The sequence below is a fragment of the Aquimarina sp. MMG015 genome (assembly GCF_018100855.1).
GTDB classification, from domain to species: Bacteria; Bacteroidota; Bacteroidia; order Flavobacteriales; family Flavobacteriaceae; genus Aquimarina; species Aquimarina latercula.
In genome coordinates this window covers 115,344-173,014 of record NZ_JAGJEB010000002.1, presented here as the reverse complement: position 1 = coordinate 173,014, position 57,671 = coordinate 115,344, and the positions used below count along the sequence as shown (strand labels likewise).

The 57,671-nt window shown below is 31.0% G+C and carries 51 protein-coding genes (2 of these 51 cut by a window edge); 15 read left to right on the top strand and 36 right to left on the bottom strand.

Going from position 1 to position 57,671, the window contains the following annotated elements; translation table 11 throughout:
- From J8L88_RS04060 to J8L88_RS04015, 10 genes are all read right to left on the bottom strand, one after another.
- On the bottom strand, positions 1 to 753 hold the 5' portion of the coding sequence (locus tag J8L88_RS04060; RefSeq protein ID WP_211060028.1) for a GNAT family N-acetyltransferase. Its footprint begins 339 nt before the window's first position; the window shows 753 of its 1,092 coding nt (coding positions 1-753); its start codon is at positions 751 to 753; its stop codon lies off the left edge, out of view.
- A 46-nt stretch (positions 754 to 799) separates the two neighbouring features.
- Positions 800 to 2,374 carry an FAD/NAD(P)-binding protein gene (locus tag J8L88_RS04055; RefSeq protein ID WP_211060027.1) on the bottom strand — a complete coding sequence of 525 codons (1,575 nt, stop codon included), beginning with the start codon at positions 2,372 to 2,374 and terminating at the stop codon, positions 800 to 802.
- Positions 2,375 to 2,377: 3 nt separating this feature from the next.
- Positions 2,378 to 3,022, bottom strand: coding sequence for a NeuD/PglB/VioB family sugar acetyltransferase (locus tag J8L88_RS04050; RefSeq protein WP_027391609.1), 645 nt, complete (start codon positions 3,020 to 3,022; stop codon positions 2,378 to 2,380).
- 41 nt (positions 3,023 to 3,063) lie between these two features.
- Positions 3,064 to 3,669, bottom strand: a complete 606-nt coding sequence (locus J8L88_RS04045; RefSeq protein ID WP_211060026.1) for a sugar transferase — start codon at positions 3,667 to 3,669, stop codon at positions 3,064 to 3,066.
- 6 nt (positions 3,670 to 3,675) lie between these two features.
- Entirely contained in the window at positions 3,676 to 3,921 is a 246-nt protein-coding gene (locus J8L88_RS04040) for an acyl carrier protein (RefSeq protein ID WP_027391611.1), read from the bottom strand.
- A gap of 20 nt (positions 3,922 to 3,941) precedes the next feature.
- Positions 3,942 to 5,438, bottom strand: a complete 1,497-nt coding sequence (locus J8L88_RS04035) for an AMP-binding protein (RefSeq protein WP_211060025.1) — start codon at positions 5,436 to 5,438, stop codon at positions 3,942 to 3,944.
- Positions 5,439 to 5,462: 24 nt separating this feature from the next.
- Positions 5,463 to 6,560: a hypothetical protein gene (locus J8L88_RS04030; RefSeq protein ID WP_211060024.1), complete on the bottom strand. Its 1,098-nt coding sequence runs from the start codon at positions 6,558 to 6,560 to the stop codon at positions 5,463 to 5,465.
- Positions 6,561 to 6,581: 21 nt separating this feature from the next.
- Entirely contained in the window at positions 6,582 to 7,187 is a 606-nt protein-coding gene (locus tag J8L88_RS04025; RefSeq protein ID WP_027391614.1) for a sugar transferase, read from the bottom strand.
- A 255-nt stretch (positions 7,188 to 7,442) separates the two neighbouring features.
- A complete protein-coding gene (locus J8L88_RS04020; protein ID WP_027391615.1) occupies positions 7,443 to 8,750 on the bottom strand; it encodes a phenylacetate--CoA ligase family protein in 1,308 nt (435 codons plus the stop codon).
- Positions 8,751 to 8,951: 201 nt separating this feature from the next.
- Entirely contained in the window at positions 8,952 to 10,106 is a 1,155-nt protein-coding gene (locus J8L88_RS04015) for a glycosyltransferase family 4 protein (RefSeq protein WP_371813615.1), read from the bottom strand.
- A 430-nt stretch (positions 10,107 to 10,536) separates the two neighbouring features.
- Between J8L88_RS04015 and J8L88_RS04010 the strand changes: the two genes are divergently transcribed.
- Positions 10,537 to 12,519, top strand: a complete 1,983-nt coding sequence (locus tag J8L88_RS04010) for a right-handed parallel beta-helix repeat-containing protein (RefSeq protein ID WP_211060023.1) — start codon at positions 10,537 to 10,539, stop codon at positions 12,517 to 12,519.
- Between the two features lie 60 nt (positions 12,520 to 12,579).
- On the opposite strand, the gene J8L88_RS04005 is transcribed toward J8L88_RS04010, so the two are convergent.
- The 16 genes from J8L88_RS04005 to J8L88_RS03930 all read right to left on the bottom strand — a co-directional run bounded on the left by J8L88_RS04005 (position 12,580) and on the right by J8L88_RS03930 (position 31,859).
- The gene (locus J8L88_RS04005) at positions 12,580 to 13,515 is read right to left on the bottom strand and encodes a hypothetical protein (protein WP_211060022.1); all 936 of its coding nucleotides are present in this window, start codon (positions 13,513 to 13,515) and stop codon (positions 12,580 to 12,582) included.
- A gap of 10 nt (positions 13,516 to 13,525) precedes the next feature.
- Positions 13,526 to 14,941, bottom strand: coding sequence for an MBOAT family protein (locus J8L88_RS04000; RefSeq protein WP_118386077.1), 1,416 nt, complete (start codon positions 14,939 to 14,941; stop codon positions 13,526 to 13,528).
- 17 nt (positions 14,942 to 14,958) lie between these two features.
- Positions 14,959 to 16,362 (bottom strand): phenylacetate--CoA ligase family protein, encoded by a 1,404-nt coding sequence (locus J8L88_RS03995; RefSeq protein WP_211060021.1) that lies wholly within the window; start codon positions 16,360 to 16,362, stop codon positions 14,959 to 14,961.
- Between the two features lie 2 nt (positions 16,363 to 16,364).
- Positions 16,365 to 17,507, bottom strand: a complete 1,143-nt coding sequence (locus J8L88_RS03990) for a glycosyltransferase family 1 protein (RefSeq protein ID WP_211060020.1) — start codon at positions 17,505 to 17,507, stop codon at positions 16,365 to 16,367.
- Positions 17,507 to 18,397, bottom strand: a complete 891-nt coding sequence (locus J8L88_RS03985) for a glycosyltransferase family A protein (RefSeq protein ID WP_118386071.1) — start codon at positions 18,395 to 18,397, stop codon at positions 17,507 to 17,509. Before J8L88_RS03985 ends, J8L88_RS03990 begins: the two co-directional genes overlap by 1 nt.
- A gap of 21 nt (positions 18,398 to 18,418) precedes the next feature.
- Positions 18,419 to 19,513, bottom strand: a complete 1,095-nt coding sequence (locus tag J8L88_RS03980; protein ID WP_027391623.1) for an EpsG family protein — start codon at positions 19,511 to 19,513, stop codon at positions 18,419 to 18,421.
- Between the two features lie 88 nt (positions 19,514 to 19,601).
- Entirely contained in the window at positions 19,602 to 20,174 is a 573-nt protein-coding gene (locus tag J8L88_RS23715; RefSeq protein ID WP_118386070.1) for a serine O-acetyltransferase, read from the bottom strand.
- Entirely contained in the window at positions 20,171 to 21,292 is a 1,122-nt protein-coding gene (locus tag J8L88_RS03970) for a glycosyltransferase family 4 protein (protein WP_211060019.1), read from the bottom strand. Before J8L88_RS03970 ends, J8L88_RS23715 begins: the two co-directional genes overlap by 4 nt.
- Entirely contained in the window at positions 21,289 to 22,398 is a 1,110-nt protein-coding gene (locus J8L88_RS03965; RefSeq protein WP_211060018.1) for a glycosyltransferase family 4 protein, read from the bottom strand. The genes J8L88_RS03970 and J8L88_RS03965 overlap by 4 nt, the downstream gene beginning before the upstream one ends.
- A 36-nt stretch (positions 22,399 to 22,434) precedes the next feature.
- Positions 22,435 to 23,394, bottom strand: a complete 960-nt coding sequence (locus J8L88_RS03960) for a bifunctional 2-polyprenyl-6-hydroxyphenol methylase/3-demethylubiquinol 3-O-methyltransferase UbiG (protein ID WP_211060017.1) — start codon at positions 23,392 to 23,394, stop codon at positions 22,435 to 22,437.
- Between the two features lie 15 nt (positions 23,395 to 23,409).
- On the bottom strand, positions 23,410 to 24,375 hold the full coding sequence (locus J8L88_RS03955; protein WP_211060016.1) for a polysaccharide pyruvyl transferase family protein: 966 nt from the start codon (positions 24,373 to 24,375) through the stop codon (positions 23,410 to 23,412).
- A gap of 27 nt (positions 24,376 to 24,402) precedes the next feature.
- Complete coding sequence (locus J8L88_RS03950) at positions 24,403 to 25,683, bottom strand: hypothetical protein (protein WP_211060015.1); 1,281 nt, start codon at positions 25,681 to 25,683, stop codon at positions 24,403 to 24,405.
- 8 nt (positions 25,684 to 25,691) lie between these two features.
- Entirely contained in the window at positions 25,692 to 27,233 is a 1,542-nt protein-coding gene (locus tag J8L88_RS03945; RefSeq protein ID WP_211060014.1) for an oligosaccharide flippase family protein, read from the bottom strand.
- Positions 27,234 to 27,285: 52 nt separating this feature from the next.
- Entirely contained in the window at positions 27,286 to 28,569 is a 1,284-nt protein-coding gene (locus J8L88_RS03940) for a nucleotide sugar dehydrogenase (RefSeq protein WP_211060013.1), read from the bottom strand.
- A gap of 38 nt (positions 28,570 to 28,607) precedes the next feature.
- Positions 28,608 to 29,606: an SDR family oxidoreductase gene (locus J8L88_RS03935; protein ID WP_211060012.1), complete on the bottom strand. Its 999-nt coding sequence runs from the start codon at positions 29,604 to 29,606 to the stop codon at positions 28,608 to 28,610.
- A 255-nt stretch (positions 29,607 to 29,861) separates the two neighbouring features.
- Entirely contained in the window at positions 29,862 to 31,859 is a 1,998-nt protein-coding gene (locus tag J8L88_RS03930) for a dehydrogenase E1 component subunit alpha/beta (protein ID WP_211060011.1), read from the bottom strand.
- 291 nt (positions 31,860 to 32,150) lie between these two features.
- Between J8L88_RS03930 and J8L88_RS03925 the strand changes: the two genes are divergently transcribed.
- The 5 genes from J8L88_RS03925 to ppk1 are packed head-to-tail and all read left to right on the top strand — an operon-like array spanning position 32,151 to position 37,423.
- Positions 32,151 to 33,101: an isopenicillin N synthase family oxygenase gene (locus tag J8L88_RS03925; protein WP_211060010.1), complete on the top strand. Its 951-nt coding sequence runs from the start codon at positions 32,151 to 32,153 to the stop codon at positions 33,099 to 33,101.
- 9 nt (positions 33,102 to 33,110) lie between these two features.
- Positions 33,111 to 33,440, top strand: coding sequence for a translation initiation factor (locus J8L88_RS03920; protein WP_211060009.1), 330 nt, complete (start codon positions 33,111 to 33,113; stop codon positions 33,438 to 33,440).
- A 35-nt stretch (positions 33,441 to 33,475) separates the two neighbouring features.
- Positions 33,476 to 34,414, top strand: coding sequence for a DUF1835 domain-containing protein (locus J8L88_RS03915; protein ID WP_027391636.1), 939 nt, complete (start codon positions 33,476 to 33,478; stop codon positions 34,412 to 34,414).
- A 1-nt stretch (position 34,415) separates the two neighbouring features.
- Positions 34,416 to 35,294, top strand: coding sequence for a nucleoside phosphorylase (locus tag J8L88_RS03910; RefSeq protein WP_211060008.1), 879 nt, complete (start codon positions 34,416 to 34,418; stop codon positions 35,292 to 35,294).
- Between the two features lie 50 nt (positions 35,295 to 35,344).
- Positions 35,345 to 37,423, top strand: a complete 2,079-nt coding sequence (ppk1, locus tag J8L88_RS03905) for a polyphosphate kinase 1 (protein ID WP_211060007.1) — start codon at positions 35,345 to 35,347, stop codon at positions 37,421 to 37,423.
- On the opposite strand, the gene J8L88_RS03900 is transcribed toward ppk1, so the two are convergent.
- Positions 37,403 to 37,549 carry a hypothetical protein gene (locus J8L88_RS03900; RefSeq protein ID WP_211060006.1) on the bottom strand — a complete coding sequence of 49 codons (147 nt, stop codon included), beginning with the start codon at positions 37,547 to 37,549 and terminating at the stop codon, positions 37,403 to 37,405. The two genes, ppk1 and J8L88_RS03900, sit on opposite strands and share 21 nt — an antisense overlap.
- A 156-nt stretch (positions 37,550 to 37,705) precedes the next feature.
- Here J8L88_RS03900 and J8L88_RS03895 point away from each other — a divergent pair, with 156 nt between their 5' ends.
- The 4 genes from J8L88_RS03895 to J8L88_RS03880 all read left to right on the top strand — a co-directional run bounded on the left by J8L88_RS03895 (position 37,706) and on the right by J8L88_RS03880 (position 40,395).
- A complete protein-coding gene (locus J8L88_RS03895; protein WP_211060005.1) occupies positions 37,706 to 38,557 on the top strand; it encodes a substrate-binding domain-containing protein in 852 nt (283 codons plus the stop codon).
- A gap of 55 nt (positions 38,558 to 38,612) precedes the next feature.
- Positions 38,613 to 39,200, top strand: coding sequence for a hypothetical protein (locus tag J8L88_RS03890; RefSeq protein ID WP_051335945.1), 588 nt, complete (start codon positions 38,613 to 38,615; stop codon positions 39,198 to 39,200).
- Between the two features lie 170 nt (positions 39,201 to 39,370).
- The gene (locus J8L88_RS03885) at positions 39,371 to 39,958 is read left to right on the top strand and encodes a hypothetical protein (protein WP_211060004.1); all 588 of its coding nucleotides are present in this window, start codon (positions 39,371 to 39,373) and stop codon (positions 39,956 to 39,958) included.
- A gap of 266 nt (positions 39,959 to 40,224) precedes the next feature.
- On the top strand, positions 40,225 to 40,395 hold the full coding sequence (locus J8L88_RS03880; protein WP_155839604.1) for a hypothetical protein: 171 nt from the start codon (positions 40,225 to 40,227) through the stop codon (positions 40,393 to 40,395).
- Positions 40,396 to 40,400: 5 nt separating this feature from the next.
- Here J8L88_RS03880 and J8L88_RS03875 read toward each other — a convergent pair whose 3' ends face one another.
- Entirely contained in the window at positions 40,401 to 41,066 is a 666-nt protein-coding gene (locus J8L88_RS03875) for a uracil-DNA glycosylase (RefSeq protein WP_027391642.1), read from the bottom strand.
- Between the two features lie 144 nt (positions 41,067 to 41,210).
- On the opposite strand from J8L88_RS03875, the gene J8L88_RS03870 reads away from it, so the two are divergent.
- Positions 41,211 to 43,382: a DNA mismatch repair protein MutS gene (locus tag J8L88_RS03870; RefSeq protein ID WP_211060003.1), complete on the top strand. Its 2,172-nt coding sequence runs from the start codon at positions 41,211 to 41,213 to the stop codon at positions 43,380 to 43,382.
- 89 nt (positions 43,383 to 43,471) lie between these two features.
- Here the strand turns inward: J8L88_RS03870 and J8L88_RS03865 are convergent, their stop codons facing one another.
- Positions 43,472 to 43,831 (bottom strand): hypothetical protein, encoded by a 360-nt coding sequence (locus tag J8L88_RS03865; protein WP_211060002.1) that lies wholly within the window; start codon positions 43,829 to 43,831, stop codon positions 43,472 to 43,474.
- A gap of 113 nt (positions 43,832 to 43,944) precedes the next feature.
- Between J8L88_RS03865 and J8L88_RS03860 the strand changes: the two genes are divergently transcribed.
- The 4 genes from J8L88_RS03860 to J8L88_RS03845 all read left to right on the top strand — a co-directional run bounded on the left by J8L88_RS03860 (position 43,945) and on the right by J8L88_RS03845 (position 50,037).
- Positions 43,945 to 44,157 (top strand): hypothetical protein, encoded by a 213-nt coding sequence (locus tag J8L88_RS03860; protein WP_211060001.1) that lies wholly within the window; start codon positions 43,945 to 43,947, stop codon positions 44,155 to 44,157.
- Positions 44,158 to 44,258: 101 nt separating this feature from the next.
- Positions 44,259 to 45,560: a hypothetical protein gene (locus J8L88_RS03855; RefSeq protein ID WP_211060000.1), complete on the top strand. Its 1,302-nt coding sequence runs from the start codon at positions 44,259 to 44,261 to the stop codon at positions 45,558 to 45,560.
- Between the two features lie 89 nt (positions 45,561 to 45,649).
- Entirely contained in the window at positions 45,650 to 48,148 is a 2,499-nt protein-coding gene (locus tag J8L88_RS03850; protein ID WP_118386036.1) for a PIG-L family deacetylase, read from the top strand.
- Positions 48,149 to 48,339: 191 nt separating this feature from the next.
- Positions 48,340 to 50,037, top strand: a complete 1,698-nt coding sequence (locus tag J8L88_RS03845; protein ID WP_027391648.1) for a sodium:solute symporter — start codon at positions 48,340 to 48,342, stop codon at positions 50,035 to 50,037.
- Positions 50,038 to 50,225: 188 nt separating this feature from the next.
- On the opposite strand, the gene J8L88_RS03840 is transcribed toward J8L88_RS03845, so the two are convergent.
- The 7 genes from J8L88_RS03840 to J8L88_RS03810 all read right to left on the bottom strand — a co-directional run.
- Complete coding sequence (locus J8L88_RS03840) at positions 50,226 to 53,210, bottom strand: pitrilysin family protein (RefSeq protein WP_211059999.1); 2,985 nt, start codon at positions 53,208 to 53,210, stop codon at positions 50,226 to 50,228.
- Positions 53,211 to 53,385: 175 nt separating this feature from the next.
- Positions 53,386 to 54,258 (bottom strand): succinate--CoA ligase subunit alpha, encoded by an 873-nt coding sequence (sucD, locus tag J8L88_RS03835; protein WP_211059998.1) that lies wholly within the window; start codon positions 54,256 to 54,258, stop codon positions 53,386 to 53,388.
- 166 nt (positions 54,259 to 54,424) lie between these two features.
- Positions 54,425 to 54,832: a nuclear transport factor 2 family protein gene (locus J8L88_RS03830; RefSeq protein ID WP_027391651.1), complete on the bottom strand. Its 408-nt coding sequence runs from the start codon at positions 54,830 to 54,832 to the stop codon at positions 54,425 to 54,427.
- Positions 54,825 to 55,763: a UDP-3-O-(3-hydroxymyristoyl)glucosamine N-acyltransferase gene (locus J8L88_RS03825; RefSeq protein ID WP_211059997.1), complete on the bottom strand. Its 939-nt coding sequence runs from the start codon at positions 55,761 to 55,763 to the stop codon at positions 54,825 to 54,827. Before J8L88_RS03825 ends, J8L88_RS03830 begins: the two co-directional genes overlap by 8 nt.
- Before the next feature lie 40 nt (positions 55,764 to 55,803).
- Positions 55,804 to 56,370: an elongation factor P gene (gene efp / locus J8L88_RS03820; RefSeq protein ID WP_027391653.1), complete on the bottom strand. Its 567-nt coding sequence runs from the start codon at positions 56,368 to 56,370 to the stop codon at positions 55,804 to 55,806.
- 35 nt (positions 56,371 to 56,405) lie between these two features.
- Positions 56,406 to 57,188 (bottom strand): acyl-ACP--UDP-N-acetylglucosamine O-acyltransferase, encoded by a 783-nt coding sequence (gene lpxA / locus J8L88_RS03815; RefSeq protein ID WP_027391654.1) that lies wholly within the window; start codon positions 57,186 to 57,188, stop codon positions 56,406 to 56,408.
- Between the two features lie 48 nt (positions 57,189 to 57,236).
- Positions 57,237 to 57,671, bottom strand: the 3' end of a protein-coding gene (locus tag J8L88_RS03810) for a bifunctional UDP-3-O-[3-hydroxymyristoyl] N-acetylglucosamine deacetylase/3-hydroxyacyl-ACP dehydratase (protein ID WP_211059996.1). The gene runs 969 nt beyond the window's last position; the window shows 435 of its 1,404 coding nt (coding positions 970-1,404); its start codon lies off the right edge, out of view — the gene reads right to left on this strand; its stop codon occupies positions 57,237 to 57,239.

Genomic DNA, 57,671 nt, shown 5'->3' with positions numbered 1-57,671 from the left:
ATAGTTTATTATCAATTCAACTGAAATTGGTATTCCTTCGTAATACACTACTACAATAGAAAAATTATCTAAATTAGATAATATCAAATCCTCAAAATAAGCACTAGAAAAAAAGTAAATACTGTCGGCATTATTCCGTGTCATTGTAGCTACATAAATATCATTGAAGATTGTAATTATCTCTTTAGTAATTTGATCCTTATGGAACACCTTAAAATCTAGATTATAATTTACCGCTTTTCGATAATTATTTCTCACTTTAGGTAAAAATGCATTCCATTGATCCTCAAAATCATCTAGTAATAGTCCTTTTACATTAGATAATGTCTCTATTAATGACCCTGAATAATTCTTATGATTTTCGTTTAAACTAAATCTTATAAACTCTGTTACAACCATATTATCACGATACCAGCCGTCTACTTGCTTCCAAAATTCAGCTAGATCTTCTGTAGTAACCTGATCACTATAAAGTGGACCACTATAGCCATAAGGACTAATTACATCCTTGTATGGATATTGCTTTCCTTCAATTTTTATCTTTCTTAAGACAAATGGCATCAATATAATAGGAACATCATTTTTTTCAAACAAAAAACATCTTAACTCATCAGAATCTTTCTCTGAATGACGTAAATGTTCTATAGAATAGTACACATTATTATCCCATTCATTTTTAAGAAGTGATTTGTACTTCGAAACTTCTGCGCCATCATCAAGATCTTTTATTAATATTTTGTAATTTTTATCCAATGCTAAAGTTGTTTATTAGTAATTCGTTTATTGATTGATTCTTTTGCTAACTGCTCACTACATTTTGATTAAAATAATTATACAATTTTCCAGCTAACAGGTTTGATAACCATATGATTCTGCCACAATGTTCGACATGCCATACGGCTTTTCCATCAAAAATATTACCTGCTAATAATGGACCTACAATATGTAAATTATCTGAAGCTTCTAAAGCGTCATTAACGTCAAAACCAATCTTAGATTCATTTGGAACACATAATTTATTGGCAATAACTTTGCTTAGTAACGTGGGTATGTCCGAAGCCGTTAAATTTGTACCACCAATACAATTAAAAACAATATGTACCGGATCGCTATCGATTTTATTTGTTTTTGATTTTGTATCTAAATATTCTAAAGAATATTGGTTATTATCACCTTTATTTATATTTATAAATCGTCCAGCAATATGTTCAAAACGATTTTCTTTCTTAAGAATATCAATAGTTTTAGAATAATGATATCCCGCACAACGTTGTCTTCTGCCAATATCATTACCATATAAACAAGCAAACTTTTTAAGCTCTTCTGTACTCAATTTTTGTAATAATGAACCGAAGGCACTTGAGATAATATCCACAGTAGATGCTGCTCCCAGATGAATATCGTCTGCTATATCTAAATCCTTATATGTTGCTTCTGCTATTTCTTTAGCGCTTAAATTCTGTTGATCAGCAAGAGAAAGTAAATTTTTAGGCGAATATCTTTTTTTACCCTCTTCATCAACTACAGAATCTGGTGACAATCCCTGAGTTGAAAGCAATGTAAACTTGTTGATTTTAGATTTTAGATTTTCTAAATCATTCAATTTATACAACATTTCTAATCCACTGGCATTTGCACCAACGATTAAAGCATTTATTTTTTCTGTTTCTTGATTTTCTAAAAAAGTATCAAGCTTAGTAAGTACATCCTTTAAACAAGGCTTATAAGGGTTATTGATAAAGATTAAATTATCATCTGTTATTAAGTCCTCATTTTTCCATAATTGCAGCGTAGGTAGTGAACCTACTGAAAGAATTACTTTTTCTGAAACGATTTCTTTATTATCCTGGAGGATTATAGTGTATTCATTTCCATTTTTATCTAAGTCTATTACTTCAGAATTAATATAATCTACAGATATACTATTATTTTCTTGCGCTTCCTTTATGTTACTTTTAATTTTTTGATCAATATAGCTCCCAAAAAAACGTCGAGGAATAAATAAATCTTCCCATTGATTATTTTTAAGCCTGTCTTTATGAGTAGAAAGCCATTCTGCCGATAACGCTCCTCCATCCAATCTAAACTCTTCTAACAACCATTCTTTATTATTATTAAGCCAAGCAATAAACTTAGTTCTTTCTGGTTCCGGCAAAAAATTCTTTAGAGAAGTAATTAATAAGACCGAAAATCCAGATCTTATACCATATGGTATTCCTGTATAAAATTCAGGATATTTATCTATAATTGTTAACGATATTCTCTTATCAATCGGGTTTGTTTTTAATTGATCAAGAAAATGCAAAATAGTAAATGACGATGAGATACCAGATCCTATAAAAGTGATATCCGTGTGGTTAGTTTCAAAATCCATAAACTATGGTTTTTTTGTTTTTATTACGCGAGCTGGATTACCAACTACTGTCGTATATTCTGGAACATCTTTAATTATTACTGTTCCTGCCCCTATTAATGTTTCTTTCCCTATTTCCTTAACACCAGTCATAGCAGTAACTCCCATACCTACATAAGCATTTTTTCTTACATTGATTAAAGCACCTATATTAACCCCAGAAGACATAAAAACTCCATCTTCTAATGTTACATGATGGGCAATAGTACTATCCATATTAATCATTATATAGTTACCAATAGTTGTATGTGGCATCACAATATTACCTGCTAGCATATATACAGCTTCTCCTATAGTAACATCTGGCGCTATAGATACAGTATGATGTAAAAAACCAGGTATTCCATACCCTTCTTTTTTTAAGGTAGATAAATATTCTACTCTTACCGCATTTACACCAATAGGGCAATATACATCTTGAATTTTATTTTTAAATTCATCTAAAAATAAATCCTTATATCTACCAATAACAGGTATATTAATAACATCTTTACCTACAAGATCAGGATTATCATCGATAAAACCGACAATATTAACTCCTGCTTCTTTAAGGTACGAAGCGTATACCTGACCTTGTGTACCTGCTCCTATTATTACAGCATTTTTCAATTTTTAAAATATAGTTTTTAGTGGTTTTTTAATCCTTTTGGTTAATTGTTACCTGTAAAAGTAGGCATATTTACATTTTCTCCGCTGTTTATATCTTCCTTGAACAGAACTTTCTTTGCTGTCATAAAAATAATCTTTAAATCAAGTTTAAAGCTTCTATTCTCAGTATACCAAACATCTAGCTTAAATTTCTCATCCCATGAAATCGCGTTTCGTCCATTTACTTGTGCCCATCCAGTTATACCTGGTCGTACGTCATGTCTTTTTTTCTGAAAATCGTTATATAGCGGTAAATATTTTACTAAAAGTGGTCTAGGTCCTATTAAACTCATATCACCTTTGATCACATTAAATAATTGAGGTATTTCATCTAAAGAATATTTTCTTATAAACTTACCTGTTTTTGTAATCCTATCTTGAAAAGGCAATAATTCTCCATGTTCATCCTTTTTATCATTCATACTTTTAAACTTAATAATCTTGAAAATTTTTTCATTTTTACCAGGTCTTGATTGAAAAAAAAACGGCTTACCATTATTAGCTATCATTAATAATATAATTAAAACCAATATTAACGGTGATAGCATGAGAACACCTACAAAACAAAGTGTAAAGTCTATAAAACGTTTTATAAATGAATTATACATATTAATTTACGCTTGTAATTCGGACTCGATACTATTAAGCAAATCTCCAACATTATTCATATTCATTAAGTCCATTAACTTAAATTTTATATCAAATGTTTTTTCTACTTCGGTTATGATCATCATATGTGTAATAGATTCCCATCCATCTACATCATTTGCTGTAGTTTCATTAGAAAGTTGGAAATTTTCATGTTCTAATACAGAAACAAATGCCGTTTTTACCTTAGATAAAATCTCTTCTCTACTCATCAATTAGTTGCTTTAATTGTTTAATTTATATTAAAATGTTTTTTTAATTCTTTTCTATCAATCTTTCCATTAATACTATGAGGAAATTCTTTTATAAACCTCACGTGCATAGGTATCATGTAGGATGGCATTTTTGATTTCATATAATCAAAAATATATTCAATATCGAACTCTTCGGACTCAATAGCAATTCCAAGCTCTGCATTACCAAGAGAATTGGTTATATCTAGCGCTACCATATTCACTTTTTTCTCTGATTTATACTTCGCATGAAACTCAATTTCTGCAAGTTCTACTCTATAACCTCTTATTTTTACCTGAAAATCTGCTCTTCCCACATATAAAAAGTCTCCATCCTCATCTTTTAAGCACAAGTCTCCGGTTTTATAATATCTTATACTATTTCCGTTTTCATTTCTAGTAAAAAAACTTTGTGCATTTCGTTCTTCATTTTTCCAATATCCAGGTGTAATCTGTGGTCCACCCAAACATAGTTCTCCAGTCTCACCTATCGCAACTTCTTCATTTTTTTCATCCACTACAAGATACAATGTATCTTTTTGTGGAGTACCAATGGCTATTATTCCATTATGAGACTTCGTGTCTGTTTCCTTATGGTATGGATAAAATCCACTATACACGGTAAACTCGGTAGGACCATAATAATTAAATATTTTACAATTCGGAAGACAATTACTCCATTCTTTTGCTATATCACTATGTAAAGCTCCTCCTCCAAAACTACAATACCTAACATCAGGAGCATTTATCTCTCCAAAATATGGTCGCAAATAATTAATTATAGACGGAACCATTGTAAGCACCGTAAGTTTTTGTTCATTAATTAACTTAAAAATATAGAAATATTTAATGGCACCTTTAGGAATCGTATACATGCAAGATCCAGCAAGTAGCGGAAACAGATATGTTACAACTGAAAAATCAAAAGTAAGTTCGAACATCTGTAAACATCTATCCGATGGAACTAAATTAAATGTTGGTTCTGCATCAATTGCTCCGACCAACGCCTGAACATTATTAAACGTTATTGGAACGCCTTTAGGCAAACCTGTAGTTCCGGAAGTGAATAAAATATATGCTAATTGATCACCAGAAAACTCCTTAGGCTTTAAATCAATTTCGGCATCATTTAATTGATTAGAAGCAATAACCTGATAATCATTATACACCGAACTTTCGGATGAATCTAAAACAAACTTAGTCTCTGTAAGTTCAAAAACTTTTGAATTTCTTTCAAAAGGAACTTCTGGATTTACAGGTACATAAGCTTTACCTTCTAACCACAGCGCTATTATACTTGCATATGTTTGAAGATCATCATTAGTAACTAAACCTATAAGCTTTTCTGAATCCTCAATCTCACTTGCAACAGCTAATCTTATTTTAGATATTTCTAAAGCAAAATCTCTATACGTATAGAAAACACCATTGATACATAAAACATTGTGATCTGCGTGTTTTTCTATTGATTCTTGTAATTGTTTTACGAATTCCATCTGTAGTCGGTTATGCTAATTGGTTTAATAAAAATGTCCATCTCGGTTTAACATCGAAAAATTCTCTGAGTCTATTTTTGTATCATTATGCGCTAATCCTTTTTTAGTCACTTTATGCGTAAAAATTGTATTATATCTTTTTGTAATCGTATCAGATAATTTGGTATCATCCGTGAATATGAATGTTCTTTTTTGTTTTACAAAGTTTTCCATCAATGCGTCTACGCAAGCATCATAATTATCTTCATTCTTAACAAGAAAGTACTTTATATTAAACTCATTATAATTAATTACATATGATAAAAAACCAATAATTTCTTCTCCTCTAACAATTTTTAAATTATGAAGATAAATATTATTACTAATACCTGTTTGTAACGATTTATGAGGATGTCTTTCAGGTACTGGAGACTGTAAGTATTGATTTGCATCAATCTGCCAGTTCACATATTCTTTACTCTTATAGATCAAATCATTATCCAGAAGAGGTTGTATAAAGCTCCAAGTTTCATCATCTATTTGATTTACATATTCATAAAAAAGATTCTGTACATTATTTTTGAATTTTGATGTATTTAATAATCTAATCATCCATCCAGTGAAACTATCAAACCTATTTAGTATAAATTTAAACGATTTTAAAAACTTAAATCTTCCGATTAACATAGAAGCATCTAAACTAAAAAATATAGTATGCCTTAATCTCGAAGCAATTACTTTAAAAGGTTGCTTCTCATAAAATGTAGTAACATTCTCCGCATATGATTTAATCAAAACCTGTTTACCCGTTAGGTTTACGGCTTCATTATAGATATAAGTTCCTAATACGGTATTCTTATATGACTTATGAACCCACCAGGAAATCATCCAATATACTTTTTTAGGATCTCCATTCTTTACATTCAATAAATCAGGAAACATAAATATAAAAGAAATCATCTTATCTCCTTCATACCCTATTACACCACAATAATCATCCTCCTGAATTCTATTGTTAGCAACTAACCATAATGCCTTACTTTTGGGTAATGGCGCGAGATCATTTTTCCAATAAGTATTATTATCAATAGCTTCGCTTAACATTTTTTTTGTTAAACCTATTACTTGTAAATCCTTACTCATTTTTTTATTAGTATAATATAACTAGTTAGTTCCATCAAACCATTCTGACGTTAATTCTTTTGACAAATTAACATCTTCTTTTTTCAATACTTTTTTTAAAGTTAGACCTAATATCTTTAGATCAAACAAAAAACTACAATTCTCTACATACCAAACATCATATTCGAACTTCTTTTTCCAAGTAATGGAATTTCTACCGTTAACCTGTGCCCAACCTGTTATACCAGGTCTTACATTATGTCTTTTTTTCTGTGTTTCATTATAAACTGGTAAATACTCAATAATCAAAGGTCTAGGACCAATTAATGACATGTCACCTTTTAACACATTAATCAGCTGTGGAATTTCATCCAGTGATGTTTTCCTTACAAAAGTACCTACAGTCGTCATTCTTTCATTATCTGGCAATAAATTACCTTCATTATCCTTTAGATCATTCATTGTTTTAAACTTAATGATACTAAATATTTTTTCAGATTTACCGGGACGTTTTTGTACAAAAAATGGTTTTCCATTATTTGCTATTGCAAGAAATATTATCAACACTAAAAATATAGGCCCTATACATATCAATAGCATCAAAGAAATACTAAAATCAAAAACTCTTTTAAAAAAATACCTATACACCTTTTTCTAGTTAAAAATGACTACAATAAAAATCATGGAAAAAATTCCATGTCATACTGTTATACTTAAAAAACGGGGGAAATAAAATAGATAAACGATAAATGGCTGTCAGGGGGAATGCAGTGATCATCATATCTATAATTCTATCGTTAGAATCGCTGGCAAATATACAATGTATATTTTACTTTTTTAACTTAAATTAACTACTTTTTGATAAAAAACAATTCGTGCTTATGTTTAAATTTTGCAGGCTCTTTAAGCACTGAATTCATTAACAATAGCTCTTTGTTTACCCGAATTTAATAAAGGGATTTCTGAAACATATTCTAATTTTATCAATGCATCTTCTCCTAGATATTCTTTAAACTCCTTTATAAACTCATTTTCTTTTTCAAAAACATTATTTTCAGTTTTTAATTTTATAAGATATTGATCTGCTGTCTTCTGGATAATTTGTCTTTGCTTAACTTCTTTGTACTTATTAATAACCAAAAGAATACTTGTGGATAATATCTCTCCAGATGTACTACGTATCATATCCATCTTTCTCCCTTCTACTTTAGTCAAGACCGATCTTGTAACCTTCTGATCTTCTATATAATTCATAATACCAATATCTCCGGTATCATATCGAATCATAGGGGTATCATAATTAAATAAGTCTGTAATTACAATTCTTCCTAATGTACCAGGCGTTACTCTAGTATCATTATTGAAATCTAAAATTTCTACATAATAACTTGCCCAGTTAATGATAAAATATTCTTTCTGGGAAGGTTGTTGCGCAATCATTCCATTTTCTGCATTAGAATATCTAGATACCATATCAACATCAAAATATTTTTTCATTGACTTTTTAGTTAATGGATCTAAACGTTCAGACATTCCTATTACAGATCTTAATTTACAATGAATCGGAGTAGAATTTATAGTATCTAAATACTTACATATTTTATCAAATGATGACGCATACCCTAACATTCCTTTATTTGATTTATCGTTCTTTAAAACATTAACCAAATCCTTAATAGAGTCCGATGATAAATCAAATACATCAATTGGAGTAATATTTTGAAAAAAAGATGCTAGTTTATTTTTCTTTTTAAACATATTCCAAAAACGCAAATAGAACAGTTTATATCCAATATTAAACCCACACAACTCAGAAAAATAAATGATATCAGCGGTATTTCTAGCTTTTTTATTAATATCCTGATATACCGTAAAAGAGGCTCCAGTAGACCCACTAGTAGACACCCCTATTTTCTTACTATTCTTATGTTTTTGGGATTGAATTTTCTGATAAGAAGATCTTACAATTTCTTTATTAACCACAGGAAAATTCTCAAGGTTTTCTGGAATGATATCCTTATAAAACACAGTAGATGTAACAGCATGATTTAATACATCTTGCAAAAACTTTGATTGTTTATCAATTATGGGCTTTTTTGAAGGATTCTCTATACTATCTTTGATATCAAGATAATGTCTTCTAATTTTTCCACCAGAAACAAAATCAACTATCCAAAAAGAAATATTCCTAATCTTTTCGTTAACTCTCATATTCTATACGTACTCTTTATGAATAAAGCCCCGAAATAATCAAAGTCACATATTGATATTGTGTGTACAAAAAATGAAATTAAGATAAAACATATTGTGGGTAATACTATATTTTATCAATCTAAATTATGACGATGTTATTTACTTTTCTTGTTTTGGGTAAAATAAGAAATTGTTTCTAAAAACTAAAGAAAAAACAAACTACAATTGTCGATATTCTTCTAAAATTGCGTTCCAAACATGTTTTCGTTCATATCGTTGGCATATCATGTCCCTTGCTTTCAAGGACAACTCATCAGCATATTTTTTGTCAGATGCAAACTTCTTCATGGAGCCATAAAGCGCTTCAGAACTTTTAACTGGTATAATAGTACCATTTACACCTTCTGAAACAATTTCGTTACAACCGTTGATATTGGTAACAACACTCGGTAACCCCATAGATCCCGCTTGCATGACAACATTAGGAAAACCCTCTCTATAACTGGGAAATGCTAAAGCATCAGATATCGAAAAAAACGGTCTAACATCATTTTGCCAACCAACAGAAATAATATTAGGATTATTATCTATCTCATTTTCTGTTTCTGGTAATAGTGGATCAAGATCTCTCTCATACGTTCCTACAAGCAATAATTTTGTTTGCTTATTTTCGGTATTTAACTTCATAAAAGAAGTAATCAACTCATTAATCCCTTTATCTTTTACAAATCTTCCAACAAATACAAAAACAAAATCCTTCTCATCAATACCAAGCTCTTTACGTAATTTTGCGTTATCTTGATCTGTATATTTCGAAGGATCAAAATGAGATGTATCTATACCATTAGAGCTTCCCTCTCCAATTACCTTTAATTTTTTTGCTCCGGTATATTTATTTTCTAAAATGATATCATTAAGACCAAAAGAATTAGGATATATCATTGTTGCACAGGCGTAGGTCATTTTTTCTACCGTATCTAATAACAATCTTTTAGAACCTGTTGCTTCTAACAATGGTAATCCAGCAATAGTATGTAATCTATGTTTAACTCCAGCCAATCTTGCTGCCAACATAGATAGCGTACCAGCTTTAGGAGTATGACTATGAACAATATCAGGCTTTTCTTTTCTAAAAACTTTGTACAATTTATAAACCGCTTTTAGATCCTGAATAGGAGTGATTTTACGAGTCATTTCAATAGGAATTACCTCTATTCCTTCTTGTTTCGCTACTCTATCTAAAATATTTTCATCCTTGCTAGAAACACCTATCACTTCATAATATTGTGACATAAACTTTAGTTGTCCCTGAAGTAATCCTCCTAGAGACCTAGGAACAGTGGTTACACGAATAATTTTACCCTTATTTTTCACTTGTATATTAAAAATGTATGTTTTCGGTGCAAATATATAGATATAACAGGCTATTAAAGTTTTTATTTATATTCTTTTTTAACATACATATTATATATATATTGGAAAACAATTTAGATTCAAAGATTTAATTCACAACAAAAAAGAAAGAAAAAACTTACAATCACACTCCTTTTATTGGGGAATAAACCCATTAAATTTATGACTCACACACCCTCCATCAGTAACTACATAACTTTTTCTAATTTCAAATCAGATTTTGATATTGATATCGAAATAAATTACGGTAAACCCACAACACTTTAATTGTTTAATTATCAATTATTTAAGATTTGTAAATTTTAACATTTTTTTTCGACATAATGCACAATAGTATCGATGAAACTCCGTTAAAAATGAAATTAAAAACCAGAAACACCCCCCAACCAAAATGAAAAAGTTACCCTATTTTCTATTAATTGTATTCACTATAAGCTTCTTTGCTTGTAGTACGGAAAACATCGAAGATGTAATTTCTGAAGACGAAGAAGTTATTGAGGACGAAGACGATGATCAAGAAGAAGAGGAAGATGACGAGATTATCTCGGACACTCTTTGTGATTTTGATCTATCTGGCCTAGCTGCCAACTCTACAGTAACAATTGACTGCTTGTTAGATTTAGAAGGACAAACTATTAATTTACCGCCTAATGTAACGTTTGACTTTGATGGTGGTGATATTTTTAATGGTACTCTAATTTTCTCTGGAGGAACTATTGATGGTAGACTTTTAAATTCTAAATTAGGAACTGAAGGTAATGTAAACCTTAAAGATCCAGTATTTAAGTTTACAGCAACTAGATGGGGAAATATTGTGCAAGGACAGACTACATCTGACATTGCATTAAAAAACACTGCCGAGTTCGAAAATTTAATGATCCGTATCAAGGAAATGGGTGGAACAACTTTTGAAACCAACGTTTTTGATGCATTTTTTGAAACTACTAAAGTAACTAGTACTACAGCAGATCAGAATTTTTATGCTTCTGTAGAAGCTATTAATGTACCATCTGACTTTCATTTAAAAATGTCTAACAATACAAATTTACGTCAGTTCCCTGCTGCGGGAGGTATAGAAAATGGAACTGTAATAGCTGTCAGAGATTCTGACAACGTTACAATCTCTGGAGGAAATATCATTGGTGATAGAAATGATCGTATTTATTCTCCTCAAGATGTAGGATTAGAAGGAACCCACCTTCTTCATGTTCATTCAGGAAGAAATGTAACCATAGATGGTGTTAATTTTGTAGAAGGTTCGAAAGGTGCTCTTGCAATTTATTCTTTAGGTTTTAGATTTAACCCTGATTATGTTCCAACATATGGTATCAAGGTTATCAATTGTTCTTTTACAAATATCAGAAGAATGGGTATTGCTCTTACTGATGGTAGTGATATTCTTATTGAAGGAAACACCTTTACCAATGTAGGTCAGCCAATGTCTGGATCTGATGGTGGCGAAGTTGGGTACGCTATTAATATAGAAGCTTTTAGAACTAGAGATGATAATGGTGTTCTTATGGAAAATGAAAGAGCTTTTGATATTCTTATTACAAGAAATACAGAAATCAATAGTAGAGTTGGTTTTACTGCTGCAACTATTGGCCAAGATATCACAATTGATGATAATGATATAGAAACTAGATGTATTATCTCATTAGCCTCTGGTACTAAAATTACAAATAACAGATTTAATGCCTCTGCTGCTGCTGCAGAAAGGTTTGCAATTTTTGCCGCTGGTAGTCATAGTGAAACAGTTTTTGATAACGAAATAGCTAATAATAGCATTGTAGGGTATGCGATAGGAATTGCAACAGATACCAATGACATTAATGTTCATGACAACACAATAACCAATGGTGAAATTGGAATTCAATTAAAAGATACTTCGGATTCTATGTTTAACAATAATATTATCAATGTTAATGGAACTGGAATTAGTGCTACAAATACTTTTGTAAATAACACTAGTATTAATGAAAATGAAGTTACAGCTGGTGGATTTCACTTGTTCCTTACAGGATTTAATAATACTACGGAATCTAATGGATATACAATTTCTTTTGAAGGAAATAAATTCTTGAATTCTAAAAAGATTACTATCAATAATGCCAATGGTATTACATTTAAGAATAATGAAGTAACAGGTGGTATTGAATTAGGAACTTCTGCCAATATTGATATCTCTTCAAATACTAAAATAGATCCTAACGATAGTGATGGAATAAGATTATATGGATCACATTCTGACGTTTCTATTACTAATAATAATATTTTAGAACCTTCAGGAGCTGAAAGATTCGACTGTATTAATAACAACTCGGATACTCCTAACGCGATAGTTTTAAGTGGTAATACATGTGCTACTAGATAAGAATTAACCTTTTGTATATAAATAAGTAAAAAGGGATGTCATATTTGACATCCCTTTTTTTTAATTATCCATGCTATTTTGTTGATTTATACGTTCAGAAACAAGTTTTGTAAAGTACCTTGCTCCTTTATCATTGAGGTGTGATGGATCATGAAACAAATCTAATTGATTATTAAAATTTTTATCCTCAGAGAAGTCTAATACACGTATCTCCTCTTTATCAGCAATTTTATTAATTAATGCTAAAGACTTATTATTAGAACGTATCTTTCTTAATGCTGGAGAAATTACAAAAACTAAATCGACCTTATTAGATTTTGAATTATCGATAAACTCTTTTAAAGCAAAAACAAAGTTCTCATCAATTTCTTTACTCTGATCATCAATGTTATTTAAATCGTTTTTAATCTGATTATTACGCGTTATACCATGAAGAGGTCTATACCCTTTATAATCTAATTGAGGAGATACATAGTATCGAAGTATATGAATGATTGTAGAGTTTAATAAATATGATTTAAAAAACATCTCTACATCAATAAATTTAGAATTTAATCTAAATATTGGTCTTAGTTCGTCCTTAAACTCGCTGTAATAAGGATGTAAGTCATTAAGTCGATCATAAGCAATATCAGAAGAATACAAAAAATCTTCATCTATATTAAGAATAAATAAATCAGGAGTACTACGTTTTAGAAGCATTTCTTGCATTGCTAAATGATATAACAATTGTTGTCCTTCTGCACCAGCGTTATAAGCTGTAGTATGTAATTGTTTCTCCAAAACTTCAGGCACATAATGCCTATGCGCATGCGAACTTCCAAAAATCAATACTTCTGCTTCTGTTTCATAGATTGTGTGATTAGCTCTGGCATATTTACCAGTTTCTTGCAAAAAGAATATTTGATTACTAACAATTCCTAGAAGCACATCTACAATCAAAATAATTATGACAAACTTTATGATTTTTAAAAATATAGAACTGTATTCTTTCATAAATGAATGCTTAAAATTGAAAATAAATAAATTGACTATGTCCGAAAACACCTAAATAAAGAATTAAATATATTAAGGTTGCATATATAAACATCCTACCAAATTCACTTTTTGTAATAACCGCTACGAATGTATTATTGTTCCAATATTCTCTTTTAAGTTCAATTATAACTAATAAAAAGATAGCTAATACAGCATATATAGAGGCTGCTATATCATCACCACTACCAATATATAACTTACCTGGTTTAGTAAAAATTTTATTAATAATATAAAAAGCATCACCAACACTATTAGCTCTAAAAAAAATCCAAGCAAAACTTATAAAACAAAAAGTACTTATTACATTAAAAACTCCTTTTCTCCTTTTACCATTGCAAAGTATTTCTATGATCAAGTAAATTCCATTAATTGCTCCCCAAATAACAAATGTCCACTTAGCTCCATGCCATAGACCACTTATTAAAAATGTAATGAACAAATTAAAAAACCAACGGTATCTACCAACACGATTCCCCCCTAAGGGTATATATAAATAATCACGAAACCAAGTAGATAAAGAAATGTGCCACCTATTCCAAAATTCGTGTATAGATGTAGAAAAATAAGGTCTTTTAAAATTTGTCATTAAATCAAATCCAAAAAGTTTTGCAGTTCCTATTGCTATTAAAGAATACCCTGCAAAATCTCCATAAATTTGAAACGCAAATAAAATAGTTGCAAAAACTAAACTTAAACCATCATGATACTCTACATTATTATAAACAGAGTTTACATAAATAGCGGTTCTATCGGCAACTACTAGTTTTAAGAAAAAACCCCATATAATTAGTTTTATTCCATAAGAAATTGACTCTCTTGTATATTTTCTTTTCTCTAAAAACTGCGGTAACAAATGTGTAGCTCTTTCGATTGGTCCAGCCACTAACTGTGGAAAAAACGAAACAAAAGCCGCAAAGGATATAAAGTCTCTTGTAGGTCCTAGTTTATCTCTATAAATATCAATGGTGTAGGACATTGTTTGAAAAGTATAAAAAGAAATACCAACCGGAAGAATAATGCTTAAGGTTGTAACGTCTTGTATATCATACCCTATAGAACTACATAAGTCAATCCAAGAATCAATAAAAAAGTGACAATATTTAAAAAATGATAATACACCTAAATTAAAAATAACACTTACTAAAAGCCACCTTTTTCTTAATTTTTGAGTATCACAGAGACTAATTCTGATACCAACCAAATAATCTACTAAAGTACTTAAAGCAATTAATGCTAAAAATCTATAATCCCACCAACCATAAAAAATATAACTTGAAACAAGTAATATTATATTTTGAAATTGAAGTTTGCCTTTTTGGAAGAGCCAATAAGCAACAAAAACAATTGGAAGAAATATCAAAAAATCAAAAGAATTAAAATACATGATTTAAACAAGTTCTTTTAAATCTCTATTGTAAAATTTCTTTTTACCGCATCAAATTTTCCATTTGGTCCTAGTGGAATATCATTTACAACATGTATTTGATAGTTTATAGTTTCACCTAACCTATCCTTCATATTGTATATAAGTTTTTGCTTCATTTGTTCATCAAATTTTTCATCAGCAATCAAATTAACTATAATCTCATTAGGACTTTCCTGTACAATTTGACTTTTCACTATTCCTTCTAAGCCTTTATACGCTGTATCCATTCTACCAACATATCCTTTTTCTTTTGTCCACAATATATCATCTTCTCTACCAGTCAATTTTTCTATCATAGGCATTAGACATCCACAGTTACACGTCTTACCTTCATCAGAAAGTAGCACTGTATCTTCTATATTATATCGAATCAAAGGTGTTTTAAGATTTGTAAAACTCGTAACTACTAATTGAGCAACTTCTCCAGCCTTCGCTTTTTCTCCTTTATTATTTATAAACTCAAAAATTCCCGAATCTGTATTTAAATGCAAATTACCTTGCGTACATTCTGTAATAAAAGGACTACCTTCGCTAGAAGCGTATTGATTATATACGTGGCAATTAAATGCCTTCTCGATCTCCAGTCGTTGATAATCATACAATGTTTCTGCCGTAACTGCAATAGCTTTTGGAGTGAAGTTTAATGTCAAATTATTCTTATTAATGAACCTACTAATAATATAAATAGCAGATGGATATCCATCTAACAAAATAGGTTTAAAACGATTTAGTTTTTTTACATAATGACCTAAATTATCATCTGTTAAATGATATGTAGACATTAGTAGTTGATTCTCGAAATAATTATATACCCAAAATGGCGGTTTTTTAGAATCTGGTTTTACAATTAACCTTCCAGAAAACCTAACTTGTTTCACTCTCTTTGTTTCTAGACCAATCGCTTTATGAAATCTTCTCCATAAGGCAAATGATCTATTGATTGATTCCTTATCTAAATAATTAATGGTAGGAGCGCCTGATGTTCCGCTGGTATAACCAACACCATCAGTATTTCGGCTTTTATTAACCAAAACATCTGGATTCTTTTTACGTTCTGCTTTGGTAAGAATCGGCATTTGCTTAAGAGCATTGTAAGGATTCTCCTCTATATCCTTAAGTGTTATTCCTAATTCCTTCATTTTTTCGCTATACCAATCAGAGTACTTAAAAGCTTCGGATAATAAGAGAACTAATCTATTCTTTTGATATGCATCTATTGTTTTACTATCCGCTTTCCACAAATCAACATACTCTTTTAAGAACGCATCAAACTCTTTTGTATATCGCTGTTTAGAATTTTGAAAAGCCTTAATATTGAGTAATATAAACTTAAATGGATAAGGCAAATTATTATAAATTTTCTCTTGCAACTTTCCCATAACTACCGTCTTACTTGTTCTTTATAAAATTCATGAATTTTTTTAGTATTCGAAACGATGTCATAATCTCCTTCTACTATTTTTTCTATATTGTCATTCTTTTTGGAAGCATCCGTCTCGATTATTTTTCCGGCCCAATATTCCGCAGGTTTATCAATAGACAAAAATTCTATATCATCGGTAAGGCTAACTTCTGTAGTAATACTATCCGAAGCAAAAACTTTGATTCCTGCAGCTTGTGCCTCAATCAATGTAACCGGCAATCCTTCATAAAAAGACGGAAAAACGAACACATCAAACATTTGAAATAATTCCGGAACATCTGCTCGCACTCCTAAAAAATGTACATTATTCTTAATCCCTAAATTCTCTGCTTCTTTTTCCATTACTTTTCTTAGAGGACCATCCCCTATCATAACCAAATCACAATCTGCTTTTTCATTCAATAGGGCTGAGAAAATCTTTAACAAAAAAGCATGGTTTTTTTGACTTGCAAAACGCCCTACATGACCAATTACCAAACGATTCTTTAAATTAAAATCTTCCTTATATTTATTCGCTACAGTAGAATTATGGGCAAACTTTTCTGTATCAATAGCATTATTCATGGTAATAAATGAAGTACTATCCCCAAATAACCATCTCCCAGCTTTGTCGCCACAGGAAAATAGATGAGTAGCATCTTTCTTTACCTTCTTTTTTAGCTGAAGTTTGATTAATTTCTTAAAAGTTTCTTTTTTACTTTCCTTATTGGAAAATAATGACATAAAACTAACATCATCAATTGCAATATGTGCATGGGCAATTCTGCAAGGGATATCGAATTCTTTAGCTATTTTAAGAGGAAAACAACTAAAAGTATTTAAGTGAGAATGGACAATATCATACTCTTTATGTTCTTTAAAAAACAATCTAAGCTTTTGGTAATAGTCTCCTGGGAAAAGTGGATTTATAGGATCAAATCTATAAATTTTACCTCCTAGACCCTCAATTTCTTCATCAAAAGCAGCTTTTTCTTTTCTATGTACTAAAAAATCAAACTGTATTTTATCCTTATCAATCTTTCTATAGTAATTCATGATCATGGATTCTGCTCCTCCTCTATTCATGATCGTAAAAACTTGCAAAACACGTATTGCCCCCATTAGAATTCTCCTTTTGTTTTATATCGTATATATAGGTTTAATAGTATTCCAAATGGTATTGCTAAAACGGTAGTCAATTTTTTTGGAGATTCACTAATAAAAGATCCATTTTTTGTAAAAATTGCACTCGATACATAATGAATTGCATTCTTAAATTGATCTTTAAAGTTTTCTGCTAGTTTCATTCTACTCTTTCTAGAAAAAGCAAAACCTTTAGGATGTCTTCTATATTGTTTTAAGATATTCATACTAGATCCATCTTGCATATATTCTACCTCGCATAATACCTCATTAATAGGTAGTAATTTATAATCTTGATCTATTAATTGATATAAGTACCCTAGAGGAACAAAACGTTCTCCTTCGAAAATAGGATACGGCGGATATTTCTTTACAACCTCGGTTCGATACACTAACTTCTTATCTCCAAGCACTTTGTGTACATTATATAAATCATATAGTGTAGTTTCTTTTATATGCTCAGGAATTTTAGTCCCAATTAATTTTCCTGTGTGATCAGCATCTAATCCTACCAATCCAGCAAATTCTGGTTTATCTTTTATCTTTTCCCAAGCAACAAGAATCTTTTCTATAGCTTCCTCACCTATACAATCATCACTATCAACACATACATTTAATGTAGTTTCAGTTAATCTATATGCCGCATTATGACCACCATGCATTCCTTGATTCTCTTGATAATGATATTGTATATCAATTTTTCTTTCCTTGATCCAAGAAGCTACCAAAGTTTCTGTATCGTCAGTTGAACCATCATCAATAATTAACCAAACAAAATCCTGGTTAGATTGCTTGATTAAACTCTCATAGCACTTATGTAAACAGTAAGCTCTGTTATAGGTTGGTGTAAAAACAGTTATAGTTTTCATTAGTTGATTTGTTGTTAGTGATTATCCCCAATATAAATAGTACATCATATATGTAAATGAAAAATAAGCCAGCATTACTTTCCCTATCATAAAATGCTGATCTTTAAAAAATTGTTTCTTCAAAAATGGATATATGATTATTATTGCCATCATAAACCAAGATAGATAAGCAAATCTATTAGAATAGTTTGCTTTTATAACTAAAATCCAAAAGCCATTACAAATCAAATATGTATTAAGCAACTGGAAGTAAAACTTATCTTGAAAATTCTTTTTATATATAAAGTACCATCCTGCAAATACTGCAAAAGCACTATGAAATAAGAAATCCCATCTAAATCCAGTACTAGCAAATGCATTTGCATCCACTTCTGATGTTAAATATCCAGTAAGTCGATCATCTCCAAAACCTAAACTAGCGAAGAGCGTAACCCATAAACTTCCCATTACTAATGACAATGGAATACAAGCTAACCATCCTTTAAAAAACACTTTAGGGTTGTTATAAAAATTAGTTATTATATAAGCGAAAATTGGCAAGAACAATGTTTTATGAAAAAAGGTAGCAGCGAGAAAGAATAACCCCATAACAACCTTATTTCGGTGGTAGCATAATCCCCATAAAAAAAGTGATGTAGCGGCTCCGTTACGCATACCATTTACTCCATATGTCCAAAATGAAAACGAAACAATAAACATCACAAAAGAATAGTACCAATACTGACCAAATAATGTTTTTGATATTTTATATAATGGAAAAATGTATATAAATGCACAAATCGTAAAAAAAGTATGGGCCGATACAATCTGTGCCAATGTTTTCATAAACACATGCCAACCGTAATCATTTACCTCAGGAATATCCCCTCCTAATCTGTATCTATCAAATGTGACTATATAATTGACGGTATCCCCAAAAATCCCACTAATTGGTCGTTGACCAATATATAAAATCAAAAAGATCAATAGAAAATAACCCGAAAAGTTTACAAACACGATATTTTTGTGCTCATTAATTTGTAAGAGTCGGGTATGTAGTAATGTAAAAACAACCAAAAAGAAGCATAAATTAATATACAACGGGTAGTAAAACTCTAAAGGCACAAAAGTGTTCATTCTACTAATTAATTTTAACCGTTATGTTATTACTATTTTGCTTCACTTCTTAAGGTCTTCTCTTTTGTTTTTTTATAAAAATATAAAATTATACTTTTTTACCATCTTGCTTTATGATTCTTGCTGGATTTCCAACTACAACGCAATTGTCCGGAATATCCTTAACAACCACAGAACCGGCACCTATAGAACAATTATTACCAATCTTAATATCTCCGATAATGATAGCTCCTGTATAAATAGATACATTATTACCAATTGTAGGTCTTTTTCCATTTACTTCTCCTACAGTTACCAAATGATTTACATATAGATTTTCTCCAATTGAATCTGCATTTAAGATTGTACTATAAGGGTGTCCAGTTAACACACCGCCTCCTAATTTTGTACTAATATCAATTCTAAAATACTTTTCTTTCTTACAGTAAATGTTGAGTAAAATCGATACAATACCTCTATTTCTGAAATAGAATAATGTTCTAAAATCTGGAGAGTTTGCTAAAAAATTTAAAAGTAATGATATCTTACTTCCTTTTGTTCCTTTAGCAGTTGCCCACCTATCTATATCCATATCGATAACACCTCTATTTTTACTCGTCTTGTAAACGAATACATGAGGCAACAAAAAAATTTTATATATATTTAAAATTAATGATCTCATTTCTTTGGTGTTAAATCATTAAACATTTTTTGCCAAAGAGCCATGACAGCATCTAACTGGTAGTTCTTTGCATTTTCTCTAGCATTCTTACCCATTTCCTGTATACGATCTCGATCACTCATTAATGTATTCAGTTGATCTACAAATGCATTATTATCATATGGAGGAATCAGGATACCTGTATTTTTATCAATAATATTTCTTGGTCCATATGGACAATCAAAAGATACAATTGGTAATCCACAAGCTTGCGCTTCTAATAAAACTAGAGGAAAACATTCGTTGTGTGATGTCATCACAAAAACCGATGATTGCATCATCTCTTCCTTAATCTTATCTGTTGATCCCATTAATTTAATAGAATCCTGTATACCAGCAGCATAAATCTTATCCTGAAGTTTCTTTACATAATTAGCTTCTCCACTACCAAAAATATGAAGCTGACAATCTTTTCGGATTTTCGAAAACTCTTGCCAGATATCTATCAAAATATCATACCCTTTTACAGCAGCTATTCTTCCCGCTGTAATAATTCTATTATTAGAAAGGTCTGATACATTATCTGGATAAAAAGTTAACGGATTAGAGATAACGATAGTATTGTCACTCTTATAGTAATTGGATTCGTCTTTATTTAGAATAACCAACCTATCGTATTTTGACTCTACATAATCGGCAAACTTGAAAAAGTATTTTTTAAAGAGACTCGGATTTTTACGCTTTTCCTTCTCAATAAATCTGGAATAATGAAACTCTTTTACTTTTGGAATACGCTTAACTATAAATGGCACAAAATACGTATCTACACTATGACTACAAACAACTACGATGTCAGGGTTTATATCTTTTAATGCAGCTTTTGTTTTAGAAATATGTCTAGGTAGTTTCTTAAGGTTTTTTGGATGAAAATAAGATTTCCTTCGATTATAATTAATCCCTAGATCTTTAAAAATCACCCTTTGATCAAAAGTATAACAAGATTTTTCTTCTTTTTGTTCTGTTGTAATAATATGAACCTCGTTACCTTCTTTTTCTGCTAAATAATTAGCTTTTATAGAAAGTACTCTTTCTATTCCTCCGTGTAGATATACTTGATCAATAATAAAGACTATTTTCATTTTGATCTTGGGTTCATTAAATTAGAGAATAACTGATTCCATTCTTCTGCAATAGTCTCAGGTAAATATTTCTTCACTGCTTCTTTTGCCTTAAGCCCCATAGATTTCCTTTTCTCTTCATTCTCTATTAAGGTAATTATCCCTTTTGCAAAAGCATCAACATCTCCATTTTCTATTAAAAGTCCATTCTCTGTATCTGTTATAATATCCGAGGGCCCATATGGACAATCAAATGAAATACAAGGAACACCATACGCCATAGCTTCTGTAAGTACCATACCAAAACCTTCAAATCGAGAAGACATTGTATAGATGGAAGCTTGTTCATATTTTTCTGCTATGTTTTTTACAGGAGGATAAAAATTAATTGTCTTTGTTATATCTAAGTTCTCCGCTAATACTGCTAAACCTTCTGATTCACTAATAGTGCCATATATATCTAGTGTCCAATCAGGGTATTTTGATACAACTTGTTTCCAACTCTTTAACAATCGATCATATCCCTTTTGAAAACTATGCTTACCCACCGCAAGTACTTTTTTATTTTCTAGCGTACTTTTTGATTCAGGATAAAATGATAAAGGGTTAGGTATTACTTTTAGATTTTTAAAAGACCATTCATTAAGGTTCCCTTTTGTCAATACTATAAAATGATTGTAGTAGGATCCTCCAAAATTCATCAAACCAAACTTAGTAGCGGTTGTGATTCTTTTGATAATAGATCTTTTTCCTTTTTTAATCTCTACACTTCTAGAAACATGTCTTTCATAAATCATAGGACAAGGTTTTCCTAGTATTAAAGGAACGAAAAAACCTTTTAGGCCATCATCACATACAGCAATTATATCTGGGTTTAAACTTTTAATAACACTACGCAAACCAGCAGCATATCTGTACATTCTAGATATAGGATTACCTTTCGCTTGCACATTATGATATGAGATTTTTGGGCTGAAATGGTAGAACAAGTCCTTGGTTTCTTGATTTAATGTAACTATATGTATATCGTAATTATAATCTTCGGCAAGTTTACTAGCTTTAATAGAAAGTACTCTTTCTAGTCCACCAGGACCATCTATACGATTAACAATATATACAAGTTTCATCAAGTTTTACTTTAGAAAATGTCTGATCTTTTTTTATTACTTTTTTATTACAATATCCAAATAAGGATAACAGAATCCACTGGTTAAATTTTTATTCAGTGATTTTAAAAACTTAATATATCGTAACCCCTTAAAACCTACTTTTAAAAAAGCAGACTTTTCAAATTTCATTAAACTACTAACCACGTTTATTTCTTTTAAAGGCGCAATCGCTACTTCGAACTCATGATAACTTGCTCCTCTTCCCCATCTTTTAAATTTCATCATACTTTCATCATCCAATTCTCTATAAGAATCTTTGAAATTTTTTCTACTAGAAAACTTAGAATAATAATATCCTAAATCATCCGGTAGCCAATCGTAAAAAGGCAATGCGGCAGTATGCGAATCATAATACCACAATCTATTAGGCGTTTCAATAACTGCTAGATATCCTCCTTTTGATAACATACCCCAAGCTTGTTTTAAAGATTCTAATCGTTCACTAACAGTCATATGCTCCAATACGGCATAATAGATAATAAAATCAAATTTTTGATCCTTAAAATTCTTTTCTATTTCCTCTCCATTCACATGATACAATTCTGCTTCATATCCTGCAATCTTCATTCTATCTTTAGCAACTTCCAAAGCTCCAGCATCAACATCGACGCCAACTACTTTGGCTCCCTGCTCGCTTAAAGCTAAAGTGGAAATCCCAGTCCCACATCCAATTTCTAAAATACTTGCCCCATTTAAATCCTTAACACTATGTAACCAAGGAGCTATTCTATTTCTATTATAATATAATCGTTCAAAAAGCTGTCCACTTATTGCTTGGTTATATTCTTCAGTGGATAATCTACTTTTAGTGTTTCCTCTGTCTAAATAATTTTCCTTAAGCGATTTTGTTAGTTCTTCTAATTGCTCTTTGCTAAATGCAGTATGTTTTTGTTGCATTTTTTTCGGAGCTGTAAAGAATCTATCTTTTAACAGTTTTTTGAATACCCTTTTCATCGTTTGTGCGGTTGATTAGATTTTATTAGTAACTTTTTCTTTTAATGCATTGGCAAGTTCGTGGTGTTTTTCGAGGTTTTTTACGGTTGTATTGTTGGTTATTTTTCCTTCTAATCCAAAATTAGAAGTATATGCTCCGGTTTTACTGTCAATATCAATTCTATTAAATAATTCTAGAATACCATCAAATCGACAAGAGTCTACAAAACTATCAAAGCCATTAACAAAAATTACGGGTGTTCCCATTGCTAAACAAGGCAACGCACAATGAATTCTAGAGGTAATAACAAGTTTTGCTCTTGCATATTTATTCAGTAAATCTACGGCCATATCAAACTTCTCTTCATCTGTATAAGTATTAGAAGGTGGTTCTTGGTTAATAAATGTTGCTGTATCTAATACTTCTTTACTGATAAATTTCTTAATATGTTTATTCTTCTTTCCTAATTTAAAAGCTGATCCATTAAGAATGTTTTTTATCGTAATCTTCGTGTTATAAAATACTTTTTCGGCTCTTGGATAACTGTATAAAGGATCTACGATATAAATATCATCTCCTCTTTCTGAATCATCAACTTTATAAGAATCCAATGTTAAAGTAAGGCATCCTGTAAAATGTGCATCAATCCCTTTTGCTTTTAATGTATCTGCAGTAAATTGATCTCTACATCCTATCGGTTCGTGCTTCTTTAAATAAGCAATACCTTTTTCACTTAGCATTGCAGGAGCAGCGGTATTGTTCATATGAAAAGATACAAATACCGGATCTATATCTTCTGAAGGAACCCAATTATGAATATTGTGTGTAAACCATCCATTCATAATTAACTTGATAGGATCTCCCTTGTATTCTCCTAATCGTTCTCTATTTAATAGCGTATCAACTTTTGGTAAAAATTGTTTAGCTGCTAAACTTTGAATATTATCTCCAACATTAAAGAAATTCTTATTCTCATCGTATGTAAGTAGTCCGTATTTCATGAATTCTACAATTTACCTAGTTTTTATCTATTTGAATTTTCTATATATCTTTTGCAACCAAGGGAACTTATTTCTGATAATAAATTTCAATCTGTTTGTTCCTTTATTTGCATTATTTAATTTTTCTTCTAAAAGCCTGTCCACCTTACCGTTTCTAAAATCATTCATATGTTTAGTTTCGGTTTCAAGATCATCAAAAACAAAGAAAGTATCCTCATTTTTAGCCTTTTCCATAAGTTCCCACCAGAAGTATTTTACTCCCTTGCTTCCGGAACCTATATGTAATATTTGATAAATTTTATCATAAACACTACCGTCAACTTTAAATCCATATTCATTAGGATTTTGATTATTAAGTATCAATCCTAGTATTGTTCTAAAACATTTTTCGCAATAGCTACAGTTAAACTCTGTTCTTTTTTCAGAATAGCAAACACGCAATCGAAATCTTTTATCTTTCTCTGATGCGAATTTGGCAATCAAGTCTACCTTATCTTGCCTTTTTAGTTCATACCCATCATGAAATACCTTAAAACCAGATCCCCAAGTAATCTTCTCATCAATTTCAGGTGTTGATCCCCAGTCAATATCTATATGATCCGTATAAGAAGAAGCAATATGAACTGAACCATACTTATTTACAAATGACAAAGGTGCAATCGAACCTACAAGAGCTAATCCATGTTGTACTTTTCCCCACCATCCAATATCATTTAACAACAGTTCTACTTGATAGGTATAAAAATCTCTAAGATTCGTTTCTATAAACTCCTTATTATTATCATTTAAAAGCTCTTCGTTCTCAATAAAATCCGTAAAATCATTCCATTGCTCTTTATCCTTAATTGTAATATCAGCTCCGTGAAGTGTTATTAAATCCGGTTTTTGGTCATAGATTCTAATATATGTTGCAAACGCATCTACTCCTCCACTAAAAAGCATTGATGACTTAGATTTTTCTATTGAATTTTTTATTAACTTTTTTGCAACCAATGTTCCTTCAAAACTACTAGAAGTATCTCTTTTAGCAAATTCTTGTTTTATTTTTTCCTGCGCCCTATAAAAATCTTCGTCTACTTCATCTATCTCAATAGTAAAACCAGCAAACCAAGCCATTGGTAATACATTGGACAAAAATGGAATTACTGCAATACTTAATGGAGTTTTACTAACATCTATTTGATATTTAACATAAAACAGCTCATTCTCAGTAAATAATTTTTGGATATTAGCGCCCACTGAATATTCATAGTTAATCTTATGACCATCTTCTGAATATGTAATTGCATGTAGCTTTAATGTATCCATTTTTTAATTTATTTTCGTTTCAATAATGAAACTATAGGTTTTCTAAATAATTCTCTTTCATATTCTAACATACCAACAAAATACATCATAATCGCAAAAACAATGGTATATGAAACTCCTTTAGCTATAAAATTAAACCATCCTTCACCAGGAATATAGTTAATAAAATACCCTACGGCTATTACCAGTAGAACTACCAATAAAACCTTATGAAATAACTCTTTAAAAAATCGTAGAATATTCAATCCAATTTTATTATGATAATAAAAGTTCATCACATTTTGAACAATCATCCATCCACCGACAAGCCCAACTATCATTCCTACTGCACTATACTTCATTGCTAAAAAACCACCAGCAACAACTCCAAAAATCATAAACACTAGATAAAGAATTGCCTTGAACGATAATTTATTTTTGGCTTCTAATATTGAATTCCCAAAAGCTTGTAATAAAGGTAGTGTATACCCTATCATGATAATTAGAGCAATCATATAAATTTCTCTACATTCTTCTATTCCATACCTACCATCTACAGAAGAATCTCCTCCACCAACCCATAGGTTAATAAATTGTTCTCCATATAACATAAAAGCTCCAAAAATATACATCAAAATAATAAAAGATAACCTTCCTAGTTTGATCATCATATTGGTTAACTCTTCTCCACTAGCATTGTTAACCGACATCTGTGTTGCTCTTGGTAAAAAGACACTAGAAATTGCTGTAGAAAAAGCACCATAGTACGTTCCTAAAGCGATTCCTATTCCGTAAATACCCAAAACTTTCGGTATACTAATAGCACCTAAAACCCAACTACCTGATTTCCATTGCAACATATTTACAATCGCAAATAGAAAAATCCAACTAGAATATTTGAAAATTTCTCTAATAAAATCTTTAGAAAATTGATGCAGTTTAAATCTTACTTTTAGTTTCACTAATACATAATAGGCAGACACTGAAATCGTCAGAATATTAAACACAGTATCTACAATAACTAAGGCGATAGCTCTTCCTCCAAAAAACAAGACGGCTACAATAGTTAAAGATCTTAGAATGTATCGAATTATCCCAACGGATTCTGGAAAAACAAATTTTTCGTATCCTTTGCAAATCCCAGTAAATATCATCCCCGGAAGCTGAATTGCTAAGTTAAAAACTAGAATAACAAACATCATTTTTGCTATTCTTAGTTCTTCAGGATTAAACTTCGTAAAGTATGTATCTATAAAGAAGTAAAATATAGTTCCAGAAATAACAACCAATGTAGAAACCGCGAAATAAAGTATCCTAACCGTTCCTAAGAAATTCTCTTCCCCTTTTTTATCTTTCTCCGCTCTATATTTAGCTACAAAACGAACTACTGTATTGGTCAATCCAAAATCCAGTAATGCAATTGTACCAATTAAAGCACCGATAGCATTAAATATACCGTACTCATCCTTGCCCAAATAACTAACTATCAATGGAGTTATCATAATTCCAATAACGTTAATCAAAAAGATTTTTAAGTACGTAAGTAAAGCTCCTTTTTTTAATTGGCTCAATGCAGTTGGTTTAAAGTTATTTTTGTCGCTTTATTTAGAAAGATTATTTCCATTATAATCTTCCATGCACTTCTTCTTCTTTTAATATTCCTTTTACATCATACAAGACACCATTTGGTTTTAACAATGATTTTAAATCAATGTCCAAGTATTCTTTATGTGCAACGGTTAATACAACAGCATCAAATTTCGAATCAGGTAATTCGGTGATCGTTTCAAGACCATATTCGTGAGCTACTTCTGATGGACTAGCCCAAGGGTCATAAATATCTATATTAGTACCAAAATCTTTAAGGTTTTGTATTACATCAACCGCTCTTGTATTCCTTACATCTGGACAATTTTCTTTAAAAGTAATTCCTAACACCAAAATATTAGCGCCTTTGATTTTGATATCATGATTAACCATTAACTTAATCACTTCCGAAGCGACATACTGCCCCATGCTATCATTTAATCTTCTACCCGCTAATATGATTTCTGGATGATATCCAAATTCTTGTGCTCTTTGAGCTAAATAATATGGATCAACTCCAATACAATGTCCTCCTACCAAACCGGGTTTAAAAGGAAGGAAATTCCATTTTGTCCCAGCAGCTTTTAAAACCTCATTAGTATCAATATTCATGAGGTTAAAAATTTTTGCTAGTTCATTAACAAATGCAATGTTAATGTCTCTCTGCGAATTTTCTATAACCTTAGCAGCTTCTGCTACTTTTATTGTTGGCGCTAAATGAGTTCCTGCTGTAATCACAGATGCATAAAGTGCATCCACTTTTTTACCAATTTCTGGTGTAGAACCTGCTGTAACTTTTAGAATTTTTTCTACAGTATGTAATTTATCTCCCGGATTGATTCGTTCTGGAGAATATCCTGCATAAAAATCCTCATTAAACTTTAATCCACTTATTTTCTCTAAAACAGGAATACATTCTTCTTCTGTAACACCTGGATATACTGTAGATTCATATATAACAACATCTCCTTTTTTTAATACTTTTCCAACAGTTTCGCTGGACTTATACAAAGGTGTAAGATCAGGTCTATTATTTTTATCTACGGGTGTTGGAACAGTTACAATATAATAATTACAATCTTTAATATCTTCAAGATCCGCTGAACAATATAATCCCTTATCCATTTGAGAATTATCTTTCAATACAGACTGTAATACCGTATCTTCAACTTCTAAGGTAGTATCCTTTCCGGATCTTAGTTCGCTAATTCGATTTTGATTAATATCAAAACCAATAACAGGAAATTTTGTTGCAAATAATCTAGCCAAAGGAAGTCCTACATATCCTAAACCTATTATTCCTATTTTAATATCTTTCATTTTTGTGCTTATTTCGTTCGTTAATTGGTGACCTTTAATTATTTTAAATTATCCCAATACCATTTTACAGCTTCTTTTAATCCCGACTTTATATCAAATTTAGGATCATAATTAAGAAGTGCTTTAGCTTTATCGACAGAAGCTAAAGAATGTGGAACATCTCCTTTACGTTCTGGTCCTTTGTTAACTTCAACATTACTTATTTTGGAATCAAACTCTGACAAATATTCTTTTAGCAAAGTAACTAACTCATTTAAAGTAGTTCTTTCTCCAAAAGCTGTATTATATACGTTATTTAAGGCTTTCTCATTATCGGAAACGATAGCTCTCAAATTCATTTGAATCACATTATCAATATATGTAAAATCTCTTGAAAAAGATCCATCACCATTAATTACCGGCGACTCATACTTCATAAACTGCATTACAAATTTCGGAATTACCGCAGCATACGCTCCATTAGGATCTTGTTTTCTCCCAAAAACATTAAAATATCGTAAACCAACAGTATCTAAGTCATATGTTCTTTTGAAATTATCTGCATACAGCTCATTTACATACTTAGTAATTGCATATGGTGATAAGGGTTTTCCTATTTTATCCTCTATTTTTGGTAATGCTTCTGAATCACCATAAGTGGAAGAACTCGCTGCATAAATAAATCGTTTAACTCCAGCATCTCTTGCAGCTACAAGCATATTTAGAAAACCTCCTACGTTAACATCATTACTCGTTATTGGATCATTAATAGATCTAGGCACAGAACCTAAAGCCGCTTGATGTAATATATAATCTACACCTTTACAAGCTTTATTACAATCTTCTAAATTACGAATATCGCCTTCGATAAATGTAAAATTTGGATTTTCCTTTAATGCTGTTAGGTTTTTCTTATGGCCAGTAGCAAAATTGTCTAGCCCCACAACTGTACTGTTAGCTTCTAATAATGCTTCGCATAGGTTTGACCCTATGAAACCTGCCGCTCCTGTAACTAAAACAGTAGAAGAACTAAGTAGTTCTAATTGGTTAGTGTTCATGTATTTTTATTTACCCCTTGATTTTTAATCCCCTACGCTATGTTTATTCCATAGACAGCGCGAAATTAATATTAAACAATAGAACACACAACTTAAATTCAAGGGGATTTTAACCCTTAATATTCGCTTAATGTTCCGTTATCCTATAAAAAAATCAATTCACCGAATCGAAAAAATTTAATTATCTGAAAATCAAACACATAAATTCCTACTTGATTTTATTAACAAAAACGTTTTCGAAACACAAAACAGGTATTAATACCTATAAAGTTCTATTAATTCTTTTTCGAATCTATTTTTTGCCAAATATTGAGATTCTAAGCCTGTTTCAAAAGGGATTGGAGTTTCTAAACTAGATACCCTTTTTACCGGAGCATCTAAAAATTCAAAACAATTTTCCATAATCATTGCAGAAATATCTGATGCGATACCTCCAAACATAGAATCTTCTTGTAATATAATTACTCTACCCGTTTTCTTTACAGACTCAAAGATAGTATCAATATCTAATGGTTGTAATGTCCTGAGATCAATCAAATCCGCGCTTATTTCAACATTACTTTCCAATGTATCTAGTACCCAATGTACACCTGCGCCATAACTAATAATTGTTATTTGATCACCTTCTTTCAACTTAGCAGCTTTTCCAAAAGGAATTGTATAATATCCTTCAGGCACTTGCTCCCTAACACTACGATATAGTGCTTTATGTTCAAAAAACAATACAGGATTTGGATCTTCTAGAGAAGTTAACAACAATCCTTTTGCATCTGCAGGAAATGCAGGATAAACCACCTTTAAACCCGGCGTTTTTGTAAACCAAGCCTCATTCGTTTGGCTATGAAATGGTCCAGCTCCTACTCCACCACCACAAGGCATTCGCACTACTACGTCTGCAGGTTGCCCCCATCTATAATTTGATTTAGCTAATAAATTTACAATTGGATTAAAACCAGAAGAAACAAAATCTGCAAATTGCATCTCAACAACTGCCTTTATATTGTTAACTGACAGTCCATAAGCTGTAGAAATAATTGCTGATTCGCAAATAGGTGTATTACGCACTCTATTCTTACCGAATTCTTCTAAGAAACCTTCGGTAATTTTAAAAACACCTCCATAATCCGCAACATCTTGTCCCATAATCACAAGATCATGATATTTACGCATTCCTTCTTTTAGACCATCAGAAATTGCATCTATAAGTCGTAATTCTCTAGTTGTATGATTAGGATCTACTCTCTTAAAATCAAATAATTTATAAACATCTTCTAACTCTTTATTCAAATCAACTTGAACCTTTTCTTCTTCATTTGTTCTTTGCCAATGTTCTTCAATTTCTGCTTTAATAGCGGATTTCTTTTGAAGATCATCTGTTACTGAAAGAATATTATTTTCTATAAGATATTCTTTATAATTATCGATGGGATCTTTTAAAGCCCAATGCTGCATTAACTCTTCTGGCACATACTTTGTGCCACTAGCCTCTTCATGGCCGCGCATTCTAAAAGTCTTAAACTCCAATAATACAGGTCTTGGGTTTTGTCGTATACTCTCCGAAATTTTACTCACTTTATCATATACTTCTAATACATTATTACCATCAATAATGTGTGACTCCATGCCATATCCCGCTCCACGATCGGCAAGATGCTTACAATTATATTGCTCTTTAGTTGGTGTGGATAATCCGTACCCATTATTCTCAACACAAAAAATCACCGGTAAACTCCAAACAGAAGCCACATTTAATGCTTCATGAAAATCTCCTTCACTGGTTCCTCCTTCACCAGTAAAAACCGCCGTTGCTTTGTAATTATTTTTCAAAAGGTTACCCAAAGCAATCCCGCAAGCTACACCTAACTGAGGGCCAAGATGCGAAATCATTCCAACCACATTATATTCTTGTGACCCAAAATGAAATGATCGATCACGCCCATTTGTAAAACCATTAGATTTTCCTTGCCATTGACTAAATAATCTATAAAGAGGAATATCACGACTTGTAAACACACCCAAATTACGATGCATCGGCAATACATATTCACTTTTATCTAAAGCAGCAGTAACCCCTACAGAAATAGCTTCTTGACCAATACCACTAAACCATTTAGAAATTTTACCTTGTCGTAATAAAATGAGCATCTTTTCCTCGATCAACCTAGATTTTAGCATTTTAAAATACAAAGAAGTTAATAGGTTGTCGCTATACTCTTTCTTATCATAGTCAAATAACAATTTCTCTTCTGCCATATTGTTAAAAAATCAGTTAATTCTTACACATAATGGTTTTCTAAAGTAGAAAACTCTTAGTAAATGTAATTATTTTTATCTCAGAAAAACAACCAATATCACAATACTATTAAGCACTTGTTAATTTATCATAAACAATTCTAAGAATTAATTAAATTTACTATGTTTTAATAGTTATATGTTAAAATATAATTATTTTGACAGTTCTGGGTTATATTTTAAAAAAAGACATAATTCATAATGTATTTTTAATGAAATACATCTATTTTAGTTAAAGAAAATAATACCACCATGAATAATATACCAAGTGTAGATCTTGCAGATTTTTTATCTGAAGATCCTTCACGAAAACAAAAATTTGTTGATGAAATAGGAAAAGCCTATGAAGAGATAGGTTTTGTAGCTTTAAAAAATCATTTTTTAAGTGATAATTTAGTAGAAGAATTATATAAAGAAGTAAAAGATTTTTTTGCTTTATCAGTAGCTGATAAACAAAAATATGAAATTGAAGGATTAGGAGGACAAAGGGGATATATTTCTTTTGGAAAAGAACATGCAAAAGGAAAAAAAGAAGGTGACTTAAAGGAATTTTGGCATTTCGGACAAGAACCTTCTGAAGACGCTAACTTAATAGAAGAATACCCTCCAAATGTTATTGTTGAAGAATTAAAAGATTTCAACAATACCGGAATGGAAGCATACCGAATGTTAGAAAAAACGGGGATTCACGTCTTAAGAGCCTTAGCTATATATATCGGATTGGATGAACATTATTTTGATCACTGGGCTAGTAACGGAAATAGCATTTTACGACCTATACACTACCCTCCAATAACAGAGGAGCCAAAAGGTGCCGTTCGTGCCGGTGCACACGGAGATATCAATTTGATTACACTACTAATGGGTGCTTCTACTGGAGGACTACAAGTACAACGTAAAGACGGTGAATGGATAGATGCAATACCACAAGAAGATGAGTTGGTAATCAATGTAGGAGATATGCTAGAACGTCATACTAACAATAAATTGCGATCTACGATCCATAGAGTAATAAACCCTCCTAAAGAACAATGGGGTAAACCTAGATATTCTATTCCTTTCTTTATGCATCCTAGAAGTGATATGAAATTAAATTGTTTAGAAGAATGTATTACGAAAGATAACCCTAAACAATACGATGATATTACTGCTGGAGATTTTCTTCATCAGCGCTTAGTAGAAATTGGATTGATTAAGAAATAGCAACTTCTCATGGATTTAAAAGATCAATTAAAAAATTTATTTCCTGATCATGAACCTGTTGAAGAGGAAAAAGTTATAGAAAAAGAAAATGATATTTGGATGCAAGATGATCCTATCATTTGTAAATATGAAAAAAGAAAAGGAAAACCAATTACTATTTTAGAAGGATATACTGGAGCTGACCACGATTTCAAAAAACTAGCCAAGGAAATAAAAACAAAATTAAGTGTTGGAGGTAGTTTTAAAGATGAACGAATTATTATTCAGGGAGATTATCGGGATAAAATTATGGGTATCCTTAAGGAAAAAGGATTTAAAGTGAAAAGAGTTGGTGGATAAAATCATCATATAATATTATAGAAAACTGAAGATAATTGGGGGCTAAGACATTACATATAACTAATGGCGACACTTTAACTGATCGCCTAAAAGAGCTACATCTTGTAGATGGAGAATTAATAACATGGCGTGAAATGCTCTGCGAAGGCCCCACTAGTATAAAAATTGAAACAGAAAAAGCAATAGCAAAGCGAAAAGAATTTCTTCAGAAATATTATAGAATTTCACCCGCTGATTATCAAAAAAAATTTGTTTCTCAGCTAGAAAAACTGAATACTCCTGGAAAATATGATGAAATTATATTATGGTTCGAATATGACCTTTTCTGCCACATAAATATGATAGCGGTAATAAGTCTACTACTCCGAAAAAAAATTAAAGACACTCCAATATACCTAGTATGTAGTGGTCGTGTAGAAAACGTAAAAAAATGCCTAGGTCTTTGTGAATTATCTGATGTACAATTAAAAAAACATTTTAAAGACAAGGTCTTATTAAATATAAATGATTTAGAACTTGCATCTCATATATGGACTTTATATTGTGAATCAAATCCTAAAAAGATCGTTGGTCAAATTAAAAAACAATCTTCCTTCGAGTACTTATCCATATGTTTAAGAGCACATTTGCAGAGATTCCCCAATATGCTTACTGGACTTAATATATTAGAGCATAATATCTTAGAAATGGTAGACACTTATCAGATTAAAAACATCAAACAATTGATGGGGTATGCCCTAGAATATCAAGGATTTTATGGATATGGTGATATGCAAATGAAGCGGGTACTTGCTAGACTTTTTCAGTTTTTTGATCAAACTAAAGAGCGTCTTTTATTATCCGATAGAGGAAAATTAGCGCTACAGCAAAAAAAGAATTTTTACAATACGCAAATGTTAGATTGGCACTATGGAGGTGTCAAGAAATATGACTATCTATATAACAACGAAACACATAATTTATTAAAATTATAATATGGCTATAGCCGAATCTGAACTCATTCTTAATAAAGATGGTAGTATATATCATTTAAATATTAAACCAGAACATCTAGCAGAAACAGTAATAACAGTAGGTGATCCGGATCGTGTAACTCTAGTTACTAAGTATTTTGATACTATAGAACACAAAATATCTAAAAGAGAGTTTCATACTCAAACTGGAGTATATAAAGGAAAAAGAATTACAGTACTATCCACAGGAATTGGAACAGATAATATAGACATTGTTTTTAATGAGCTAGATGCCCTTGTAAATATTGATCTAGAAACAAGAAAGGTAAAGTCCAACCATACTTCTCTCAATATTATTCGTATTGGTACTTCTGGAGCTATTCAATCAGAAATTCCAATTGATAGTTTCATAGTTTCTGAACTTGCAATTGGATTTGATAGTTTACTTCATTTTTATGATAGCAAAGACATTCAGTTTCCTCAGATCTCTGAGCCTCTAATGAAACATTTAGATTGGAATAAAGATAAATCAACACCTTATGTAGTTTCTTTTGACAAAAAATTAGGAAGACATATGCAGAGTGATTTAACTAGCAAAGGGTTTACAATAACAAACGTCGGTTTTTATGGACCTCAAGGAAGAGTATTAAGACTGCCACTCTCCGACGCAAATTTGAACAAAAAAATCGCATCTTTTAGTTATGCCGATAAGAAAATCACAAATTTAGAAATGGAAACCGCAGGTATTTATGGAATGGCAAAATTATTAGGCCATCGTGCTGTTTCTATGAATGCTATGATTGCTAATAGAGCAACCGGAAAGTTTAGTGACAATCCAGAAAAAACAGTTAATGAACTTATCAAATACACTTTAGATAAAATTGTTAGTTACCCAGATTAGATTTAACTTTTACTTAAAACTAAACAGTATCTTATAACTTAACTTTAAATATGGATCAGAATAAATACCCTTTTAAAGATAGAGATGTAAATTGGTTGAGTTTTAACGAACGTGTCTTACAAGAAGCAGAAGATCAATCTAACCCTCTTTACGAAAGATTAAAATTTTTAGCAATATTTTCGTCGAATCTTGATGAATTTTTTAGGGTAAGAGTTTCACGCTTACGTCAAATAAAAAAAATCGACAAGAAACTCCGGAAAAAACTAGCATTAAAACCCAACAAACAGGTAAAAGAAATTCTACAAAAGGTAAAAAATCAACAAGAACGATTTGGTCAAATTTTTCATCGACAACTAATCCCAGAACTTGCTAAACATAATATTTATTTAATACAAGAAATAAACTTTGATTTTAATCAACATGCATTTGTAACGGAATATTTCATTTCTAAAGTTCTACCTCTAATTAAATCTGAAATAGTTGACTTATCCAAACCCAAAAGCGTATTTCTCGAAAACAACAAATTATATTTTCTTGTAACATTCGAAGAACAAGATAGTTTTGGACTTGTTAATATTCCATCAGATGACTTAAGTCGATTTATATGTCTTCCAACTAAAAATAACAATACCTATATTGCTTTTTTAGATGATATCATACAACTCAACATGGATCAAATATTTGATAATCAAAAGATTAAAAATTGTTTTGAAATCAAATTATCTAGAGACGCCGAATTATATATTGATGATGAGTTTGAAGGTATATTAGCAGAGAAAATAAAAGAATCCTTATCACATCGAAACGATGGTCAACCAACTCGTTTATTATTCGATTCTTCTATGCCAAAAGAGGTTAAAAAAAGAACTCGAAACTTTTTTGGTCTTGGTAAAATAGATATGATGCCTGGAGGCAAATATCATAACTTTAGTGACTTTTTTAGTTTTCCTGATCCGACTAACAATCCATTTTTGCATTATCCCCCTGCAACAGAAATAAAACATAAATCATTTGATAATAATACTGATTATTTCGATGTGATTTCTAAAGGAGATCAGTTAGTACATTTCCCTTATATGTCTTTTGATTACGTACAAAACCTTATAAATCAAGCAGCAACAGATAAATGGGTTACAGAAATCAAGATTTCATTATATAGAGTAGCAAAACAATCCGAATTGACAACCTCCTTACTAAAAGCCTTAGAAAATGGAAAAAAAGTTACGGTATTTGTCGAAGCCAAAGCACGTTTCGATGAGGAAAACAATTTAAAATGGGGTAAAATTTTTGAAGAAAAAGGAGCTATGGTTTTCTATAGTTATCCTAAAATAAAAGTTCACTCTAAAATATTATTGATCAACAGAAAAAAAGGAAACGACAATATTTCTTATGCTTATATAGGCACTGGTAATTTCAATGCTAAGACATCAAAAATTTATTGTGACCATGGATTGTTCACTTCTAATCCAGAAATCACAAAAGATCTTATAGAAGTCTTTGAAGTACTATCTGCAAAAATGATATTACCCAGACCTAAAAAATTATTAATATCACCCTTTACCACTAGAGATACTTTCGAAAAGTTAATCGATATAGAAATAAACAATGCGAAAAATGGAAAGAAAGCGGGTATCAAGGCAAAACTAAATAGTTTAGAAGATAAATCGATCATTAAAAAACTATATAAAGCTAATGTAGCTGGTGTAAAAATAGAACTATTAGTTAGAGGATTCTCTTGTTTAATACCTGGGTTAGAAGGAATAAGTGAAAATATCACAGTGACCAGTATTATTGATAGGTATTTAGAACATGGTAGAATTTACTATTTCGAAAATAACGGTGACCCCAAATTATATATTGGTAGTGCAGATTGGATGACTCGTAATCTTGACAAACGAATTGAAGTATTAGTCCCTATAATAAATAATAATTGTAAGCAGGAATTAATTGAAATCCTAAATATCCAATTAAACGATAATACTAAGGCAAGAATACTAGATTTTGAAGAAAACAACTATTATAAAAAGAAAATGGACGAAAAACCGTCCATACAATCTCAATATCAAATCAGAGAATACCTTGGGGAAAGACATTCTCCAAAAAGTACCTTATCCAAACAATATCTTTAAACTAATTAAAAAATTAGTAGCTAACAATACAGCAATAAAAACAACAATTCCGTTTTCTAATGTGTTACCTTTTAATTTAGCTACTTTAACTTGGGCATTTTTATTCTTTAAAAAATTCTTTTTCATAGCAAATATTGTTTTTATTTGGGGTTAATTATTTCAAATGTAGTCGTAATTATCAGATTTATATTTCAAAAGTAATAATATTATTTGTTATTTAACGACAAAAAGCAAATAAATTCGACAAAATACACTTTTTTAACATTTTTCATACTATACAACATGCATACTATAAAAATTGGTGGTGTTCCTGAGCACTTTAACTTACCTTGGCATTTAACAATTGAAGAGGGAGCTTATTTAGAAAAAAACATCCAATTAGAATGGATAGATTTCCCAGGAGGAACTGGAGCAATGTGCGAGGCTTTAAGAAAAAAAGATATCGATATCGCTATTATATTAACTGAAGGAATCATAAAAGATATTATAGCTGGTAACCCATCAAAAATTGTTCAAACTTACATTCAGTCACCTTTAGTATGGGGAATTCATGTTGGCCATGAATCTAAATACTTAAATATAAATGAGTTACAAAACACTTCTGCAGCCATAAGCAGATATGGTTCAGGATCACATTTAATGGCATATATAAATGCACAAAACGCTGGCTGGAAAACTACTAATCTTCAGTTCGAAGTAGTTAAAAATCTCGATGGAGCAGTAGAAGCTTTGACAAATGGTAGTGCCGATTATTTTATGTGGGAACATTTCACAACTAAACCATTAGTGGATAATAAGACATTTAGACGTATCGCAGACTGCCCTACCCCTTGGCCATGTTTTGTAATAGCTGTTAGAGAAGAAATATTAAATACAAAAAGAGATCAGCTAAAAGATATACTACAAATTATAAATAATACGAGCTTAGATTTTAAACAAATACCTAGTATTGATAAAACGCTAGCACACCGATATGATCAGAAATTAGAAGATATTAGAGAATGGTTACAAATTACGGAATGGAGTCAGTCTATAATAGATCATAAAACATTAATAGAAATTCAGGATCAATTATTTAAGTTAGATATAATTGATAAAAAAATTGATCCTAAAGATTTAATTTTTGAATTCTAAGCAACCTTTTAATTATTTGCACATCTTGTTTACGTAGGAAAACAAATTAATTATCATGAAACAGATATCAATAATCGTTATTATTTTATTTTCATTTCAAGTTTCTTTAGCCCAAGATCAAGCCGATCTACCAAAAAGAGATCTTAAAAAAAATGAATTCAGTATCAATCCGCTTAATTTAATAGCATTCGGAGCATTAGACATAGGTTACGAAAGAGTTCTTAATAACAATAGCACTTTAGGCTTTGACTTATTTTATAGTCTAGTAGATCGTGATAATGATGAAGATTTTATTAGTACAGACGATATATTTGATAAAGAAATAGCATTTACAACAAGTTTTAAATATTTTTTTGGAAATCGAATTGCTAGAGGGTTTTATGTAGAAGGGTTTGGAATGTTATCTTCTGGTGAACACGAGGAATATATAGAAGTTTTTGATAATCAAGGAAACTTTATCAGCGCCAGTGATGTAGAACAAGACTATACTGATTTCGCTATAGGTTTTGCTGTTGGAGGAAAATTTGTTACCAGAAACGGTTTCTTCATTGATATAGGATTTGGTATTGGGCGAAATTTATTTAGTAATAAAAGTCCAGAAATTATTGTAAGACCAAACATATATTTAGGATACCGCTTTTAAGTAAGGTTATTTAATCCAATAACATACAATTTTCACCTTTTCTTAGTAGGGTATATTTTTATTAGTTTGTTTTAGGAAAGAAATCAAGATGATTTTAGAATAACATTAGTACTTAAATATCTCTTGATTATTTAAAAACAAAGACAATAAATTAATTTAAAAACAAACGAATGAGATTTTTTACAACAATAGTTGCTATCATTTTCGCATTACACTTAACAGCACAAGAACAATCAAATTCTGCACCAAGAGATATCAATAAAAACGAATTTAGTTTAAACCCATTAAGTATTATTGCTTTTGGAGCTTTAGATATTGGTTATGAAAGGGTACTTACTGATAATACTACTTTAGGATTTGACTTTTTTTATAGGTTTAGCGATGAAATAGATCAAGATGATGATATCATAGATAGAGATGGAATTTATGATAAAGAAATTGCATTGACAGTAAATTATAAATATTTTTTTGGGAGTAGAATAGCCAGAGGATTTTATATTGAAGGGTTTGGTATGTTATCTAATGGAGAACATGAAGAATTTGTAGAGATGACTAATATATCTGGAGATTTTGTAGGAGGAATGGATGTTGATATGGAATTTACTGATTTTGCTATAGGATTTGGTGTAGGAGGTAAATTTGTTACAAAAAAGGGGTTCTTTTTAGATATTGGAATTGGAATCGGTAGGAATTTATTTAATAATAATAGCCCAGATATCATCGTTAGACCTGATTTATATTTAGGATATAGATTTTAAAAGTAGGGTATTCCATTATAGAAACGTTATATAATAGAGCGGTAAAGATGGTAAATGTTCAAATTTTTAGTATTTTTTCATCATACCTTAAATTAAATAGAATAAATATTTAAGATATGTTTAATACACACATCTTATGGGCTTTCCGTAAGAAAAGATTGAAATATTTTTGTACATTTGCCTCGCCTACCCCAATAAACCAATTATTAAAATGTACGCAACCTTTTTGGAAAATTGCATCTAATAATTAACTAACAAATCAAACCATGGCAACATTTTTATTAATTCTTGGAGGGCTTATAGCATTCAATTTTGTTCTTTTAAAATTCAGTATGCAATCAGTAGATTCCGAAAAAAAGAAGAATAAAGCAGTAAAATCTGTAACAAATTCTAAAATTAAAGAACCTAAAACTTCCGGTATCCCTAAAGCTGCATAATTCATTTACCATTCTATAGGTAATTGATTTGTACTTTTCAGATATTCATTAGTTTTCCCAAAGTGTTTATTTCCAAACCAATAACCTCGGTTAGCACTTAAAGGAGAAGGATGTCCACTATTTAAGATAAAGTGTTTATTATCATCTATTTTAGCACCTTTTTTCTTAGCAAAACCTCCCCACAATAAGAAAACGACATTCTCTTTATTTTTTGATATATATTGAATTACTGCATCTGTAAGTTTTTCCCATCCCTTACCCTGATGAGATCCTGCCTGATGTGCTCTTACAGTTAAAGTCGCATTTAACAACAAAACTCCCTGATCAGCCCAACGTTTTAAGTTCCCATTAGAAGGAAAAGGAATACTTAGATCTGATTCTATTTCTTTAAAAATATTTACTAATGAAGGAGGAATAGCAATTCCACTATTTACAGAGAAACAAAGACCATGAGCCTGTCCTATACCATGATATGGATCTTGACCAATGATCACTACCTTAACATTATCAAAACTACAATAATTAAAAGCTGAAAAAATCTCTGATTCGGGAGGAAAACAAGTTTCTTTTTTATATTCTAATTCAATAAAATCAACTAAACTCTTAAAATATGGTTTATCAAATTCACTTTCTAAGTGTGTCCTCCAACTATTCTCAATATTTACATTCATCTTAGTATCAAAAAAAATCGCAATTGTTTACATTTGCTTTCATATAAAATTATAATAAATACTTTTCTAAAAATAAACTTCTATCAAGTTTTATAATAAAGAAATTAACATAAAAGAATACCTCCTAAAAATTAGGATAACAAGATGATCCGAATTTCAGAAAAAACACTTAAAGATCTAGAATTCCATACGGTACTTAGTCATATCCAAGACTTATGCAATACAGATTATGGAAAAATAAAAGCTTTACAAATTGTTCCGTTATCCACGAAAGAAGAATTACACACATCATTACAACAAGTATTTGAATATAAATCTTCATACTTGAATGATGCAAGAATACCCAATCACGGATTTGATAGCATTGATAAGGAACTACAACTATTAGGAATAGAAAATACTTTCTTAGAAACTTTTAATCTAAAAAAGATTATCTCAATTAGTATTACTACTAATGATTTGCTAAGTTTTTTTAGAAAATTTAAAGAATTATACCCAATATTATATCAAACATCATCTGAAGTACCTTTTACAAAAGAAGTAATCAACTGTATCGAAATCGTAGTAGATAAATTTGGAGAAATTAAAGATAACGCCTCTCCTACCCTTAGTATACTTAGAAAAGACATACATGAAGTACAAAGTAAATTAAATGGAAGTTTTGGACGTGATCTTACTAGATACAATAGTTTAGGGTATTTAGATGATATCAAAGAAAGTGTTGTTGATAATAGACGAGTACTTGCTGTAAAAGCTATGTACAGACGTAAGGTAAAAGGTTCTATCATGGGAAATTCTAAGACCGGAAGTATTGTCTATATAGAACCCGAAGCGACCTTGCAATTTAGTAGAACATTAAGTAATCTACAATATGAGGAACGAGAAGAGGTCGTTAAAATATTAAAAGATCTTACAAATAGAATAAGGCCTTTTTCTGAACTATTATCACAATACCAAGAATATCTAAGTCATATTGATATTGTAGCCGCTAAAACTAAGTATGCAAATAAATTTAATGGGGTATTGCCTAAAATAACCAAAGATCGAGAAATAACCATTAAAGATGCGTACCATCCTCTACTCTATCTAAATAACCAAGAAAAAGGACAGAAAACACATCCTCAAACAATTTCTTTAGATAAAAACAATAGAATTATTGTAATATCTGGTCCCAATGCAGGAGGAAAAAGTATCACTTTAAAAACTGTTGGGCTGTTACAAATTATGCTGCAAAGTGGTATGCTTATACCAGTTCATGAATATAGTAGAATGTGCGTTTTTGATACTATTCTTACCGATATAGGAGATAATCAATCTATAGAAAACCATTTAAGCACCTATAGTTATCGATTAAAGAATATGAACTATTTCCTAAGGAAATGTAATAATAAAACGTTATTTCTTATTGATGAGTTTGGAACTGGAAGTGATCCCGAATTAGGTGGAGCCCTGGCTGAAGCCTTTTTAGAAGTTTTTTATGAACGTGAATCTTTTGGTATAATCACCACACATTATGCTAATCTTAAAATGTTAGCAAATGAACTTCCAAATATGACAAATGCTAATATGCTTTTTGATTCTAGAACATTAGAACCCTTGTTTAAATTATATTTAGGAGAAGCAGGAAGCTCTTTTACATTCGAGGTAGCACAAAAAAACGGAATACCATATAGCTTAATCAATAAAGCTAAGAAAAAAGTAGAACGTGGTAAAATTCGTTTTGATAAGAGTATTGCCAACTTACAAAAAGAGCGATCAAAACTTCAAAAAACTACTTCATCTTTAAAATCTAAAGAGCAAAAAGCAGAAGATGAAAAAGAAAGATTGGATAAAATAAATAAAAGATTACAAAACAAATTAGAAAGCTACCAGGAATTATACGACAGTAATCAACGAATGATTTATTTAGGACAAAAACTAAATGAAATCAGTGAAAAATATTTTCATAATAAGAAGAAAAGAGAACTTATTGATGAATTTATGAAAATAGTACAGGTAGAGAATTCAAAGAGAAAAAAGCAATCCACCAAACAAAGAAGAGCGAAAAAAGCTCAAGAAGAAAAAATAGTCAAAGAAGTAGAGAAAAAGGTAGAAATAATTAGGGAAAAGAAAAAAGAGCAGAAGAAAAAAGAAGAAAAAATAGAAAAAGAAAAGCCAAAAGTAGTTCTTAAAATTGGTGACAGAGTAAGAATGATTGATGGAAAATCAATTGGTACGATAGATGTTTTAGAAAAAGGAAAAGCGGTAGTTAATTATGGCATATTTACTACGAATGTAGCGATTGATCAATTAGAATTTGTAGAACGAAAAAAATAAGAATTAAATAAAAAATAGTTTAATAAAATTCAAAAGCCCACTAACCAAATGGATAGTGGGCTTTTTCGTAGGTTAAGTTCAATCGATTATTACTTACCTCCTGCTAATAATACAAATGAATTAGCTGATACAGGAAATACATGATAGCTTTTTACTTTTTTTAAGGTCTTTATATATTTTTCCGCTTCTACAAATGCCAATTCCATAGCACTAGAAGAGGCCTTCTCACTAATCTCAATAGTCTTAGAAATAATATCTCCATTAGAATATTCTATTGTCATTTTCCACTTCTTAATTGAATGAAAATTTCTTGATACTAGGCTATTCACGTTAGTGCCTTCCTTATTCTCTTTTTTGTTTTTCTCCTTCTCATTTGTTGGGTTTGAATTTAAAGGAGCTGCATATCCAAATGTTACGCAAAATAATGCAATTACTAATGAGAGTTTCATTTTTTCGAGGTTTTGATTTGTATGATTCGAATGTACAATTATTTTTTGATTATACAAATATTTTTTTAATAAAAATTTATTTGTATATTTAATCTCTATAACCATATTAATCAATGATTAACAAGAAATTAAAAAGGTTACTTAAAAAAAGTAAAGGAGCTAAAACTGTTTATGGTATATCCAAAATATTAGGTATTAGTCCACAAGCAGGAGACTATATTGTAAAGCGAAAAGATTTAGCAAAAGACTTTGATCGGCTACAAAAGATTGCTGATTATATGGGTGTGGATATTATTGATATTGTTGACTACAAAAAGAATAAATAGCCTTAAAACTCTAGCTATTGATATAACTCTTTTTACAGCGAATAGAAACTAAGTATTCTAAATGCTTTTCTTTACTTTTGAAGCACAACAATTCATCTTACATGGAAATTTACATTTACCTAGCTACCTACATTGTTTTAATTATCGGTTTATCGACTTATATATCTCGATCTTCGAATACAGAAGATTTCTTAATTGGTGGTAGAAATCGTAGTGGGTTAACAATTCTATTTTCAAAATTTGCAGGTGCAATTGGTGTAAGTACCTTAATTACATACACTGGCTATGCCTATAAATTTGGTTGGGGTCTTTTTGCAATGTCTATCGGATCTGTAATTGGTTATCTTCTATTTGCCTTTTGGGCAGCACCAAGAATTAAAAAATTTTCCTTAGAAGGAGTCTTTTATACACAAGGTGATTTACCCGTTTTTGTAACAAAAAATAAAACAACCGGAATAGTTACAAATAGCATAACCATTATCGTTCAGTTTTTTTGGATACTACTTTCCTTAGCCGGAGGAGCAAAAGTAATTGCATACTTTGATTTATTCTCTTATGATATTGCACTGTTAATTACAGCCTCAGTTGTACTGTTTTACGTTTTATTATCAGGGTATAAGGCGGTAATAATAACAGATATTATTCAAGGAATTATTATTATAGCCTTTTTATGTCTTTTAATTTCAGGAATACTCGATATGAGAGATTTCGACAGTGTTCTAAGTACATCAACTAGCGAGACCGTTCAATTGGGTAGTATCATTGGTCTTATATTATATGGTGGATTATCCGTATTTGGATTAGCAGACAGATATCAATTATGTTATGCCGCAAAAGATGTCAAATCTTTGAAAAAAGGTTTAGGTTTGGCAATTTTACCCGTACTGTTCGTTGCATTTTTGCTGCTAATCATTGGATTATATGCGTATAACCAAAATCCAGATCTAGATCCAGATACTGTATTCGTATATTCAATGCAACATTTAATTAATCAATCTTGGATTCCAATATTATTGGTACTTTTCTTTGCGGGGTTAATGAGTACAGCAGACACGTCAATATTTGCTGTTTCATCTCATTTGGTATATAAATCTAAAAAAAATAAAAAAGTTAAATTCCTACGATATGCAACTATAATAACGGTACTAATAGCATACATCATCGCTCATTTTTGGAAAAACATCGTAGATATAACCATTGTGGGTGCAGCCTTAAGAATCACCTTATCAATAGCAATGATCTATGTTATTAATAAAAAAAGAAATCCTGGTCGTTTTATTGCAAGTGCACTAGGAGGTATAATTGGTTTAACAATAGGTCTAATGGCCTTTGGACCTAAACCAACAATAGCAATTACTGTGCTTTTAGGTTCCTTGCTTGGATTAATATATAGATCAAAATAGTCCTGTTAAAGTATCCTTAAACGTAAAAACCGAGAATTTTATCTTTTTATATTTGACGAAATACTCAAAACTATTATCAAATCTTTATTATGAGAAAATTACTTTCTGTAATAGTTTTCAGCGCTCTATTTATCAATATTGCTGAAGCACAACAACCTAAAAAACCAAACTCTGTAGAAATTCATGAGGCCATAAAAAAATTAAACTTTTTAGGTTCCGTTTTATATGTTGCTGCACATCCAGATGATGAGAATACCAGATTAATCTCTTACATGGCTAATCAAGTAAAAGCAAGAACCGCTTATTTGTCGCTTACACGTGGTGATGGTGGTCAAAATTTAATTGGTCCAGAAATAAGAGAATTATTAGGTGTTATAAGAACACAAGAATTATTAGCGGCTCGTAATACGGATGGTGGAGAGCAAATCTTTACTCGTGCTAATGACTTTGGATATTCTAAACATCCCGATGAAACTTTAGCAATTTGGGATAAAAAAGAAGTTCTAAATGATGTCGTTTGGGCAATTAGAAAATTTCAACCCGATGTTATCATAAATAGGTTTAACCATAGAACTCCTGGTAGTACTCACGGTCATCATACATCTTCTGCCATGCTAAGCGTTGAGGCTTTTGATTTAGTAGCTGATAAAAACGTTTATCCAGATCAATTAAAATATGTAGATACTTGGCAACCAAAAAGACTTTTCTTTAATACTTCTTGGTGGTTTTATGGAAGTAGAGAAAAATTTGAAAAAGCTGATAAATCAAATCTTCTAGAGTTTGATACTGGAATTTATTATCCTGACTTAGGACTTTCTAATACAGAAATAGCTTCTCTGAGCCGTAGTCAACATAAATCGCAAGGTTTTGGAAGTACTGGAACTAGAGGCGCGCAAACCGAATACGTAGAACTGATCAAAGGAGAATTACCAAAAGATAAAACAAATATTTTTGATGGAATAGATACTTCTTGGAATCGAGTTAAAGGAGGAAAAGCGGTTGGTGATATTTTATATCAGGTAGAAAAAGACTTCGACTTTAAAAACCCTGCTGCCTCGGTTAATGAATTAATCAAAGCGTACCAATTAATTCAAGGATTAGAGAATGATCATTGGAAAGTAATTAAAACCAAAGAAATAAAAGAAATTATAGCAGCTGTAACCGGTCTTTATATAGAAGCAGTTGCAACAGAAGCCTACACCACTCCAAATAGTGATGTAACTATAAAGATTGAAGCTATTAACAGAAGTAATGCTACTATACAATTAAAATCAATTGATATTTCTTCTATTGGAATTATAGAAAACATTGGAACTAGTCTAGAAACCAATAAAAGAAGTAATTATGAATTAAAAGGTAAGATAATCTCGAATACTAAAAATACGACTCCATATTGGTTAAATAGTAAAGGTACTTTAGGAATGTATAGTGTAAATGATCAAAAACTTATTGGGACTCCAGAAACTGAGCATCAAACTAAAGCTATTTTTAATATAGAAATTGGAGGAATTATTGTTCCATATCTTAAAGACATCGTTTACAAAACTAATGATCCTGTAAAAGGAGAAGTTTATAAGCCTTTTGAAATAATCCCAACAGTTTCTGCTAGCATAAAAGATAAAGTGATTATTTATGCCAATAATCCTTCAAAACAAATTCCTGTAACACTAAAAAGTTCTGAACCAAATATTAAAGGAACGATATCCTTAAAACGTCCTGAAGGATGGAAAGTATCACCGGAAAAAATAGATTTTAAACTAGCTCAAAAAGGCGAAGAGAAAACAGTGATTTTTACGCTAACCGCTCCACAAAACCAAAGTGAAGGGTATATTTCTCCACAAGTAAATATAAATGGAAAGACATATTCTGATGAAATTATAAACATCAATTATGATCATATCCCTTATCAAACGGTAGTATTACCTTCTGAAACTAAAGTGGTACGATTGGATATAAAGAAGAAAGGACAAAATATCGGTTATATCGAAGGTGCTGGTGATGTTGTTCCAGAAAGTTTAGAACAAATTGGGTATAAAGTAACTACCATTTCCCCGGAATCAATTGCTCTAGAAACTTTACAAGCATTTGATGCTATTGTTATAGGAATAAGAGCGTACAATACTGTTGAAGAACTAAAGTTTAGACAAAAACATTTGCTTGAATATGTAAAAAACGGTGGGAATTTAGTAATTCAATACAACACTAATAGAAGGTTAAAAGTTGAAGATAATCTTGGCCCTTATCCTTTAAAACTATCTAGGGATCGAGTTACAGATGAAAACGCTACCATAAAACTTTTAGCAAAAGACCATGCTGTACTAAATACTCCAAATAAAATTACCAATAAAGATTTTGAAGGTTGGGTACAGGAAAGAGGTCTATACTTTCCTAATAAATGGTCCGATGAATACGTTCCTATTATCGCTGCAAATGACAAAGGAGAATCCGAAAAAAAAGGAGCTTTGTTAATTGCTAAATATGGAAAAGGATATTACGTATATACGGGTCTTAGCTTCTTTAGAGAGTTTCCCGCGGGAGTATCTGGAGCTTATAGGTTATTTGCAAATATGTTATCTTTAGGAAAATAATATGTAATATGAGAGATTCAAATACCAAGATAGTTTGGAAAAAACTATACTCAATTGTATTAATTGCTAACGTATTCTATTTGCTTTTCTTTTATTGGATAACTACTGCTTTTTCCTAAAAACAGTAAATAGACCCTTAAAAGTTTACCATATACTATTATTTTCTAATACTTACCACATACAACTAACATATGCAACTTATAGATTGGATCGTATTAATAGGAACTCTATTGTTTATAGTACTCTATGGAGTTTGGAAAACTCGAGGAAGCAAAAGTGTACAAGACTATATCCGTGGAGGAAATGAAGCAAAATGGTGGACTATAGGGCTTTCTGTAATGGCAACACAAGCATCTGCTATCACCTTTCTTTCTACTCCTGGTCAAGCGTTTCATAGTGGAATGGGCTTTGTTCAGTTTTATTTTGGTTTGCCTATTGCAATGATCATTATATGTATTGTGTTTATTCCATTATACCATAAGTTAAAAGTGTATACGGCCTATGAATACTTAGAAAGCAGGTTTGATTTAAAAACTAGAACTATTACGGCTTTTTTCTTTTTAATTCAACGAGGATTAGGAGCTGGAATTACAATCTTTGCACCAGCAATTATACTTTCTGCCGTATTAGGTTGGGACTTGACAACATTAAACATAATTATTGGAATATTAGTAATTGCATATACTGTATCTGGAGGTACAAAAGCTGTAAGTGTTACCCAAAAACAGCAAATGGCGATTATTTTTACAGGAATGTTTATTGCTTTTTTCCTTATAATAAGTTACTTACCCGACAATGTAACCTTTTCTAAAGCTCTAGAAATTGCTGGAGCTAGTGGGAAAATGGAAGTATTAGATTTCTCTTTTGACCTAAGTAATAGATACACCGTTTGGACTGGTATTATTGGAGGTACATTTTTGATGCTCTCATATTTTGGTACAGATCAAAGCCAAGTACAACGTTATCTCTCCGGAAAATCTATAAAAGAAAGCCAGTTAGGGTTATTATTTAATGGGTTACTCAAGATTCCGATGCAGTTTTTCATATTACTAGTTGGAGTCATGGTATTTGTATTTTATCAATTTAATTCCGCTCCTCTTAATTTTAATCCTACTGCTTCTGTAGCTGTAGAAAATTCAGAATATGCGCAGGAATACAAAGAATTGGAAAATAAACTATCGGAAATTCAAAATTATAAAGAGACTTCTGTTAAAAACTATATAGAAGCTACTAATGCTAAAGAAAAGCAGGAGGCTAAAGAATTGATTATAGCTTTAGACAATTCTGACAAAAAAACCAGACAAGCTGCTAAAGAACTAATCAAAGAAGCAAATTCTGATGTAGAAACAAATGATAAGGATTATGTTTTCATACATTTTATTTTAAATAATCTCCCAAAAGGATTAATTGGATTATTATTAGCAGTTATATTATCAGCTGCAATGTCCTCAACAGCTTCAGAACTAAATGCATTAGCATCTACTACTGCTATTGACTTATACAAGCGAAATATTGGAGAAGAAAAAAGTGAAAAACATTATGTTAACGCTTCTAAATTTTTCACATTAGTATGGGGAATATTAGCTATTCTAGTGGCATGTTTTGCTAACTTATTTGACAATCTTATACAGTTAGTAAACATTATAGGCTCTGTTTTCTATGGAAATGTTCTCGGTATCTTTTTATTGGCATTTTTTATAAAATTTGTAAAAAGTAATGCTGTTTTCGTTGCAGCAATTGTAACACAAGTGATTATCATTTATGTATGGTGGCAAGATTGGCTTCCTTTTTTATGGCTTAATGCACTAGGATGCGGAATCGTAATGTTTTTAGCAATTTTGTTAGAGATGTTTATTCCAACTAGCGAAATTGAGCTAGAATCTGAATAGTATTAAAGAATACATATATACTCTACTTTATAAAAAATGGTGCTTACTATTAAATTAAGAGTATTACGTTGTGTAAATTATCACCTATATTATACTAAAAATCCACGAATAAAATTCGTGGATTTTTTAATATTACTACTTTACTTATGATAAGCCAATTATTAAGACATAATCATAATATCTATAAATTACATTTTGACATCCTTGTCGTTTTTCTCATAGTTAAATAGATAATCTATATCCATCTCCTTAACATCTCCTAGTTTATTCAATGCATTCATATCTACATCTTTTTTGTTACCTATCACTAGAACATTGTAATTTTCGCCTTTAATATTTTCATTAAAAAACTTCTTAAGATCTGCTAACTCCATATTCTTTATGGTATTATACATTTCTTCTCTATTATCATTATCAATTCCTCTTTTCTTAAGGTTTTCATAAGTCCAAAAGATATTAGATTTCGTTATACGTTGCGCAGCAATTTTCTTTAATGTAGCTTCTTTAGCTTGATTAAACTGTTCTTCTGCTTCTGGCATATCCGTCATTAACTCCATCATTGCATCTACTGCTTGCGGCATTTTATTAGCCTGTGTACCAACATAAGCCATCACATAATCTGATTGACCAACCTCTCTAGCTTGGCTATAGCTAGAAAATGCAGAATAAGCCAATGATTTAGATTCACGAATTTCCTGAAATACAATAGATGATAATCCACTACCAAAATAAGTATTAAATAATCTAGAAGCTGCCATCTTTTTAGGATCAAACTCTGCTCCTTTTGCTAATAAAAGCATTTCACTCTGCACCATATCATAATCCACAAAATACACATTTCCTCCGGTTTCCTTTTCTAAATATTGAGTCTTTTCTGGATAATCCAATAATTCGGATTTTACAATATGATTTTTATCCAAAGATGCTATAGCTCCATTAACATCATTACCATAATAAAAAATACGTTGTTTAAAATTACGTAATTCTTTTACCTTATCTACAAGTTCTTGTGGATTCATTGCTTGTAATTCTGAAGCTGTATAAATATTACGTAAACGTGAGTTTTCACCATATTTTCCATAGCTCATAAGTCCATTCCAGAAAATGTTACCCTTTTGAGTTTTATTATCCTTACGCCCTTTTAAAACTTTATCTACATATTTATTATATGTTTCTTGATTAGGCACTGCATTATTCCATAAATCTTCTAATAATGTTAAACCTGCATCAAGGTTTTCTTTTAACCCAGAAATCCCAACATACGTTTTATCATCAGCAGTAAAAACATTGTAGCTCACTCCAACTTTATAGAATTCTTGTTTAAGTTGCTCTGGTGTATACTTGTTCGTACCCAAATAATCTAGGTAACCAGCTGCTAAAGACATTTTTGGATCGTGATCTTTCCCCATATCAAAAATGATATTCAGACTAAATATATCATTATTTGGGTTTTCTATATGTGATACAGTTAACCCACTATTTGTCTTATTCTCTTTAATAGCAGTTTTGTAATCGATAAACTGTGGAGATAAACTAGGCGCTTCTAACTTATTAAACTCTTGTAAAAAATTAGATTCCTTGTCCCTATTAAGTTCAATAGGCGTAATTCCAGGATTCTCTACTTTTACAATACTTTTGTCTTCACCTTTAATCTTATGAACTTCTACATAGTTATTACCATAAAGAGTATTTGCAAACGCTACTACTTGCTCTTTTGTAATTTCCTTCATATTATCCAACATCTCTAGGCGACTTTTCCAGTCCTGGAAACCAATAAATGCATCCAAATAAGAATATGCAGTAGAAGATGCATTTTCATATTGTCTAATTTGTGATAAACGTAAGTCATTCACAACAGCGTCTAACAACCATTCTTCAAATTCACCTTTTTTAACCTTATCAATTTGAGCCAATAATAGATCTCTAACTTCATCTAATGTTTGATCTTCTTTTGGAGTTCCATATAATAAATGGAATCCATAATCATTATCAAAATTTGTAAATGACGATGCATTTTGAACTAATTGCTTTTGATTTAGATTTAAATCGATCAATCCTGCTTGAGAGTTCGCAAGCATATAATCTATAAGAGTAACTATTACTTCTTGCTCAGTTCCTTTACCTTCTGTTCTAAAAGCTACATAAATAGACTCTGCCGTAGGTCCATATACTTCTTTCTTAACAGGAGCTGCAAGTGGCTCTAGTTTTTCGAATGTAGGATGCGAAACTTCTTTCTTTTTATATGATCCAAAAGATTCATTTACCTTTTTTATTGTAGTATCAAAGTCAATATCTCCAACTAATATTACTGCCATATTATTTGGTACATAATATTTATCAAAATATGCATGAATTGCCTCCATCGAAGGGTTTTTAAGATGCTCTGATACCCCTATTGTAGATTGTGTACCATATGGATGTGTTGGATACAAACCTTCTAATACAGCAAAATACTGCTTGCGCCCATCACTATCTTGCCCTCTATTGAATTCTTCATATACAGCTTCTAATTCCGTATGAAATAAACGTAAAACTAACTTACTAAAACGCTCACTTTCTACAGTTAGCCATTTATCTAATTCGTTAGTTGGTATTTTATTCACATACACTGTCTGTTCGTTAGATGTAAAAGCATTTGTTCCTTCTGCTCCTAATGAACTTACCATCTTATCGTATTCATTAGCTATAGAAACTTTAGATGCTTCTTGAGAAACTTCATCTATCTTCTTATAAATTTCTTTTTTCTTTACGGTATCGGTTTCTTTCTTATGCGCTTCGTATAAATCCGAAATTTCCTTTAGAAAAACATTCTCTTTTTCGAAGTCTTGTGTTCCTATTTTATCAGTCCCTTTAAAGACCATGTGCTCTAGATAATGAGCCAAACCTGTATTATCCGCAGGGTCATAAGTTGACCCCGCACGAACTGCTATCAGCGTCTGTATTTTTGGTTCTTCTTGATTTTTACCCAAATAGACTTTTAAACCGTTATCTAAGGTGTACAGGCGTAATCCTGTCGGATCATTTGAAACTGTTTCGTAAGAAAACCCTGCAGCGTCTGTATGCATTTCTACTTTAAGTTCTTTTTGGGAAGTTTTTTCTTGATTTGATGAATTCTTACAATTACTAAGTAATACTACTAAAGATAATAGTAAGAGAGATTTTAATGATTTCATTTAAATAGTTTAAGTTACTGTTTCTTTAACATTCTATTAAACGCAAAATGTTAATACATGTTACGGTTTTTAAGAATACTTTAACACGTGTCCAAAAGAAAAAGTCCAAAAGGAAAATACCTATTGGACTTTTTATATATCATTATAGAATAATTAAATACTCTATTCTATATTTTTAACCTAATACTTCAGCTACTTTTTTACCTATTTCTGCAGGAGAGTCTACTACATGAATTCCACATTCTCTCATAATAGCTTTCTTAGCAGCTGCAGTATCTTCACTTCCACCAACGATAGCACCAGCGTGTCCCATTGTACGACCTGCAGGAGCTGTTTCTCCAGCAATAAAACCAACTACTGGTTTAGAAGTACCACTCTCTTTAATCCATTTAGCAGCATCCGCTTCTAACTGACCTCCGATTTCACCTATCATTACTACACAGCTAGTCTCAGGATCATTAATTAATAATTCTACAGCCTCTTTTGTAGTAGTTCCAATAATAGGATCTCCTCCAATACCAATTGCTGTAGTAATTCCCAGTCCTTGTTTAACAACTTGATCAGCTGCTTCATAAGTTAACGTTCCAGATTTAGACACAATACCTACATTTCCTTTTTTGAAAACGAAACCTGGCATAATACCAACTTTAGCCTCTCCAGGAGTAATAACACCAGGACAGTTAGGTCCAATCAAACGACATGCCTTATCTTTTATATAATTAGAAGCAGTAATCATATCCGCAACAGGGATACCTTCAGTTATAGTGATGATAACTTTAATTCCTGCATCCGCAGCTTCCATAATAGCATCCGCAGCAAATGCTGGTGGAACAAAAATAATAGTGGTATCAGCTCCCACTTGCTTAACTGCTTCCTCTACAGTATTAAAAACTGGTTTATCAAGATGTGTTTGACCACCTTTACCAGGAGTAACTCCTCCGACAACGTTAGTACCATACTCGATCATCTGACCTGCATGAAAAGTACCTTCACTACCCGTAAAACCTTGAACTATTATTTTAGAATCCTTATTTACTAGAACACTCATTGCGTTATGATTTTTTTATTTTTTTTTGCAGTTTCAAAAGTACGGTTTTGAACATTATAGTTAAAATGAAAAATCAAAAAAAAACATTTTTTTAATTTTTTGATTTTACAGAGCTTTTAATAAATTTTTATAAAAAACCGAACCTATTTTCTTAGATATAAATAATCTATTTAGAAAAAAATGATTTTAAATTCTCTTGAGTATTATCTCCTTGTTGACTAATTTGATATCCTCTGTATAATTTATCGTTCTTTAATTCCCAGATGGCAATAAAATGTGCTATTGCTTCTTCCTTATCGGGTCTTTCTATAGTGGTAGCAACATATGTATATCTAATAGTTACCATACCGTCCTCTTCTAAAAGATGACTAATTTCACATTTAAAAGTTTCAAATGAACTGGACATTTCCTTAAACATCATCTTAATATCCTCGAAACCTTTCTTATTATAACCGAAACTACTATTCCAATTTAACTCAACTTCCGGATGTAAATATTCAGAAAAGGCGTCTATATTATGAATCAAATCCGTTTGATAAAAGGATTTCACTACCTCTTTTGCTGTTTTACTCATTGTTCTTCAATTTTTCTATTATTTCAGGTATTTGCCTGATGGCCGCGATTTCTTTATATTTTTTTCTAAAATCATCTGCAGGCGTTCCAAAATAACTTTTATTTCCTTCTAACGATTTGCTAATACCCGACTGAGCAGAAACAACAGCTTTAGTACCAATAGTAATCCCACTGGTAACACCAACTTGTCCCCACAAAGTAACTTCATCTTCGATTATTACACATCCTGCGATACCAACTTGGGATGCTATTAAACACTTTTTTCCAATAACAGTATCATGACCTATATGAACTTGATTATCAATCTTGGTACCTTCTTGGATCGTAGTATCTCCTGTAACACCTCTATCTATAGTACATAGAGAACCAAAATCAACATTATCTTCTACCACAACTCTACCTCCTGAAATCAATTTATCAAAACCTTCTGGTCTTTTTTTATAATAGAATGCATCAGCCCCTAATACTGTTCCGGAATGTATTGTAACATTATTACCTATAACGGTATTATCATATAAACTTACATTGGCATGAATCAAACAGTTATCTCCAATAACTACATTATTACCAACAAAAGCTCCAGGTTGGATTACCGTATTATTTCCAATTTTTGCAGTATCTGCAACTATAGAAGTAGCTTTTTCGAAGGGTTTAAAGTATGTAGTTAACTTATTAAAATCTCTAAAGGGATCATCCGAAATCAATAAAGCTTTTCCTTCAGGACAAGATACTTTTTTATTTATCAATATGACAGTTGCATCACTTTCCAGCGCTTTGTCGTAATACTTGGGATGATCTACAAAAACAATATCTCCAGGTGTTACAACATGTATTTCATTCATGCCAAGAACCGGAAAATCGGGACTACCAACAAATTCCGAAGATATTATGGTAGCTATTTGTTTTAATGTGTGTTTTTGAGGAAATTTCATTCTATCATTACAAATTCAGAATTAATAATTGACTTCCGAATTATTCTTTAATACGTTCTTTGTACGTTCCTTTGTCTGTTTCAACTTTGATTTTATCACCCTCATTAATAAAAAGAGGAACCATAACCTCTGCTCCTGTTTCTACGGTAGCAGGTTTAGTAGCGTTAGTAGCTGTATTTCCTTTTACTCCAGGCTCAGTAGATGTAACTTCTAAAATCACACTTGCAGGCATTTCTACAGAAAGAGGCATTTGATCTTCAGAGTTTATAATTACAGTAACTACTTCCCCTTCTTTTAATAATCCTGGGGCATCTAATGTGGATTTCTCCAGAGTTATTTGATTGTAATCTTCTGTATTCATAAAGTGATGTGTATCACCCTCTGCATATAAAAACTGGAACTTATGAGTCTCAACTCTGACATCTTCTATTTTATGACCAGCAGAGAATGTATTATCAATAACTTTTCCAGTAGTAACACTTTTCAATTTAGTTCTTACAAAAGCAGGGCCTTTTCCCGGTTTTACGTGTAAAAATTCAATAATCTTGTATATATCGTGATTATATTTTATACATAATCCATTTCTAATATCACTCGTACTTGCCATTGTTATTTCTTGTTACTTAATTCTTATTTTATTTATTAATTAGAGAAATATCCCTTCATAATTCCTCTTTGAGAGTTCTTTATAAACTCTAATACTTCATCTCGCTCAGGAGTAGCTTCCATCTCAGCTTCAATAATTGCTACTGCTTGCGAGTTATTATAATTACTTTGATATAATATTCTATAAATAGATTGTATCTCTCTTATTTTTTCTGTTGAAAAACCTCTTCTCCGTAATCCTATTGAATTTATTCCCACATAAGATAATGGTTCACGTGCAGCTTTCGCATATGGAGGAACATCTTTGCGCACTAATGAACCACCAGTTACAAAAGCATGATTACCAATACTACAAAACTGTTGAACTGCTGCCATACCGGCAAGTACTACAAAATCACCTACATTAATATGCCCTGCCAAAGTGCTATTATTAGAAAATATACAATTGTCGCCCACGATACAATCGTGCGCTATATGACAATACGCCATGATCCAACAATTATTACCAATCTTGGTTTTCATTCTATCTGTTGTACCTCGATTAATAGTAACACATTCTCGAATAGTAGTATTATCTCCTATTTCGGTAGTAGTATCTTCATCATTAAATTTTTTATCCTGCGGAACTGCAGATATTACAGCTCCTGGAAAAATACTACAATTTTTACCAATACGAGCACCTTCCATTATAGTTACGTTCGAACCGATCCAGGTCCCTTCTCCTATCACTACATTATTATGAATCGTAGTAAAAGGTTCAATAACTACATTTTTTGCAATTTTTGCTCCTGGGTGAACATATGCTAAAGGCTGATTCATTTATTTCGTTTTAATGTTTTAGTATATAATAACAGATATACTAAATAATTATTTTGATTTAACTATTTGTGCCATAAGTTCTGCTTCAGTCACTAACTTTCCGTTAGCATACGCAAAACCTTGCATATGGCAAATTCCCCTTCTTATCGGAGTTAATAATTCTAATTTAAATATCAATGTATCTCCTGGAAGAACTTGTTGTTTAAATTTTACTTTATCAATTTTCATAAAATAAGTCAAGTAATTCTCTGGATCAGGCACAGTACTGAGTGCTAGTATCCCTCCTGTTTGCGCCATAGCTTCTACTTGCATAACTCCAGGCATAACTGGTGCTCCAGGAAAATGTCCAACAAAAAATGGTTCATTCATAGTCACATTTTTCATCCCAACAACATGTTTGTCTGACATTTCTAAAATTCGATCAATCAATAAAAATGGAGGTCTATGAGGAAGCATAGACATAATTTTATTGATATCCATTAA

Bases quoted from the DNA above. Each gene is read 5' to 3' on its own strand.
- J8L88_RS04055 (WP_211060027.1), bottom strand. From the start codon at position 2,374: ATGGATTTTGAAACTAACCACACGGATATCACTTTTATAGGATCTGGT.
- J8L88_RS04045 (WP_211060026.1), bottom strand. From the start codon at position 3,669: ATGTATAATTCATTTATAAAACGTTTTATAGACTTTACACTTTGTTTT.
- J8L88_RS04040 (WP_027391611.1), bottom strand. From the start codon at position 3,921: ATGAGTAGAGAAGAGATTTTATCTAAGGTAAAAACGGCATTTGTTTCT.
- J8L88_RS04035 (WP_211060025.1), bottom strand. From the start codon at position 5,438: ATGGAATTCGTAAAACAATTACAAGAATCAATAGAAAAACACGCAGAT.
- J8L88_RS04030 (WP_211060024.1), bottom strand. From the start codon at position 6,560: ATGAGTAAGGATTTACAAGTAATAGGTTTAACAAAAAAAATGTTAAGC.
- J8L88_RS04020 (WP_027391615.1), bottom strand. From the start codon at position 8,750: ATGAGAGTTAACGAAAAGATTAGGAATATTTCTTTTTGGATAGTTGAT.
- J8L88_RS04010 (WP_211060023.1), top strand. From the start codon at position 10,537: ATGAAAAAGTTACCCTATTTTCTATTAATTGTATTCACTATAAGCTTC.
- J8L88_RS04005 (WP_211060022.1), bottom strand. From the start codon at position 13,515: ATGAAAGAATACAGTTCTATATTTTTAAAAATCATAAAGTTTGTCATA.
- J8L88_RS04000 (WP_118386077.1), bottom strand. From the start codon at position 14,941: ATGTATTTTAATTCTTTTGATTTTTTGATATTTCTTCCAATTGTTTTT.
- J8L88_RS03995 (WP_211060021.1), bottom strand. From the start codon at position 16,362: ATGGGAAAGTTGCAAGAGAAAATTTATAATAATTTGCCTTATCCATTT.
- J8L88_RS03990 (WP_211060020.1), bottom strand. From the start codon at position 17,507: ATGGGGGCAATACGTGTTTTGCAAGTTTTTACGATCATGAATAGAGGA.
- J8L88_RS03985 (WP_118386071.1), bottom strand. From the start codon at position 18,397: ATGAAAACTATAACTGTTTTTACACCAACCTATAACAGAGCTTACTGT.
- J8L88_RS03980 (WP_027391623.1), bottom strand. From the start codon at position 19,513: ATGAACACTTTTGTGCCTTTAGAGTTTTACTACCCGTTGTATATTAAT.
- J8L88_RS23715 (WP_118386070.1), bottom strand. From the start codon at position 20,174: ATGAGATCATTAATTTTAAATATATATAAAATTTTTTTGTTGCCTCAT.
- J8L88_RS03970 (WP_211060019.1), bottom strand. From the start codon at position 21,292: ATGAAAATAGTCTTTATTATTGATCAAGTATATCTACACGGAGGAATA.
- J8L88_RS03965 (WP_211060018.1), bottom strand. From the start codon at position 22,398: ATGAAACTTGTATATATTGTTAATCGTATAGATGGTCCTGGTGGACTA.
- J8L88_RS03960 (WP_211060017.1), bottom strand. From the start codon at position 23,394: ATGAAAAGGGTATTCAAAAAACTGTTAAAAGATAGATTCTTTACAGCT.
- J8L88_RS03955 (WP_211060016.1), bottom strand. From the start codon at position 24,375: ATGAAATACGGACTACTTACATACGATGAGAATAAGAATTTCTTTAAT.
- J8L88_RS03950 (WP_211060015.1), bottom strand. From the start codon at position 25,683: ATGGATACATTAAAGCTACATGCAATTACATATTCAGAAGATGGTCAT.
- J8L88_RS03940 (WP_211060013.1), bottom strand. From the start codon at position 28,569: ATGAAAGATATTAAAATAGGAATAATAGGTTTAGGATATGTAGGACTT.
- J8L88_RS03935 (WP_211060012.1), bottom strand. From the start codon at position 29,606: ATGAACACTAACCAATTAGAACTACTTAGTTCTTCTACTGTTTTAGTT.
- J8L88_RS03930 (WP_211060011.1), bottom strand. From the start codon at position 31,859: ATGGCAGAAGAGAAATTGTTATTTGACTATGATAAGAAAGAGTATAGC.
- J8L88_RS03925 (WP_211060010.1), top strand. From the start codon at position 32,151: ATGAATAATATACCAAGTGTAGATCTTGCAGATTTTTTATCTGAAGAT.
- J8L88_RS03920 (WP_211060009.1), top strand. From the start codon at position 33,111: ATGGATTTAAAAGATCAATTAAAAAATTTATTTCCTGATCATGAACCT.
- J8L88_RS03910 (WP_211060008.1), top strand. From the start codon at position 34,416: ATGGCTATAGCCGAATCTGAACTCATTCTTAATAAAGATGGTAGTATA.
- ppk1 (WP_211060007.1), top strand. From the start codon at position 35,345: ATGGATCAGAATAAATACCCTTTTAAAGATAGAGATGTAAATTGGTTG.
- J8L88_RS03900 (WP_211060006.1), bottom strand. From the start codon at position 37,549: ATGAAAAAGAATTTTTTAAAGAATAAAAATGCCCAAGTTAAAGTAGCT.
- J8L88_RS03895 (WP_211060005.1), top strand. From the start codon at position 37,706: ATGCATACTATAAAAATTGGTGGTGTTCCTGAGCACTTTAACTTACCT.
- J8L88_RS03890 (WP_051335945.1), top strand. From the start codon at position 38,613: ATGAAACAGATATCAATAATCGTTATTATTTTATTTTCATTTCAAGTT.
- J8L88_RS03885 (WP_211060004.1), top strand. From the start codon at position 39,371: ATGAGATTTTTTACAACAATAGTTGCTATCATTTTCGCATTACACTTA.
- J8L88_RS03880 (WP_155839604.1), top strand. From the start codon at position 40,225: ATGGCAACATTTTTATTAATTCTTGGAGGGCTTATAGCATTCAATTTT.
- J8L88_RS03875 (WP_027391642.1), bottom strand. From the start codon at position 41,066: ATGAATGTAAATATTGAGAATAGTTGGAGGACACACTTAGAAAGTGAA.
- J8L88_RS03870 (WP_211060003.1), top strand. From the start codon at position 41,211: ATGATCCGAATTTCAGAAAAAACACTTAAAGATCTAGAATTCCATACG.
- J8L88_RS03865 (WP_211060002.1), bottom strand. From the start codon at position 43,831: ATGAAACTCTCATTAGTAATTGCATTATTTTGCGTAACATTTGGATAT.
- J8L88_RS03860 (WP_211060001.1), top strand. From the start codon at position 43,945: ATGATTAACAAGAAATTAAAAAGGTTACTTAAAAAAAGTAAAGGAGCT.
- J8L88_RS03855 (WP_211060000.1), top strand. From the start codon at position 44,259: ATGGAAATTTACATTTACCTAGCTACCTACATTGTTTTAATTATCGGT.
- J8L88_RS03850 (WP_118386036.1), top strand. From the start codon at position 45,650: ATGAGAAAATTACTTTCTGTAATAGTTTTCAGCGCTCTATTTATCAAT.
- J8L88_RS03845 (WP_027391648.1), top strand. From the start codon at position 48,340: ATGCAACTTATAGATTGGATCGTATTAATAGGAACTCTATTGTTTATA.
- J8L88_RS03840 (WP_211059999.1), bottom strand. From the start codon at position 53,210: ATGAAATCATTAAAATCTCTCTTACTATTATCTTTAGTAGTATTACTT.
- sucD (WP_211059998.1), bottom strand. From the start codon at position 54,258: ATGAGTGTTCTAGTAAATAAGGATTCTAAAATAATAGTTCAAGGTTTT.
- J8L88_RS03830 (WP_027391651.1), bottom strand. From the start codon at position 54,832: ATGAGTAAAACAGCAAAAGAGGTAGTGAAATCCTTTTATCAAACGGAT.
- J8L88_RS03825 (WP_211059997.1), bottom strand. From the start codon at position 55,763: ATGAAATTTCCTCAAAAACACACATTAAAACAAATAGCTACCATAATA.
- efp (WP_027391653.1), bottom strand. From the start codon at position 56,370: ATGGCAAGTACGAGTGATATTAGAAATGGATTATGTATAAAATATAAT.
- lpxA (WP_027391654.1), bottom strand. From the start codon at position 57,188: ATGAATCAGCCTTTAGCATATGTTCACCCAGGAGCAAAAATTGCAAAA.